Annotated in this window: 54 protein-coding genes, 4 tRNA genes and 1 riboswitch (1 of these 59 running past the window's edge); of the genes, 39 read left to right on the top strand and 19 right to left on the bottom strand. The window is 60.4% G+C overall.

Annotation, left to right across the window (positions count from 1 at the left end):
* Positions 1-110: the final stretch of a branched-chain amino acid transport system II carrier protein gene (gene brnQ / locus J5M66_RS06900; RefSeq protein ID WP_207807443.1), read on the top strand. The gene continues 1,204 nt to the left of window position 1, outside the view; 110 of the gene's 1,314 nt are visible here — the last part of the coding sequence; the start codon falls outside the window, past its left edge; it ends in the stop codon at positions 108-110.
* 96 nt (positions 111-206) lie between these two features.
* On the opposite strand, the gene J5M66_RS06895 is transcribed toward brnQ, so the two are convergent.
* Positions 207-1,433, bottom strand: a complete 1,227-nt coding sequence (locus tag J5M66_RS06895) for a hypothetical protein (RefSeq protein WP_207807442.1) — start codon at positions 1,431-1,433, stop codon at positions 207-209.
* A 232-nt stretch (positions 1,434-1,665) separates the two neighbouring features.
* On the opposite strand from J5M66_RS06895, the gene J5M66_RS06890 reads away from it, so the two are divergent.
* Entirely contained in the window at positions 1,666-2,403 is a 738-nt protein-coding gene (locus J5M66_RS06890; RefSeq protein WP_016773682.1) for a DUF599 family protein, read from the top strand.
* Positions 2,403-2,804: an MAPEG family protein gene (locus J5M66_RS06885; protein ID WP_016773683.1), complete on the top strand. Its 402-nt coding sequence runs from the start codon at positions 2,403-2,405 to the stop codon at positions 2,802-2,804. The genes J5M66_RS06890 and J5M66_RS06885 overlap by 1 nt, the downstream gene beginning before the upstream one ends.
* Positions 2,805-2,865: 61 nt before the next feature.
* Here J5M66_RS06885 and J5M66_RS06880 read toward each other — a convergent pair whose 3' ends face one another.
* Positions 2,866-3,102: a hypothetical protein gene (locus J5M66_RS06880; protein ID WP_007959016.1), complete on the bottom strand. Its 237-nt coding sequence runs from the start codon at positions 3,100-3,102 to the stop codon at positions 2,866-2,868.
* A gap of 158 nt (positions 3,103-3,260) precedes the next feature.
* On the opposite strand from J5M66_RS06880, the gene J5M66_RS06875 reads away from it, so the two are divergent.
* From J5M66_RS06875 to J5M66_RS06860, 4 genes are all read left to right on the top strand, one after another.
* Complete coding sequence (locus J5M66_RS06875; protein WP_024012154.1) at positions 3,261-3,737, top strand: PaaI family thioesterase; 477 nt, start codon at positions 3,261-3,263, stop codon at positions 3,735-3,737.
* Positions 3,734-4,186, top strand: coding sequence for a PaaI family thioesterase (locus tag J5M66_RS06870; protein ID WP_071171477.1), 453 nt, complete (start codon positions 3,734-3,736; stop codon positions 4,184-4,186). The genes J5M66_RS06875 and J5M66_RS06870 overlap by 4 nt, the downstream gene beginning before the upstream one ends.
* An 82-nt stretch (positions 4,187-4,268) precedes the next feature.
* Positions 4,269-6,173 carry a molecular chaperone HtpG gene (htpG, locus tag J5M66_RS06865; protein ID WP_038861952.1) on the top strand — a complete coding sequence of 635 codons (1,905 nt, stop codon included), beginning with the start codon at positions 4,269-4,271 and terminating at the stop codon, positions 6,171-6,173.
* A 69-nt stretch (positions 6,174-6,242) separates the two neighbouring features.
* Positions 6,243-6,971 carry a dienelactone hydrolase family protein gene (locus J5M66_RS06860; protein ID WP_207807441.1) on the top strand — a complete coding sequence of 243 codons (729 nt, stop codon included), beginning with the start codon at positions 6,243-6,245 and terminating at the stop codon, positions 6,969-6,971.
* Positions 6,972-7,057: 86 nt separating this feature from the next.
* Here J5M66_RS06860 and J5M66_RS06855 read toward each other — a convergent pair whose 3' ends face one another.
* Positions 7,058-7,930 (bottom strand): pirin family protein, encoded by an 873-nt coding sequence (locus J5M66_RS06855; protein WP_207807440.1) that lies wholly within the window; start codon positions 7,928-7,930, stop codon positions 7,058-7,060.
* 61 nt (positions 7,931-7,991) lie between these two features.
* Complete coding sequence (locus J5M66_RS06850; protein ID WP_024012159.1) at positions 7,992-8,408, bottom strand: OsmC family protein; 417 nt, start codon at positions 8,406-8,408, stop codon at positions 7,992-7,994.
* A 129-nt stretch (positions 8,409-8,537) separates the two neighbouring features.
* On the opposite strand from J5M66_RS06850, the gene J5M66_RS06845 reads away from it, so the two are divergent.
* The gene (locus J5M66_RS06845) at positions 8,538-9,599 is read left to right on the top strand and encodes an amidohydrolase family protein (protein ID WP_207807439.1); all 1,062 of its coding nucleotides are present in this window, start codon (positions 8,538-8,540) and stop codon (positions 9,597-9,599) included.
* A gap of 122 nt (positions 9,600-9,721) precedes the next feature.
* Complete coding sequence (locus J5M66_RS06840) at positions 9,722-11,347, top strand: methyl-accepting chemotaxis protein (RefSeq protein ID WP_207807438.1); 1,626 nt, start codon at positions 9,722-9,724, stop codon at positions 11,345-11,347.
* A 191-nt stretch (positions 11,348-11,538) separates the two neighbouring features.
* Here J5M66_RS06840 and J5M66_RS06835 read toward each other — a convergent pair whose 3' ends face one another.
* The 3 genes from J5M66_RS06835 to purM are packed head-to-tail and all read right to left on the bottom strand — an operon-like array spanning position 11,539 to position 13,969.
* Positions 11,539-12,252, bottom strand: coding sequence for a DUF3108 domain-containing protein (locus J5M66_RS06835; RefSeq protein WP_056783915.1), 714 nt, complete (start codon positions 12,250-12,252; stop codon positions 11,539-11,541).
* Positions 12,253-12,260: 8 nt separating this feature from the next.
* Complete coding sequence (purN, locus tag J5M66_RS06830; RefSeq protein WP_024012162.1) at positions 12,261-12,911, bottom strand: phosphoribosylglycinamide formyltransferase; 651 nt, start codon at positions 12,909-12,911, stop codon at positions 12,261-12,263.
* Complete coding sequence (purM, locus tag J5M66_RS06825) at positions 12,911-13,969, bottom strand: phosphoribosylformylglycinamidine cyclo-ligase (protein WP_016773695.1); 1,059 nt, start codon at positions 13,967-13,969, stop codon at positions 12,911-12,913. The genes purN and purM overlap by 1 nt, the downstream gene beginning before the upstream one ends.
* A 373-nt stretch (positions 13,970-14,342) precedes the next feature.
* Here purM and J5M66_RS06820 point away from each other — a divergent pair, with 373 nt between their 5' ends.
* From J5M66_RS06820 to J5M66_RS06800, 5 genes are all read left to right on the top strand, one after another.
* Entirely contained in the window at positions 14,343-15,401 is a 1,059-nt protein-coding gene (locus J5M66_RS06820) for a DUF2066 domain-containing protein (RefSeq protein WP_207807437.1), read from the top strand.
* A gap of 34 nt (positions 15,402-15,435) precedes the next feature.
* Positions 15,436-16,509, top strand: coding sequence for an AI-2E family transporter (locus J5M66_RS06815; RefSeq protein WP_016773697.1), 1,074 nt, complete (start codon positions 15,436-15,438; stop codon positions 16,507-16,509).
* Positions 16,510-16,715: 206 nt separating this feature from the next.
* On the top strand, positions 16,716-17,420 hold the full coding sequence (hda, locus tag J5M66_RS06810) for a DnaA regulatory inactivator Hda (protein ID WP_207807436.1): 705 nt from the start codon (positions 16,716-16,718) through the stop codon (positions 17,418-17,420).
* Positions 17,421-17,611: 191 nt separating this feature from the next.
* Positions 17,612-18,229 (top strand): NlpC/P60 family protein, encoded by a 618-nt coding sequence (locus J5M66_RS06805; protein ID WP_016773699.1) that lies wholly within the window; start codon positions 17,612-17,614, stop codon positions 18,227-18,229.
* Between the two features lie 215 nt (positions 18,230-18,444).
* Positions 18,445-18,981: a C40 family peptidase gene (locus J5M66_RS06800; RefSeq protein ID WP_016773700.1), complete on the top strand. Its 537-nt coding sequence runs from the start codon at positions 18,445-18,447 to the stop codon at positions 18,979-18,981.
* 133 nt (positions 18,982-19,114) lie between these two features.
* Here the strand turns inward: J5M66_RS06800 and J5M66_RS06795 are convergent, their stop codons facing one another.
* Together J5M66_RS06795 and J5M66_RS06790 are read right to left on the bottom strand one after the other, a co-directional pair.
* Positions 19,115-20,428, bottom strand: a complete 1,314-nt coding sequence (locus J5M66_RS06795) for a sorbosone dehydrogenase family protein (protein ID WP_123442813.1) — start codon at positions 20,426-20,428, stop codon at positions 19,115-19,117.
* 66 nt (positions 20,429-20,494) lie between these two features.
* Entirely contained in the window at positions 20,495-21,079 is a 585-nt protein-coding gene (locus J5M66_RS06790) for a hypothetical protein (protein ID WP_123442812.1), read from the bottom strand.
* 162 nt (positions 21,080-21,241) lie between these two features.
* Positions 21,242-21,472: riboswitch (cobalamin riboswitch) on the top strand.
* 81 nt (positions 21,473-21,553) lie between these two features.
* On the opposite strand from J5M66_RS06790, the gene cobO reads away from it, so the two are divergent.
* The 14 genes from cobO to J5M66_RS06725 all read left to right on the top strand — a co-directional run bounded on the left by cobO (position 21,554) and on the right by J5M66_RS06725 (position 33,112).
* Positions 21,554-22,165 (top strand): cob(I)yrinic acid a,c-diamide adenosyltransferase, encoded by a 612-nt coding sequence (gene cobO, locus J5M66_RS06785; RefSeq protein WP_016773703.1) that lies wholly within the window; start codon positions 21,554-21,556, stop codon positions 22,163-22,165.
* Positions 22,162-23,562 carry a cobyrinate a,c-diamide synthase gene (locus J5M66_RS06780; RefSeq protein ID WP_123442811.1) on the top strand — a complete coding sequence of 467 codons (1,401 nt, stop codon included), beginning with the start codon at positions 22,162-22,164 and terminating at the stop codon, positions 23,560-23,562. Before cobO ends, J5M66_RS06780 begins: the two co-directional genes overlap by 4 nt.
* Positions 23,559-24,209 carry a 5,6-dimethylbenzimidazole synthase gene (gene bluB / locus J5M66_RS06775; protein WP_207807435.1) on the top strand — a complete coding sequence of 217 codons (651 nt, stop codon included), beginning with the start codon at positions 23,559-23,561 and terminating at the stop codon, positions 24,207-24,209. The genes J5M66_RS06780 and bluB overlap by 4 nt, the downstream gene beginning before the upstream one ends.
* Positions 24,206-25,114 (top strand): adenosylcobinamide-phosphate synthase CbiB, encoded by a 909-nt coding sequence (gene cbiB, locus J5M66_RS06770; RefSeq protein WP_016773707.1) that lies wholly within the window; start codon positions 24,206-24,208, stop codon positions 25,112-25,114. Before bluB ends, cbiB begins: the two co-directional genes overlap by 4 nt.
* A complete protein-coding gene (cobD, locus tag J5M66_RS06765) occupies positions 25,107-26,099 on the top strand; it encodes a threonine-phosphate decarboxylase CobD (protein ID WP_207807434.1) in 993 nt (330 codons plus the stop codon). The genes cbiB and cobD overlap by 8 nt, the downstream gene beginning before the upstream one ends.
* Entirely contained in the window at positions 26,096-27,547 is a 1,452-nt protein-coding gene (locus J5M66_RS06760) for a cobyric acid synthase (RefSeq protein WP_207807433.1), read from the top strand. The genes cobD and J5M66_RS06760 overlap by 4 nt, the downstream gene beginning before the upstream one ends.
* 120 nt (positions 27,548-27,667) lie before the next feature.
* On the top strand, positions 27,668-28,189 hold the full coding sequence (gene cobU, locus J5M66_RS06755) for a bifunctional adenosylcobinamide kinase/adenosylcobinamide-phosphate guanylyltransferase (protein WP_130902176.1): 522 nt from the start codon (positions 27,668-27,670) through the stop codon (positions 28,187-28,189).
* Positions 28,186-29,241, top strand: a complete 1,056-nt coding sequence (cobT, locus tag J5M66_RS06750) for a nicotinate-nucleotide--dimethylbenzimidazole phosphoribosyltransferase (RefSeq protein WP_207807432.1) — start codon at positions 28,186-28,188, stop codon at positions 29,239-29,241. The genes cobU and cobT overlap by 4 nt, the downstream gene beginning before the upstream one ends.
* Entirely contained in the window at positions 29,238-29,813 is a 576-nt protein-coding gene (gene cobC, locus J5M66_RS06745) for an alpha-ribazole phosphatase family protein (protein WP_073472668.1), read from the top strand. Before cobT ends, cobC begins: the two co-directional genes overlap by 4 nt.
* 1 nt (position 29,814) lies before the next feature.
* Positions 29,815-30,537, top strand: a complete 723-nt coding sequence (locus tag J5M66_RS06740) for an adenosylcobinamide-GDP ribazoletransferase (RefSeq protein ID WP_207807431.1) — start codon at positions 29,815-29,817, stop codon at positions 30,535-30,537.
* A gap of 175 nt (positions 30,538-30,712) precedes the next feature.
* The gene (locus J5M66_RS06735) at positions 30,713-31,117 is read left to right on the top strand and encodes a MarR family transcriptional regulator (RefSeq protein ID WP_064365418.1); all 405 of its coding nucleotides are present in this window, start codon (positions 30,713-30,715) and stop codon (positions 31,115-31,117) included.
* Positions 31,118-31,169: 52 nt separating this feature from the next.
* Entirely contained in the window at positions 31,170-32,378 is a 1,209-nt protein-coding gene (locus tag J5M66_RS06730; protein ID WP_110601190.1) for an MFS transporter, read from the top strand.
* A complete protein-coding gene (locus tag J5M66_RS27150) occupies positions 32,375-32,497 on the top strand; it encodes a hypothetical protein (protein WP_016773715.1) in 123 nt (40 codons plus the stop codon). Before J5M66_RS06730 ends, J5M66_RS27150 begins: the two co-directional genes overlap by 4 nt.
* 54 nt (positions 32,498-32,551) lie before the next feature.
* The gene (locus J5M66_RS06725) at positions 32,552-33,112 is read left to right on the top strand and encodes a hypothetical protein (protein WP_071171497.1); all 561 of its coding nucleotides are present in this window, start codon (positions 32,552-32,554) and stop codon (positions 33,110-33,112) included.
* A 210-nt stretch (positions 33,113-33,322) separates the two neighbouring features.
* On the opposite strand, the gene J5M66_RS06720 is transcribed toward J5M66_RS06725, so the two are convergent.
* The 3 genes from J5M66_RS06720 to J5M66_RS06710 form a co-directional block, all read right to left on the bottom strand.
* Complete coding sequence (locus tag J5M66_RS06720) at positions 33,323-34,594, bottom strand: outer membrane protein transport protein (RefSeq protein ID WP_016773717.1); 1,272 nt, start codon at positions 34,592-34,594, stop codon at positions 33,323-33,325.
* Between the two features lie 146 nt (positions 34,595-34,740).
* Positions 34,741-35,223: a hypothetical protein gene (locus J5M66_RS06715; RefSeq protein WP_024012180.1), complete on the bottom strand. Its 483-nt coding sequence runs from the start codon at positions 35,221-35,223 to the stop codon at positions 34,741-34,743.
* A 271-nt stretch (positions 35,224-35,494) separates the two neighbouring features.
* On the bottom strand, positions 35,495-35,719 hold the full coding sequence (locus J5M66_RS06710) for a hypothetical protein (protein WP_016773719.1): 225 nt from the start codon (positions 35,717-35,719) through the stop codon (positions 35,495-35,497).
* Between the two features lie 911 nt (positions 35,720-36,630).
* Here J5M66_RS06710 and J5M66_RS06705 point away from each other — a divergent pair.
* Positions 36,631-36,954 carry a hypothetical protein gene (locus J5M66_RS06705; RefSeq protein ID WP_024012181.1) on the top strand — a complete coding sequence of 108 codons (324 nt, stop codon included), beginning with the start codon at positions 36,631-36,633 and terminating at the stop codon, positions 36,952-36,954.
* Positions 36,955-37,129: 175 nt separating this feature from the next.
* Positions 37,130-38,494: a DNA recombination protein RmuC gene (gene rmuC / locus J5M66_RS06700; protein ID WP_166554593.1), complete on the top strand. Its 1,365-nt coding sequence runs from the start codon at positions 37,130-37,132 to the stop codon at positions 38,492-38,494.
* Between the two features lie 433 nt (positions 38,495-38,927).
* On the opposite strand, the gene J5M66_RS06695 is transcribed toward rmuC, so the two are convergent.
* The gene (locus J5M66_RS06695) at positions 38,928-42,398 is read right to left on the bottom strand and encodes a PAS domain-containing hybrid sensor histidine kinase/response regulator (RefSeq protein ID WP_136492240.1); all 3,471 of its coding nucleotides are present in this window, start codon (positions 42,396-42,398) and stop codon (positions 38,928-38,930) included.
* 211 nt (positions 42,399-42,609) lie between these two features.
* Positions 42,610-43,152, bottom strand: a complete 543-nt coding sequence (locus J5M66_RS06690) for a TetR/AcrR family transcriptional regulator (protein WP_207807430.1) — start codon at positions 43,150-43,152, stop codon at positions 42,610-42,612.
* 103 nt (positions 43,153-43,255) lie between these two features.
* Here J5M66_RS06690 and J5M66_RS06685 point away from each other — a divergent pair, with 103 nt between their 5' ends.
* The 3 genes from J5M66_RS06685 to J5M66_RS06675 all read left to right on the top strand — a co-directional run bounded on the left by J5M66_RS06685 (position 43,256) and on the right by J5M66_RS06675 (position 47,678).
* Complete coding sequence (locus J5M66_RS06685; RefSeq protein WP_207807464.1) at positions 43,256-44,443, top strand: MFS transporter; 1,188 nt, start codon at positions 43,256-43,258, stop codon at positions 44,441-44,443.
* A 115-nt stretch (positions 44,444-44,558) separates the two neighbouring features.
* Positions 44,559-45,710, top strand: a complete 1,152-nt coding sequence (locus tag J5M66_RS06680; protein ID WP_207807429.1) for a TDT family transporter — start codon at positions 44,559-44,561, stop codon at positions 45,708-45,710.
* A 96-nt stretch (positions 45,711-45,806) separates the two neighbouring features.
* Entirely contained in the window at positions 45,807-47,678 is a 1,872-nt protein-coding gene (locus tag J5M66_RS06675) for an MFS transporter (RefSeq protein WP_207807428.1), read from the top strand.
* A 113-nt stretch (positions 47,679-47,791) separates the two neighbouring features.
* On the opposite strand, the gene sugE is transcribed toward J5M66_RS06675, so the two are convergent.
* The 3 genes from sugE to rdgC all read right to left on the bottom strand — a co-directional run bounded on the left by sugE (position 47,792) and on the right by rdgC (position 50,256).
* Positions 47,792-48,106: a quaternary ammonium compound efflux SMR transporter SugE gene (gene sugE, locus J5M66_RS06670; RefSeq protein WP_122612539.1), complete on the bottom strand. Its 315-nt coding sequence runs from the start codon at positions 48,104-48,106 to the stop codon at positions 47,792-47,794.
* Positions 48,107-48,226: 120 nt separating this feature from the next.
* Positions 48,227-49,192 (bottom strand): bile acid:sodium symporter family protein, encoded by a 966-nt coding sequence (locus tag J5M66_RS06665; protein WP_041479525.1) that lies wholly within the window; start codon positions 49,190-49,192, stop codon positions 48,227-48,229.
* 143 nt (positions 49,193-49,335) lie between these two features.
* Entirely contained in the window at positions 49,336-50,256 is a 921-nt protein-coding gene (gene rdgC / locus J5M66_RS06660) for a recombination-associated protein RdgC (RefSeq protein WP_024012190.1), read from the bottom strand.
* Between the two features lie 159 nt (positions 50,257-50,415).
* Here rdgC and J5M66_RS06655 point away from each other — a divergent pair.
* From J5M66_RS06655 to J5M66_RS06640, 4 genes are all read left to right on the top strand, one after another.
* A tRNA-Val gene (locus J5M66_RS06655) sits at positions 50,416-50,491 on the top strand.
* Between the two features lie 19 nt (positions 50,492-50,510).
* Positions 50,511-50,587: transfer RNA gene (locus J5M66_RS06650), tRNA-Asp, on the top strand.
* 190 nt (positions 50,588-50,777) lie between these two features.
* Positions 50,778-50,853, top strand: a tRNA-Val gene (locus J5M66_RS06645).
* A gap of 19 nt (positions 50,854-50,872) precedes the next feature.
* Positions 50,873-50,949, top strand: a tRNA-Asp gene (locus J5M66_RS06640).
* 89 nt (positions 50,950-51,038) lie between these two features.
* Here the strand turns inward: J5M66_RS06640 and J5M66_RS06635 are convergent.
* Positions 51,039-52,208, bottom strand: a complete 1,170-nt coding sequence (locus J5M66_RS06635; protein WP_207807427.1) for a catalase family protein — start codon at positions 52,206-52,208, stop codon at positions 51,039-51,041.
* The gene (locus tag J5M66_RS06630) at positions 52,205-54,016 is read right to left on the bottom strand and encodes a di-heme-cytochrome C peroxidase (RefSeq protein ID WP_207807426.1); all 1,812 of its coding nucleotides are present in this window, start codon (positions 54,014-54,016) and stop codon (positions 52,205-52,207) included. The genes J5M66_RS06635 and J5M66_RS06630 overlap by 4 nt, the downstream gene beginning before the upstream one ends.
* Positions 54,017-54,285: 269 nt before the next feature.
* Between J5M66_RS06630 and J5M66_RS06625 the strand changes: the two genes are divergently transcribed.
* Positions 54,286-55,002: an FKBP-type peptidyl-prolyl cis-trans isomerase gene (locus J5M66_RS06625; protein ID WP_016773732.1), complete on the top strand. Its 717-nt coding sequence runs from the start codon at positions 54,286-54,288 to the stop codon at positions 55,000-55,002.
* A 293-nt stretch (positions 55,003-55,295) separates the two neighbouring features.
* A complete protein-coding gene (locus J5M66_RS06620) occupies positions 55,296-55,751 on the top strand; it encodes a YkvA family protein (RefSeq protein WP_016773733.1) in 456 nt (151 codons plus the stop codon).
* Positions 55,752-55,833 lie beyond the last annotated feature (82 nt).

Here is a 55,833-nt window from a genome sequence, read left to right as displayed (position 1 = left end):
TGCCGCTGAGCGAGCAGGGTCTGGCGTGGCTGGTGCCGTGCGTGATGACCCTGGTGGTCGCAGTGGTCTGCGATCGTCTGCTGGGCAAGCGCAGCGAAGTCACTGCCTGACGTGGTTCGGACCCGCCACAAGTGGGTCAGCCCCGGTTAAACAGAAATGCCCCGTATCAATCGATACGGGGCATTTTTTATCAGAGCTGATAATCCTCAGCCCAGATAACGTACGACCAGAGCTCCCACATTGACGTTGTCGCTGTCACGGCTCAGGAGTATTCGCTTGTCGGGCTGCACTGCCACCGAGATCCATTGCATACCGGGCCCCATAGAGTGAGTTACGTATCCCTTGCCATCTCCAAAGGTTGTGTCCAGTTCCCCCGTTGCCAGATAGCGGCAGGCAAGCATTTGCTCCTTGGTTATTTGCCCTGTACTCCCCACCACAACCAAGCCATCCTCAGGCTCCCCACTTAGATCGAACAAAGTGCAACCGTCGGTTAATCCAAGATCAGTGACAACAGGCTTACCCTGATTGAATGCGAGATTTGGCCTACCGTTCGGGTTGTACGCGGCCATCATTGCTTTGCGTCCTTTACCCCAAACGTCGTCAGGAGATGTGTCGACCTGGCCAGCAACAAAGAAGCTGCCGTCAGCACGTAACATCAGGCTTCGTACGCTGGCCGGGTAATCCGATGGAATGTAGACGGTCCCGGTGCCATCATCGCCGAAGTCTTTAGGTGTTCCATCGACGTTCAGGCGCACAATCTTTCCTTCTCCAGCCCTCGAACCTGCGACTGTGATTACTCCATCCTCTGCCACTGAAATCGAAGCAATGCCCATTGCAAGATCCAGCCAGCCTTTGTTGTTGAAAGCGGTATCGAAATCTCCTTTCTGATCAAGTCTGAACAGTCGGTCGCTTTGACCGACGAGTATTTTTTCATCAGCAGTCAGTACTAACCTGGTTCTGGATTGCGACTTGATGGAAGCTTCCGGTTTTGGCAATTGCGATTCGGACTGTGGCAGGAAAGGGACGTAAACCGTCCCATCGGGACCGAAATCGCGATCTCTTTGACCATCAGCGAAGAATCTGGCAAGCGCGAATCGAGTTCCTTGGTCCTCATCATATTGATACCCAAAAAGCAGCGCCTTACCGTCTTTATAAAGACAGGCGCCAGTGCCGCTGGCTTGTCCCGAACCTGTAAACGTACCTACGATCAAACCGTTTTCGTTGAAGCCAGTATCGTTAGTACCGTCTGCCAGTAATTGCGCCAAATGATAACTGACCTTGCCCTCTACAAAAGTTTGTCCCACGAGAAGGATCTTTCCATCCGGGCGCAAGCCTGCGATGTTCAAAGCGTGGCTTCCCGCAGCAAATGACTCGGCGTACCCCCGGTTGCCAAACGTTGTGTCAATGGGCAGCGCAGCGTTCAAAGGTGTCATGCTCAAATCCTTGTCTGATAGGGGAGCGGTCAGTGTTCCCGTTTGAGAAAACGACCTTATGCCTCGCCATACCCTCGGCGCTACTGTCAGAGTTGACAGGTATAAGCCTTGAAAGCTGATAGCTGCGGTCTATTTTTGAATGTATTTGACTCTTCAATGAGCGTGTCTTTTTACGAGCCAACACGTCGAAACGAAGGGTTCCCTCCATCATTCCTCTTGCTCAGGACAACGAATGTCGTTCATCCAAGCCAATCTGATCCACTTGCTCGCCGCCGTCTGGTTTGTCGTCTGCTGGGGCGGTTACACCCGTTATGCCACCTGGAAGGCCCGTGATACGGCGTGTCTGGCCAGCGTGTTGCACCTTTACCGCGAAGACTGGATGCGCCGCATGCTGCTGCGTGACAACCGCATCGCCGATGCCAGCGTGATCGGCAATCTGGAGCGCAACGCCTCGTTCTTCGCATCCAGCACGCTGATCATCCTCGCCGGTATTCTCACCGTGCTCGGTGCGTCCGACCGAGCTGTGTCGTTGTTGGCGGATATTCCGATGGTGCAACAGGCCTCGCAAGGCATGTCGGAGATCAAGTTGCTGTGCCTGGCACTGGTGTTCGTCTATGCGTTCTTTACTTTCAGCTGGTGCATGCGCCAATACAACTTCGCGGCGATTCTGGTCGGTTCAGCGCCGATGATCGGCGAGCGCCAAGTGACCGAGCAGGAACGCAAGGCCTTCGCTTCACGGGCGGCGCGAGTGATTTCGATGGCGGCCAACCAGTTCAACTTCGGCCTGCGCTCTTATTACTTCGGCATGAGCATGCTGGCGTGGTTCGTCAGCCCGTGGCTGTTCATGATCATGAGCGCGGGCGTGGTGGTGGTGTTGTATCGCCGCGAGTTTCATTCCGACGTTCTCGATGTCATGGTCTATACCCCTACAGAGGCGCCCGTCCCTGAGGCGAACAAAGAGGCTGTTTGATGAGTATTCCGTTCTGGTGTGTGTTTATCAGTGCTTTATTGATCTACGTGGCGCGCATGCCGGTGGCCAAGGCCATGAAAGAGCAGGGCGGGTATGACAATCACTTGCCTCGGCAGCAGCAGGCGCAGTTGACCGGCTTCGGTGCGAGGGCGCTGGCGGCCCATCAGAACAGCATCGAAGCCTTCATTCTGTTCGCGGTCGGTGTGCTGATGGCGCACACCACGCAAACCGCGGGTTGGCTGATCGATGCGCTGGCGATCATCTTCGTGATCTCGCGAGTGTTCTATCTGTGGTTCTATCTGGCCGATCTGGCGAAGTTGCGCAGCCTGATGTGGCTAGTTGGCTTCATCTGTTCGCTGTTGCTGATGATTAGTCCGACTTTTAGAACCGTGTTGCTCTAATCGGTAAATCGCAGGCAAAAGAAAACCCGCACTTAGCGGGTTTTCTTTCACACCAGAAAGCTTATTGCTTTTTGGCGGCTTCTTCTTGAGCAGCGGCGTTCGATTCAGCCTGAGCTTTGGCAGCTTCGGCGTTTTCTTTTGCTGCGTCGTTCACTTTATCCTGAGCTTTGTTCATGTCTTGCTGAGCTTGCTCAGCATGTTGGTTGGCATCTTGAGCTTTGTCCTCGGATTTTTTATCGCAGGCAGCGAGACCGAGGGAAGCGGTCAACATCAAGGCAATAGCTAAAGTCTTACGCATGGGGTGTATCTCCTTATGGAAAATAACTACTGGCCTTAAGAACTCGGCGCTACGGGTTAAGTTCCTCAATTGTTTCAGATATATAAGTTTGTTTTATCACGGAACTTTTGCCGCTTTTCTCACTACTGGCACAAGGCCCAAACGCGAGTAATTATCACATGGCCGAAAACCCCGTTTTTGAGCGCGCGACGCGCTTTTTATCGGCATTGCGTCACTGTCAGGTCTTGGGTCTGCAAGTGCACAGTGCGTCCAGCGAAGGGCTGACGGTGATCCTGCCGTACAGCGAAAAAATCGTCGGCAATCCCGAAACCGGAGTCATCCACGGCGGTGCCATCACTTCATTGATGGACACTGCATGCGGCATGTCGACCCTGTGCGTGCTGCCAGAGTTCGAAGTCTGTCCGACCCTCGATCTGCGCATCGACTACATGCACGCCGCTGAACCGAACAAAGCCGTGTACGGTTTTGCCCAGTGCTATCGCGTCACCACCGACGTGATCTTTGCCCGTGGTTTTGCTTACCAGGACGATCCCGAGCAACCGATTGCCCACGTCGTCGGCACATTCATGCGCATGGGCATCGGTCTGAAGGGCAGCAAGGGTTTCGCGGGCGCGATCAAGGGAGCGAGCCAATGAGCAACGAACTCAGGGAGCAGCTGCAACAGGCCCATGCACAGGGCGATTACACGCCGCTGCTGGCGTTGATTCCTTATGCCGGGCTGATCGGTATCGAATGCTCGCGAGTCGGCGATGAGTTGCTGTTCAAGCTGCCGGCGAACAAGGACAACATTGGTAACCCTTTATTGCCGGCGATCCATGGTGGCGTGATTGCCGGGTTCATGGAGCTGGCCGCCGCCCTGCATTTGCTGATTTTCACCGGCACGCCGGGTGTGCCGAAGATCATCGATTTTTCCCTCGATTACCTGCGCGCCGGGCAGTTTCGCGACACCTGGGCCAGGTGTCAGGTCTGCCGCCAGGGCCGTCGCGTCGCTAACGTAGCGGTCACTGCCTGGCAGAGTACCGAGGCCGAACCGATCGCCACCGCCCGCGCGCACTTCAAAATTGATGAGCCCTTGAAATCCTGAACAGCGCCCCCAACTCAGATGACAACCCGCCGCAGACCATTTCGGGTCGCGGCCACTGCCATCTGATTGGAGTTTGATGACCATGAGTGTGGAAACTCAAAAGGAAACCCTGGGCTTCCAGACCGAGGTAAAGCAGCTGCTGCACCTCATGATCCATTCGCTGTATTCGAATAAGGAAATTTTCCTTCGCGAATTGATCTCGAACGCCTCTGACGCTGTCGACAAGCTGCGCTTCGAAGCCCTGGCCAAGCCTGAGTTGCTCGAAGGTGGCGCTGACCTGAAAATCCGTGTGAGCTTCGACAAGGACGCCAAGACCGTCACCCTCGAAGACAACGGTATCGGCATGAACCGTGACGATGTGATCACCCACCTGGGGACCATCGCCAAATCCGGCACCGCCGACTTCATGAAAAACCTGTCCGGCGATCAGAAGAAAGATTCGCACCTCATCGGCCAGTTCGGTGTCGGCTTCTACTCGGCCTTCATCGTTGCCGACAAGGTTGATGTTTACAGCCGTCGCGCCGGCACTGCCGCCAGCGAAGGCGTGCACTGGTCGTCGAAAGGCGAGGGCGAGTTCGAAGTCGCCACCATCGACAAGCCAGAGCGCGGCACCCGCATCGTCCTGCACCTGAAATCCGGCGAAGACGAATTCGCTGATGGCTGGCGTCTGCGCAACATCATCAAGAAGTACTCCGACCACATCGCTTTGCCGATCGAACTGCCGAAGGAAGTCACTGCGGCCGAAGGCGAAGAGGCTCCAGCCGTTGAATGGGAAACCGTCAACCGTGCCAGCGCCCTGTGGACCCGTCCGCGCACTGAAGTCAAAGACGAGGAATACCAGGAGTTCTACAAACACATCGCTCACGACTTCGAAAATCCGCTGTCGTGGAGCCACAACAAGGTTGAGGGCAAGCTCGAGTACAGCTCGCTGCTGTACGTGCCGGCCCGCGCACCGTTCGACCTGTACCAGCGTGAAGCGCCGAAAGGCCTGAAGCTGTACGTGCAGCGTGTGTTTGTGATGGATCAGGCCGAGTCGTTCCTGCCGCTGTACCTGCGCTTCATCAAAGGCGTGGTCGATTCCAACGACCTGTCGCTGAACGTGTCGCGTGAGATCCTGCAGAAAGACCCGATCATCGATTCGATGAAAACCGCGCTGACCAAGCGTGTGCTCGACATGCTGGAAAAACTGGCGAAGAACGAGCCTGAGCAATACAAAGGCTTCTGGAAAAACTTCGGTCAGGTCATGAAAGAAGGCCCGGCAGAAGACTTCGCCAACAAAGAGAAAATTGCCGGTCTGCTGCGTTTCGCATCGACCCAGGGCGACGACGGCGAGCAGGTTGTCGGTCTGGCTGACTACCTGGCCCGCGCCAAGGAAGGTCAGGACAAGATCTACTACCTCACAGGTGAAACCTACGCGCAGGTCAAGAACAGCCCGCACCTGGAAGTCTTCCGCAAGAAAGGCATCGAAGTGCTGCTGCTGACCGATCGCATCGACGAGTGGCTGATGAGCTACCTCAGCGAATTCGACGGCAAGACGTTTGTCGACGTGGCGCGCGGTGACCTCGATCTGGGCAATCTGGACTCGGAAGAGGACAAGAAAGCCGCAGAAGAAGTTGCCAAGTCCAAAGAAGGCCTGGTCGAGCGTCTGAAAACTGCGCTGGGTGATTCCGTGGCTGAAGTCCGCGTATCCCATCGTCTGACCGATTCGCCGGCCATTCTGGCCATCGGCGAACAGGACCTGGGCCTGCAAATGCGCCAGATCCTCGAAGCCAGCGGGCAGAAAGTCCCGGATTCGAAGCCGATCTTCGAATTCAACCCGAGCCACCCGCTGATCGAGAAACTCGATGGCGAGCAGAGCGAAGAGCGTTTTGGCGACCTGTCGCACATCCTCTTCGATCAGGCTGCCCTGGCGGCTGGCGACAGCTTGAAGGATCCGGCCGCTTACGTGCGCCGGCTGAACAAGCTGCTGGTTGAACTGTCGGTTTGATCACGTTGTAGGAAAAACCCGCTTCGGCGGGTTTTTTCGTTCTGGTGTTTACTCAATCAGGAGTCAGAAATGAGCCAAGTCACTGTACGTTCCGTGGTCTATCAGATTGACGGCCAGGCCTATGAAGGTCGCCTGGCGTTCGACGCCGAGCACAAGGCTGCGCGCCCGGGTTTGCTGATGGCGCCGAACTGGATGGGCGTCAGCGCCGGTGCCGAAGACATCGCCAAAGCGGTAGCGGCCAAGGGTTACGTGGTGCTGATCGCGGATGTCTACGGCCAGAGCGTACGTCCGCAGAACGCTGATGAGGCGCTGGCAGCAATGATGCCGCTCAAGGACGACCGCGCGCTGCTGCGCAAACGTCTGCAAGTGGCTTTCGAGCAATTGCAGAGCCAGGGCGAAGCCACGGTGGATACTTCGAAACTGGCGGTGTTCGGTTTCTGCTTCGGTGGTTGCTGTGCGCTGGACCTGGCCCGCACCGGCGCGCCGGTAAAAGCGGCGGTGTCGTTCCACGGCACGCTGGATTCGCCGAACCCGGCGGATGCGCAGAACATCAAGGGCTCGGTGCTGGTGCTGCATGGCGCGTCCGATCCATTGGTGCCGAAAGAGCAACTGCCGGCATTCGAAGATGAGATGAACGCGGCCAAGGTCGACTGGCAACTGCTCAGCTACGGCGGCGCGGTGCACTCGTTTACCGATCCGCACGCCAATGTGCCGGGCAAGATGATGTACGACGAAAAGACCGCCAAGCGCGCGTTCAAGTCGATGCATGATTTGCTGGATGAAGTGTTCAAGGGCTGATTGCCCTCAGATCAAAAGATCGCAGCCTTCGGCAGCTCCTACATGAATCCGGTATAGGAGCTGCCGAAGGCTGCGATCTTTTGCTTTTAACGGCTTGCCGGTAGTTCGATCCGCTCGACTTCCCCCGGCACCGTCGGCCAATCCCCGGCTGCCCACTTGCGCCGTGCCTCATCAATCGCCGCCGAATCGCTTGCAACAAAATTCCAGTTGATCCGCCTCGGACCGTCCAGCGCCGCGCCGCCGAACACCACCGCGTGCACATCGCTTTCGGCAAACAGGCTCATCTCTTCGCCGGCTGGCAACACCACCAGCGCATGCGGCTCGATCGCCTCGCCATTCAACTGCGCATCCCCGCTCAACACGTACACCGCGCGTTCTTCATGCTCGGTGGGAATCAGCAGGGTGGTCGCGGTCTGCATCTTCACTTCCGCATACAGCGTAGGAGAAAGCACTGGCACCGGCGATTCCAGGCAAAAGCCTGACCCGGCAATCATGCGAATCTGCACGCCAAGGTTATCGCTGACCGGCAGCATCGCTGCCGGGTGATGGCTGTAATGCCCCGGGCCCTGTTCGTGTGCCTTGGGCGAGGCCAGCCAGACTTGCAGGCCATGCAAGGTGAAGGTCTCGGCGAGCAGTGGCGCTGGCGTACGCTCGACGTGGGCGATGGCGCTGCCGGCGGTCATCCAGCTGACATCGCCGGCACCGACCACTTGATCGGAGCCCAGACTGTCCTTGTGCTGCAATTGCCCTTCGAACAGATAGGTAAGTGTCGACAGGCCAATGTGCGGATGCTGGCGGATATCCATGCCTTTACCCGTCGGATAAATCGTCTCGAGCATGTGGTCGAAAAACACGAAAGGCCCGACGTTGCGGCATTTGGCTGACGGCAGCGGGCGCAGAATCGGCTGGCCTTCGACGTCTTCGGCGCGCGGGCGGATGATCAGGAGTGGCGTGTCCATGGTGCATTCCAGGCTGAGCGGGTGATGCCAGAAGCATAACCCGCCGCTGGCATCAGGAGGATTATTGGCTGTCGAAGCCTTGCGGTGCGTGCGTTTCGATGCTGACTTCGCTGGTGGTCATCAATTTGTGAATCGGGCAGCGATCGGCCACACGCAGCAGTTCCTCGCGCTGGGCGTCGGTCAGTACGCCTTTAAGGGTGAGGGTGACATGCAGGGCGTATTTGCCTTTCTGTTCCTGGCTGTTGTCGCGCTTTACCTCGACTCCCACGCCGGTCAGCGGGATGTCTTTTTTCTTCGCATACATTTTCACGGTCAGCGCTTTGCAGGCGCCCAGCGCAGCGTCGAAGTAATCGTGTGGCTCTGGCGCGGTGCCTTCACCCCCGGAGGTTTTCGGTACATCGGCAAACAATTCATGGTCGTCGATCTGGACGGTGTGACGAAAACCTTCAGCGGAGACGGTATTGACGGTAACAGTCATGGAAACCTCACAGGCGGCAGGAAAAATCGTTCGATCAAAGCAGACCTTGCAGTTATAGAGCATTCCCGGCAGTGGGCGTTCCGCTTTTCGGCAGGGATGAACCCTTGTCGTTCGGGCGCGGTCTAGGCTATGCCCATCTGCCGGAGATTACTTGTGTCCTTGTCTCGTCTGAGTCTTGCCTGTCTGCTGCTGTTCGCTGGCAGCGCCAGTGCCCGCGAATACACTTACAGCGATGCGCACCTGCATTACGTGGATTTTTTCCAGGAAAGCGCCGGCATGCAGAAATTGCTCACGGCCATGAAAGAAAATTCCATCGAGCACGTGATGATTTCCGGCATTCCCGTGGCGAAGAAATGGCATGAAGACGAACCCAAGCGCCCGCGTTATTACGCCGGTGATGACGCCGATGCCTATTGGTACAGCGCCACCGATGTGATCATTGCCGACGCGGTGCAAAAACTGGCGCCGGAGCAGCGCCAGTACTTTCATCCGTTCCTGTCCGGTTTCAATCCCAATGACAAGAATTCCGCCGCGCACATCCAGCGCATGCTCGACCTGTATCCGGGTTTGTGGCAGGGCATCGGCGAGGTGTTTACCCGGCACGATGACCTGACCGCGCTGACCTCCGGCGACACACCCCGGGCCAACAACGAGGCGATGACCAGGATCTATCACCTCGCTGCGGAAAACGATCTGCCGGTGATGCTGCATTCCAACATCACTTCCAAGCGTGAGAAAAATCCGCTGTATCTGAAGGAAGTTGAAGAGCCGCTGCGTAATCATCCGCACACGCGGTTCATCTGGGCGCACGCCGGCACCAGCGCCGAGATTCATCGGCATCAAACGCAATTACCGTTTCTCCTGCCAACCCTGACGCGCATGCTTGAGGCTCATCCGAATCTATTCATCGACCTGTCGTGGAGCATGCTCACGCCGTACTTGCTCGACGAGCAGGGCAAGCCGCGCGCCGAATGGCTGGCGCTGGTGGAAAAGTATCCCGAGCGCTTCATGCTCGGCTCAGACGTAGTAGGACGGTTCAACAAGCTCGGTCAGGAAATGCACAGCTACAAGCCGTTTCTCGATGCGCTGCCGGAGGCGGTGGCGCGCAAAGTCGCGCGGGATAACTTCCTGGCGATATTGCCGCGCAACACTGTAAACCCGCCGGTCCGCGCTGAAACGTCAAAGCCATGAGTTCGGACTAGCCACTCGTCTGCCTATCGCTTTTTCGTCTTACGCAATTTCAGGGCAATGCCGATACCTTCTAAAGCAACCCGCTGCAGGCTGATGCAGCGCTTTTGGAAGGAGCCAGAGTGATGAATATCCGTAGTCTCAATATTGCCCCGCGTGCCGGTCTCGGTTTTGGCCTGCTGGCCCTGATGGTGTTTGCCCTTGGCGCGTTCGCCTTGCTGCAAATGTCGAACATGCGTGCGCAGTCCGATGAAGTCGACAACAACTGGCTGCCAAGCGTGATGGCGGTGGGTGAGATGAGTCAGGACATGCTGCGCCTGCGCGCACTGACCATGCGCCTGTTGCTCAACCGTGACCCCAAGGCACTGGAGCAGAATGTCGCCAAGCTCGACGAGCTGCGCAGTGGCTTGAGCGAAGCGCAGCAGCGTTATGACGCGTTGATCGTGCTGCCTGAAGAGCGCGTATTGTTCGAACGCTTCAAGGGCACCGAGCACAAATACCTTGAGCTTCAGGCACAAGTCCTACAGCTGTCGGCACAGAATCGGGTCGCTGAGGCTGCGACGATTCTCAATGATCAGATGAGCCCGCTGGCCGATGAAATCGCCGCCACTTTGCGTGAGCTGGTCGAGTTGAATAAACAGAATGCCGGTCTGGCCACTGAGGCCGCGCGGCTGGTGTTCAAGCAATCGCGGCTATGGGTCGCAGTAATGATCGCCATGGCCGCGCTGATTACCGTCGGCCTGGCATTGCTGCTGACGCGCAGCATCGTCGTGCCATTGTCGCAATCGCTCAGCGTGGCCGAGGTGGTGGCCGGTGGGGATTTGACCGGTGACATTCTCATCTCCGGCAAAGACGAGCCGGCGCGCCTGCTGCAAGCGCTGAAAAGCATGCAGCACAATCTGCGCGACACGATCCGGCGCATTTCCGAGTCGTCGACCCAGTTGGCCTCGGCCGCCGAAGAACTCAGCAGCGTCACCGAAGATGCCACTCGCGGCTTGCATCAGCAAAGTCAGGAAATCGAACAGGCCGCCACTGCGGTCAACCAGATGACGGCGGCGGTGGAAGAGGTGGCGAACAACGCCATGGCCACGTCTGAAGCTTCCCGCGAATCCGACCGCATCGCCCGCCAAGGGCGCGAGCAAGTGCAGCAGACGGTGACGTCGATCGAGTTTCTCGCTGGCGATGTCACCAATAATGCCGCGCAGGTCGAGGCGCTGGCGCAAAAGGTTCATGGCATCAGCAAAGTGCTGGACGTGATTCGCTCGATCGCCGAACAGACCAATCTGCTCGCCCTCAACGCCGCGATCGAAGCCGCGCGCGCCGGCGATGCCGGGCGTGGCTTTGCAGTGGTGGCGGATGAAGTGCGCGCGCTGGCGCATCGCACCCAGCAGTCGACCCAGGAAATCGAGCAGATGATCGGCGGGATCCAGCAGGGCACCGATTCGGCGGTCAGTTCGATGCAGCAAAGCAATTCTCGGGCGCGCTCGACTCTGGAATTGGCCAAGAGCGCAGGCTCGGCTCTGGAGGAAATTGCCTCGGCGTTTACCTTGATCAACGAGCGCAATCTGGTCATCGCCAGCGCCTCGGAAGAGCAGGCAGCGGTGGCGCGCGAGGTGGATCGCAATCTGATGAATATTCGTGATCTGGCAATGCAGACATCGGCGGGGGCCAATCAGACCAGTGCGGCGAGTCAGGAGTTGTCGAAGTTGGCGGTGGATCTGAACGGGATGGTGGCGCGGTTTTCGGTGTGACCGCGCAATCCATTGCAATTGAAACCTGTGGGAGCGAGCCTGCTCGCGAAAGCGCAGTGTCAGCCACTGAAAAGGTTGGCTGAGCAGACGCCTTCGCGAGCAGGCTCGCTCCCACAGGGATTGTTATGTTTGCGTAAACTGCGGGCAATAAAAAGCCCCGCATTCGCGGGGCTCTTTGTTGTTGCGGTCGATCAGCTGCCTTTGACAGTCTTGCCGTTGACCGTACCGTCCTGGAGCATGATGTTGTACTCCTTGCCGTCAGTCTCGACCTGTTGCAGACGCACCAGCAGGTAATCCCAGTCCTTGGCGAACCACAGCACGGTGATGCGTTTGCTTTGTGTCGGATCGCGCACGCGTTCGACCTTGATGGCGTCGATCTGGCCGGCCTTGGTGTCGACCTTTTCCGAACCCAGCACGCGGAAGTCGTAGGTGTCGACTTCGCCATCATCAACCACCTGATAGCTCATGCTTTTCTTGCCGGCGGCAACGTCGTGCTGCAGCGCCAGTTGATAGGTCGACTTGTCGACCATGCCACGGTTCAGCGGGATCTTCACCGCGTCGCCACGGTCGGTGCCGGTCACCAGTTTGTTGGCCCAGTCGAAGTCCAGATCAGCTTTTTTCGCTTTGCCCAGACCGCCACGTTCAAAGTGGTAGGACTGCGGCAGTAGGGTGTCCTTGTCCAGCTTCAGGGTGCTCTCTTCAGTCAGGCTGGCGATCATCATCGATGCCTTGAAGCTGAGCTTCCAGACGCCGTCGGCTTCCTTGGTCAGGCTGCGTTCGGCGGTGCCGCTCATGGGCAGCTGCTTCCAGTCGGCGGTGTAGCTGGCGGAGAACGGTTGAAGGTCCGCTGCCTGCGCGAAGGGCAGGGCGAGCAGAGCGCAAGCGAAGAGCAGGGCGCGACGCATAATATCTCCTAGTGTCGAATCAAGTGGCCGCTGGCGGCGAGTAACTGGCCGTCGAGTAAAGCACCCTGGTCACCGAGTGTCAGCCTGCCTTCGGCAAACCAGCGTACTGCCATCGGGTAGATCAGGTGTTCCTGAGCGTGGACTCGTTGCGCCAGACTCTGCGGCGTGTCATGCAACTCTACCGGTAATACTGCTTGTACGACCAGTGGTCCGCCATCGAGTTCCTCGGTGACGAAGTGCACGGAGCAGCCATGTTCCGTGTCGCCGGCCTCCAGCGCACGCTGATGAGTGTGTAACCCTTTGTATTTGGGCAGCAGCGACGGGTGGATGTTGAGCAGGCGACCCTGGTAGTGGCGCACGAAATCAGCGCTGAGAATGCGCATGAAGCCGGCCAGTACCACGAGTTTGGGGTTGAATTGGTCGATCAGTTCGATCAACGCGGCATCGAAGGCCTCGCGGCCCTCGAATGCTTTGTGATCCAGCGAGCGGGTGGCGATACCCGCGTCGCGGGCGCGTTGCAGGCCGTAGGCGTCGGCGCGGTTGGAAATCACCGCAGCGATGCGGACCGGGCTGTCGCCGGTCCGCGTGCTGTCGATCAGAGCCTGCAAGTTACTGCCGGTGCCGGACAACAGCACCACGACATCACAGGACTTTGGCATCAGTGAGCCTTGAGGTTCTTCAGCTCGACCTGCGCAGCGCCCTCGGCGGCCACGGCGATCTGACCGATGACCCAAGGCTGCTCGCCGGCGTCACGCAGGGTGTTCAGCGCAACTTCAACGTGCTCCTGAGCTACACAAATGACCATGCCGACGCCGCAGTTGAGCACGCGGTGCATTTCGGTTTCATCAACGTTGCCTTTCTCTTGCAGCCAGTCGAACACGGCCGGGCGAGTCCAGCTGGCCACGTCAACCACTGCTTGCGCGCCTTTTGGCAACACGCGTGGGATGTTGTCGAGCAGGCCGCCACCGGTGATGTGGGCCATGGCCTTCACAGCGCCGGTGTCTTTGATCAGCTTGAGCAGTGGCTTGACGTAGATGCGGGTCGGGGCCATCAGCAGGTCGGTCAGCGGTTTGCCGTCGAGCTGGGTGTTCTCGATGTCGGCACCGGAGACTTCGATGATTTTGCGGATCAGCGAGTAGCCGTTGGAGTGCGGGCCGGACGATGGCAGGGCGATCAGGGCGTCACCGGTGGCGACTTTCGAGCCGTCGATGATTTCCGCCTTTTCCACGACGCCGACGCAGAAGCCGGCCAGGTCGTAGTCTTCGCCTTCATACATGCCTGGCATTTCAGCGGTTTCGCCGCCAACCAGCGAGCAACCCGACAGTTCGCAGCCAGCGCCGATGCCGGTAACCACTTGGGCAGCGGTGTCGACATTCAGTTTGCCGGTGGCGTAGTAGTCGAGGAAGAACAGCGGCTCGGCGCCGCACACCACCAGATCGTTGACGCACATTGCGACCAGGTCGATGCCGATGCTGTCGTGCTTGTTCAGGTTCAGCGCCAGACGCAGCTTGGTGCCGACGCCGTCGGTGCCGGAGACCAGCACTGGCTGCTTGTAGCCGGCCGGGATTTCGCAGAGGGCGCCGAAACCGCCCAGGCCGCCCATGACTTCCGGGCGCGCAGTGCGCTTGGCGACGCTCTTGATGCGTTCGACCAATGCTTCACCGGCGTCGATGTCTACACCGGCGTCCTTGTAGCTCAGGGAGGGTTGCTTGCTCATGATCCAGGCCTTTAGGGGAGGGGATTCAGGGGGTAACGACCGAGTTCAGCGGGAACATCGAACTCGATGGGCGATCGCCTCACGCGAGTTTCGAGGGGCCCGGCTGTTGCCGGTCTGCGAAGGCGCGCGATTTTATCAGGCTTGAGGGGCAGCGGCCATCCTCGCACCGACGGGCAGGGCCATATCGGCGGAAATTTTTTGCAATCGCAGGGTATGACTGCCTGTATAAGGTGTGGCGATTAACCGTCTATCGTTAGGACTGTGCAAAAACTTACCGCCACCGTGTGAATGTTTTGCCAGGGGAGGGGGTCACAGCCTTGCTCAAACGGTTCACGCGGCGTGTTCCAGCCGCTCCTGTCGACGGGAATTTTCCATGCGTTTTTGTAAATTGTTATTTGTAGGCTGCCTGACGCTGGTCAGCCTGGCGAGCCATGCCGAAAACCTCAAAGGCCTGTATCAGGTGCGTCAGCCGGTCAACGGCCAGGCGCCGGAAGAGCGCGATCGCGCCACGCAGGCAGCGCTCGATACCCTGGTGCTGCGCCTGACCGGCGACCCGAAAGCCGCGCAGAACCCGGGGCTGGCGCCGATTCGCAAGGATCCGCAGCAGATCATCAGCCAGTTCGGTTTCGACGCCGGGCCACCGGAAGTGCTGAAAGTCGACTTCGATCCGGCAACCACCGAGCAGGCCTTGCGCCGGGCCGGGTTACCGGTGTGGGGCGCCAGTCGACCGTCGATCCTCGGCTGGTGGCTGAACGATTCGACTGAAGGTGGGAGCCTGGTCGGTGATGGTCAGGCCGCAGCCGCGATGTTGCGCACGGCCGCGCAACATCGCGGTTTGCCACTGCGCTTGCCGCTGGCTGATCTCAGCGAGCAATTGGTTGCCACCGCACCGGCGCTGGAAAGCGCTGATCCGGCGCCCCTGCGCAGTGCTTCGGAACGCTACAACGCTGACGCCTTGCTGGCGGTGCACGCGCGCGAAGAGGGCGGGCAGTGGCAGGCGAAATGGCGCTTGTGGCTCGGTGATCAGAAAGAGGCCGGCAGCGTGCAGGGCGCCGATCAGGCTGCGGTTGCCGATGCGGTGATGCTGGCGGTAGCCGAGCGTCTGGCGCCGCGATTTGTCGCCAAGCCCGGCGCGTCGGGTCAGCAGACCCTGGAAGTGCAGGGCATGAATCTGGAGCATTATGCGGCGCTGCTGCGGTTACTCGAACCGTTCGGCGTGCGTCTGCAAAGCGTGCAGGGTGATCGGATCGTCTACCGGGTCAATGGCAGCGTCGATCAATTGCGCGCGCAATTGTCGCTGGCGAAGTTGCAGGAACTGCCGGCCGAAGCGCCGGCCCCGGTGGCGCCTGCCCAGCCAGCGGCGGATGGTGCGCCTGCGGTGGCAGCGCCACCCCCGGCAGCGGCGGCACCGTCGTTGCGGTTTCGCTGGTAAGTCTTTCCTTATATAGAAGCATCAGGAGTGGTAAATGGCCGATACGCGGCGTTGGTTCTGGCTCGGTGGGGTAGTCCTGCTTTGCGCGTTTGTATGGTTGCTGCACCCGATCCTCACGCCGTTTCTGGTCGCGTTGTTGCTGGCTTATCTGTTCGACCCGTTGGTGGATCGTCTGGAGCGGCTCGGGCTGTCGCGAACCTGGGGTGTGATCGCCGTGTTTGCCTTGTTCACCTTGATCGTCACCGCGTTGCTGCTGGTGCTGGTACCAATGCTCGCCAAGCAGTTGCTGCGTCTGTACGAGCTGGCGCCGCAGATGCTCGACTGGTTGCAGCACACCGCTGTGCCGTGGGCGCAAGCGAAACTGGGGCTGTCGGACGGCTTCTGGAAATTCGATAAGGTCAAAGCCGCGATCAGCGAGCACATGGGCCAGACCACCGACATCGTCGGCGTGGTGCTGAGTCAGGCGACGGCCTCGAGCCTGGCGCTGATCGGCTGGCTGGCAAACCTGGTGCTGATTCCGGTGGTGAGCTTCTACCTGCTGCGCGACTGGGACGTGATGATGGGCAAGATCCGCAGCCTGCTCCCACGTGATCGCGAAGAGCGCGTGGTTGCGCTGGCGGGCGAGTGCCACGAAGTGCTCGGCGCGTTTGTGCGCGGGCAGTTGCTGGTGATGGTTGCGTTGGGGGTGATCTACGCGGCAGGCCTGATGATCGTCGGTCTGGAGCTGGGGCTGTTGATCGGCCTGATTGCCGGTCTCGCGGCGATCGTGCCGTACATGGGTTTTGTCATCGGCATCGGCGCGGCATTGATCGCCGGGTTGTTCCAGTTCGGTGGCGATCTGTACCCGATGGTCGGGATCGTCGCAGTGTTCATGGTCGGTCAGGCACTGGAAGGCATGGTGCTGACGCCTCTACTGGTCGGGGACCGCATCGGCCTGCACCCGGTGGCGGTGATCTTCGCGATCCTTGCTGGCGGCGAGCTGTTCGGTTTCACCGGCGTTCTGCTGGCGTTGCCGGTGGCGGCGGTGATCATGGTGCTGGTGCGTCATGTCCACGACTTGTATAAGGATTCCGGGATCTACAGCGGCGTCGACGAACCCGAGCTGTGATGCGAGGGCCAGCCCGGCGCTTGGCCGGGCTGGCCCGTGTCGTGCAGGCGAGGGCGCCAGAGAATCCGTCACAAAACCGCTGCGTCAACGCAAACCTTTGATTTTGCTTGGGGTCTGTCGCATTGTGCGCTCAGCCTCACGGGTATAAACTTCGCCAACTTTACACAGAGGCCACTAACGGTTCCTTTGAGAACTGTTCAGTCAGCATGAAACCGATTCAGCTGCCCCTAGGTGTGCGTCTGCGTGACGACGCCACCTTCATCAACTACTACCCAGGCGCCAATGCCGCTGCACTCGGCTATGTCGAGCGTCTCTGCGAAGCCGACGCCGGGTGGACAGAGAGCCTGATCTACCTGTGGGGCAAGCACGGCGTCGGGCGCACGCATCTGTTGCAGGCCGCGTGCCTGCGCTTCGAGCAGATGGGCGAACCGGCGGTGTATCTGCCGCTGGCCGAGTTGATGGACCGCGGCGTGGAAATCCTCGACAACCTTGAACAGTACGAACTGGTCTGCCTGGATGATTTGCAGGTGATTGCCGGCAAGGCCGACTGGGAAGAGGCGATGTTTCATCTGTTCAACCGTCTGCGTGACAGCGGCCGGCGCCTGCTGATCGCCGCGTCCACTTCACCGCGCGAACTGCCTGTGAAGCTGGCTGACCTGAAATCCCGTCTGACCCTGGCGCTGATCTTCCAGATGCGCCCACTTTCTGATGAAGACAAATTGCGTGCGCTGCAATTGCGCGCATCCCGTCGCGGTCTGCACCTGACCGATGAAGTCGGGCACTTCATTCTCACTCGCGGCACGCGCAGCATGAGCGCGCTGTTCGATCTCCTCGAGCGGCTTGATCAGGCTTCATTGCAGGCGCAACGCAAGCTGACCATTCCCTTTCTCAAGGAAACACTCGGCTGGTAGTAGTGGGCTTTTGCCAGCTTTCAGGCGCCAGAAAACCCGCGTATCTGCGGCGATCCACCGGCTAGGCGAGTTACGCGCTTAGATGTAAACGCGAAACCGGGAAGTCACATAAAGTTCGATTGAATTTGCAAATGAGGACGATAGCGGGCATAGTCTCGGCTTCTTTACAACTATCAGCCACGGTCGTGCCCATGCTAAAGCGCTTCGCACCCCTCGTGCCTCTCGCACTCGTTACCCTGTTATTCGGTTGTGCTGCTCATTCTCCGGTTCAAGAGCCGCCGCAACAGGTCAAGAATTCTGCTACTGCCCAGTCTTCCGTTATTTACCAGGAAGAGCTGGACACCGAAAAAGAACTCAACCAGTTCAACGGCAGCAAGCCTTATCAGCTTCCTGTTCTGGCTGACAGCATCCTCGAACGCGGCATGTCCCTGATCGGTACCCGTTACCGTTTCGGCGGTACCTCTGAAGCCGGCTTCGATTGCAGCGGTTTCATCGGTTACCTGTTCCGTGAAGAGGCGGGCATGAACCTGCCGCGTTCTACTCGCGAAATGATCAACGTTGATGCGCCGCTGGTTTCGCGCAGCAACCTTGAGCCGGGTGATCTGCTGTTCTTCGCCACCAATGGTCGTCGCGGTCGTGTCAGTCACGCCGGGATCTACCTGGGTGACAATCAGTTCATCCACTCCAGCAGTCGTCGCAGCGGCGGTGTTCGCATCGACAGCCTGGGTGACAGCTACTGGAGCAAGACCTTCATCGAAGCCAAGCGTGCACTCGCCATGGCGCCGACCGTGGTCACCGCTCGCAAGTAAGCCCGAGGTCGCTGCGTTCGCGGCGACAAAACGGCACGGCAACGGAGTAGACCTAAACTTTACAAGGTGAAGTTAAAGTCTTACTTGAAGTTTGCCGCGTAGCCGCTAGAATCCTGAATCTATATTGATGGCAAACCGCCTGCGTGATGACGCAGGCGGTTTTGTTTCTGTCCATTCTGCAGAGAAAGCCGCAGCCAGATCAGGATGTTCTGCTTATGACGATGTCGGCCCGCCTCACCTTGATCCTTTGCGCCGCGCTGCTCAGCGCCTGCGCCAGCCGTACACCGCCGCCAGCCCCCGTGGTTCGCGCGCCGATCGTGTTCGGTCCTTCCCAGGCTTTTTCTCCCGTTGCTGAAGACGTGCTGTTCCGCGCCCTCGGCCTGGTCGGCACGCCGTATCGCTGGGGCGGCAACACGCCAGATTCCGGTTTCGATTGCAGTGGTCTGATCGGTTTCGTCTACCGCGACGCGGCGGGAATTTCGCTGCCACGCTCGACCCGCGAAATGATCGTCATGCAGGCGCCGAATGTCGGCAAGGAAGGCTTGCAGACCGGCGACCTGATTTTCTTCGCCACCAATGGCGGCTCGCAGGTCAGTCATGCGGGGATTTACGTCGGTGAGGGGCGCTTCGTGCATGCACCGGCCACGGGTGGCACGGTCAAGCTTGATAGCCTGTCGAAGGCCTATTGGCAGAAGGCGTATCTGAGCGCCAAGCGAGTGTTGCAGCCGGGGCAGCTGGCGCATAACCCGTAGTAAAAATCGCATACATTCTAATGTGGGAGCGAGCCTGCTCGCGAAAGCGGTGTATCAGCCAATTCAATGGAGGTTGACACTACGCATTCGCGAGCAGGCTCGCTCCCACAGTTGTTTCAAGTCACATTCAACATCACTTCGTGGCCGACACACGCCACACTTTGTTCCCGACATCATCCGCCACCAGCAAGCCACCTTGCTGATCGATCACCACGCCCACTGGGCGGCCCAGCGCGTTCTCATCCTTGTCGAGGAAACCGGTCAGCACATCCACCGGTTGCCCGGTCGGTTTGCCGCCAGTGAACGGCACGAAAATCACCTTGTAGCCGCTGTGCGGTTTGCGGTTCCACGAGCCGTGCTGGCCAATGAATGCGCCTTCCTTGAATTGCGCCGGCAAGCGGTTGCCCTCGGCGAAGGTCAGGCCCAGCGAAGCGGTGTGCGGACCGACGGCGTAATCCGGAGCGATGGCCTTGGCCACCAGATCAGGATTCTGCGGTTTGACTCGCACATCGACGTGTTGCCCGTAGTAGCTGAACGGCCAGCCATAGAAGCCGCCGTCCTTGACCGAGGTGATGTAGTCCGGCACCAGATCGCTGCCGATTTCGTCACGCTCGTTGACCGCTGTCCACAAGGCGCCGCTGGTGGGTTCCCAGGCAAGGCCGTTGGGGTTGCGGATGCCCGAGGCGAAGATCCGGTGATTGCCGGTCGCCCGATCCACTTCCCAGATCGCCGCGCGGCCTTCTTCCTGATCCAGACCGTTTTCGCCGACGTTACTGTTCGAGCCGACGGTGACGTAGAGCTTGTTGCCGTCCTTGCTGGCGATGACGTTCTTGGTCCAGTGGTGATTCAGCGTGCCGCCGGGCAAGTCGACGACTTTGATCGGTTGGGTTTTGATCTCGGTGGCGCCCGGCTCGTAGTTGAAGCGCAGCAGGCGGTCGGTGTCGGCAACGTACAAATCATTGCCAACCAGCGTCATGCCAAACGGCGAATTGAGGTTCTGCAGGAACACCGTGCGGGTTTCCGCGACGCCATCGTGGTCGGCATCACGCAGCAGGGTGATGCGGTTCGGGCTGGGTACGCCGGCACCGGCCTTGCCCATGACTTTCTTCATCACCCAGCCACGAATGCCTTTGCTGTCATCGGGCTTGGGCGGCGCATTGGTTTCCGCCACCAGCACATCGCCGTTGGGCAGCACGTAGAGCCAGCGCGGGTGATCGAGTCCTTCGGCAAACGCCGCGACCTGGGTGCCGGCCGCTGCGGTCGGTTTCGCGCCGTCCGGCCAGCCCACCGCCGGGGCGATGTTGACTGTCGGGATCAGTGTCTTGTTCGGTTCGGGCAGTTTCGGTGACGGACCGGTGCCGTCGGAAACTTGCAGGCTGGAGGTTTCACCGCAGGCAGCGAGCCCGCCAGCGACGGCGATGATGAGAGCGAGTGGGGCCTTGCGCATTGCTGATCTTCCCTATGAATGCATTCCTAAACATAGAGGAGGGCGCAGGCCCGATGGTTCAACTGCTCAACCGCGGGCTTCCTTGAACAGCACGGCGATGCCCGGATGATAGTTGCCCGCGTCGCTGTGCAATTTGCGATAGGCGTAGGGGAAATACCAGGCCACGGCGCAGGTGTGTTCCTTTTGCAGGTCGTCGACCATGTCCTGCAGTTCTTCAGGGCTGGCGCTGTGCTGGGCTTTTTGCGGAGCGATGAAGAGGCAGCCGAGCTTGAGATCGCTTGCGTAGCTGATGCGCTTGGCATCAACGGTGATGTCGAGCAGGGCCTGGGTCAGGTTGAGGTTGTTGACCCGTGGCCAGCGTTGCGTGGCCTGAATGAATGCACGGTCTTCGCTGCCGGCAATTAACAGATCGGCGCGGGCATTGCGTTCGCCTTCTTCGTTCTGTTTGCGCGTGGCGGTGTCGTTCAGCGTGACCATTTCAGCCATCCACGCCGCTGCCGCGAGCAGGCCCAGATTGGCTTTCTCGTCGTGCCAGTACGGCGTGTCGTTGTCGCCGCGAACGGTGTTGTAGCGATCGATACAGTCAAACCAGCGTTCCAGCACCGGGCGCAGGAATTCCAAGCGCGGGTTGCTGATGATCATGCCTTGCATCGTCGTCATCCTTATTGTTGTAGTGGGCTTTTCGGAAAAAGCATGGCTCTTTGATATCACTTGTCACAGTCTGGCACAAGATTGCCGCTGCACATTTGATCAGCGGCAGTTATTCGCGCGCAAAGCGCCTCTTCAATTGACGCTCCACCCCCAACCCTCTAACCTTCGCCGCTTGTTTCAGGTGCTCTGTGGCCCCGCGTCGACAGAGTGAAACAGGGAAGCCGGTGAGTGTGGTCTTCAAGCGAAGCCACGACGATCCCGGCGCTGCCCCCGCAACGGTAAATGAGTGAAAACTGCGCCTTGAGCCACTGCCTCGAAAGAAGCGGGAAGGCGCGCAGTCAGGCGAAACGCCGCTCATGAGCCCGGAGACCGGCCTGATCCATCTCAACGGCATCACGGTGGGCGATGCCAGGCTTTTTGCCGTCTATTCTTGTGCCTGCCCGCCGTTATCCAGCCTCAACGGAGAGCTCCCCCATGACTGATTCCCCCGAGCGTGACGAACGCCATCTGGCGCGCATGCAGCGCAAGAAAGCCGTGATCGACGAACGCATCGCCAACTCGCCCGACGAATGTGGCCTGGTGCTGGTGCTGACCGGCAACGGCAAAGGCAAGAGCAGCTCGGCATTCGGCATGCTCGCCCGCGCCATGGGCCACGGCATGCAATGCGGCGTGGTGCAGTTCATCAAGGGCCGCAACAGCACTGGCGAAGAATTGTTTTTCCGCCGCTTCCCCGAGCAGGTGCGTTTCCACGTCATGGGCGAAGGTTTCACCTGGGAAACCCAGGATCGCCAACGTGACATCGCCGCGGCGACCGCCGCTTGGGAAGTCTCCCGCGAATTGTTGCGCGACCCTTCGATCGGTCTGGTGGTGCTCGACGAATTGAACATCGCCCTCAAGCACGGCTACCTCGATCTCGATCAGGTGCTCAGCGATTTGCAGGCGCGTCCGCCGATGCAGCACGTGGTGGTCACCGGTCGCGGCGCCAAGCCGGAAATGATCGAGATGGGCGACACGGTCACCGAGATGGGCATGCTCAAGCACGCCTTCCAGGCCGGGATCAAAGCGCAGAAAGGCGTCGAACTTTGAAGCAACCACGTCACTGCCCGGCGGTATTGATTGCCGCGCCGGCCTCCGGTCAGGGCAAGACCACCGTCACCGCTGCACTCGCCCGTTTGCATCGCAATCAGGGGCGTAAGGTGCGCGTATTCAAATGCGGTCCGGATTTTCTCGACCCGATGATCCTCGAGCGCGCCAGCGGTGCGCCGGTGTATCAACTGGACATGTGGATGGTCGGCGAGCAGGAAAGTCGCCGCCTGTTGTGGGAAGCCGCCGCCGAAGCCGACCTGATTCTGATTGAAGGGGTGATGGGCCTGTTCGACGGCACGCCATCCAGCGCTGATCTGGCGCGCCACTTCGGTGTGCCGGTGCTCGGCGTGATCGACGGCACCGCCATGGCGCAGACCTTTGGCGCCTTGGCGCTGGGCCTGGCGAAGTATCAGCCGGACTTGCCATTCGCTGGCGTGCTGGCCAACCGCGTCGGCACCTTGCGCCATGCGCAATTGCTCGAAGGCAGCCTCACCGAAGGTCTGCGCTGGTACGGTGCGCTGTCCCGCGAAACCGGTATCGAATTGCCGAGCCGCCACCTCGGCCTGGTTCAGGCCAGCGAATTGAATGATCTGGATCTGCGCCTCGACGCGGCCGCCGATGCGCTGGCCAGCAGTTGCGAGGTCGCGCTGCCACCCGCCGTTGAATTCGCCGCGCCTGACCTCATCGCCGCAGAGCCTCTATTAAAAGGTGTGCGCATCGCCGTTGCCCGCGATGAAGCCTTTGCCTTCACCTATGGCGCCAGTCTCGATCTGCTGCGGGCGATGGGCGCCGAACTGCAGTTTTTCTCGCCGATTCGCGACACCCGATTGCCCGAGGCGGACAGCCTGTATCTGCCGGGCGGTTATCCGGAACTGCATCACGTCGCGCTGGCGCAAAACGCCTCAATGCTGGCGGCGATCCGCGCGCACCATGCGGCGGGCAAGCCGTTGCTCGCCGAGTGTGGCGGCATGCTTTATCTGCTTGATTCGCTGACCGACGTGGAAGGCACCCGTGCTGAGCTGGTCGGTTTGCTCAAGGGCGAGGCGGTGATGCAGAAGCGTCTCGCGGCGTTGGCGTTGCAGGCGGTTGAGTTGCCGGAAGGTTCCTTGCGGGGGCATACGTATCACCATTCGCTGACTACAACCGAGCTGACGCCGATTGCCCGTGGGCTGAGTCCCAATGGCGGGCGCGGTGCTGAGGCGGTTTATCGCGAGGGGCGGATGACGGCTTCCTATGTGCACTTTTATTTCCCGTCGAATCCTGTGGCTGTCGCTGCGCTGTTTGCGCCCGGCCTTGAGACCGCCATCGCTGGCAAGCCAGCTCCCACAGGGGATTGCGTTTCGTCAGGTATTGCACCGCCCACTGTGGGAGCTGGCTTGCCAGCGATGGGGCCATGACCGACAACGCATTCTCCGAAGCCGAACGCGCAGCGGTCTACAAGGCCATCGCCGAACGCCGCGACATGCGCCACTTCACCGGCGGCAGCGTCGAACCGCAGCTGCTGCGCCGTCTGCTCGAGGCCGCTCATCAAGCGCCGAGCGTCGGCCTGATGCAGCCGTGGCGCTTCATCCGCATCAGCGATCGTGCTCTGCGCGGGCAGATCCGCGATCTGGTGGAAGAAGAGCGCATCCGCACCGCCGAAGCCCTTGGCGAGCGCAGCGATGAGTTCATGCAACTCAAGGTCGAAGGCATCAACGACTGCGCTGAGGTGCTGGTCGCGGCGCTGATGGACGATCGCGAAAAGCACATCTTCGGTCGGCGCACGTTGCCGGAAATGGACATGGCCTCGTTGTCCTGCGCGATCCAGAATCTGTGGCTGGCCTCCCGTGCCGAGGGCCTGGGCATGGGCTGGGTCTCGCTGTTTGAACCGCAGGCATTGGCGGATTTGCTCAAGTTGCCGGTCGGTGCCAAGCCGCTGGCGGTGTTGTGTCTCGGCCCGGTCAGGGAATTCTATCCGGCGCCGATGCTGGTACTTGAAGGCTGGGCGCAGGCGCGGCCGCTCAACGAGTTGCTGTACGAAAATTATTGGGGAGTGAGTCAATGAGTGTGGCGTTGCTGAGTGTCGCCGCGGTAGCGCTGGATGCGCTGCTCGGTGAACCGAAACGCTGGCATCCGCTGGTGGCGTTCGGCAATTTTGCCGGGCGCATCGAGCAACGCTTCAACGCCGGCGGTCGTGGCTGGCGCAGCCATGGCGTGACCGCGTGGGTTATCGCGGTACTGCCGCTGACCTTGCTCGCCACAGCATTTTCCTGGGCGCCTTATGTCGGCTGGATTGTCGAGATTCTCGCGTTGTATTGCGCCCTCGGCATGCGCAGCCTCGGCGAACATGTTGCGCCGGTTGCGGCGGCGTTGCGCGCCGATGATCTGGACGAGGCGCGCAAGCGTGTCGGTTATCTGGTCAGCCGCCAGACCGATGAACTCGACGGCACTGCGGTTGCCCGCGCCGCGACTGAGTCGGTGCTGGAGAACGGCAGCGATGCGGTGTTCGCTGCGCTGTTCTGGTTTGTCGTCGCCGGCGCGCCGGGCGTGGTCCTGTATCGCTTGAGCAATACCCTCGATGCGATGTGGGGTTATCGCAACGAACGCTTCGAGCGTTTCGGTTGGGCGGCGGCGAAAATCGACGACGTGTTGAACTACATTCCTGCGCGTCTGGTGGCATTGACCTACGCGCTACTGGGCAAAACCCGCCTCGCGCTCAAATGCTGGCGCACCCAGGCGCCGCAGTGGGACAGCCCCAACGCCGGCCCGGTGATGGCGGCCGGTGCCGGTGCGCTGGGCGTCGAGTTGGGTGGCCCGGCGATCTATCACGGCGAACTGCATGAGCGCCCGCAACTGGGCGAAGGTGCGCCGGCCGATGCCGATTCCATCGACCGTGGCTGGCAATTGGTCCAGCGCGGCGTATGGTTGTGGCTGCTGATGCTTTGCCTGGGGGCGGAATTTTATGCTTGAGCACGGTGGCCGGTTGCGCAAGGCTGCACTCGATTACGGGATTGCCGAAGCCGACTGGCTCGACCTGTCCAGCGGCCTCGCGCCATGGCCGTTCCCGATCCCGGAAATCCCGCTACGCGCCTGGGCGCGCTTGCCGGAAACCGATGACGGTCTGGAACAGGCCGCCTGCGATTATTACGGCGCCGCGCAGGTGCTACCGGTGGCCGGCTCGCAAATGGCTATCCAGTTGCTGCCGCGTCTGCGCCGGGCCGGCAAGGTCGGCGTGTTGTCGCCGTGCTATGCCGAGCATGCCGAAGCGTGGCGGCGCAGCGGTTACATTGTCCGTGAAGTGCTCGAGCAGGAAGTCGAATTCTTTCTCGACAGTCTTGATGTGCTGGTGGTGGTCAATCCGAACAACCCGACCGGCCTCAGCCTGACCCCGGCGCGCCTGCTCGACTGGCATGCGCGGCTGGCGCAACGCGGCGGCTGGCTGGTGGTCGATGAAGCGTTCATGGACAACACGCCGCAACTGAGCCTGGCGCCCTATGCGCATCAGGTCGGGCTGGTGGTGTTGCGTTCGTTCGGCAAGTTTTTCGGTCTGGCCGGGGTGCGCCTCGGTTTCGTTCTGGGCGAGCGCAAGTTGCTCAAACTGCTCGCCGAACAGGTCGGGCCGTGGGCGGTGAGCGGGCCGACGCGGGTGCTCGGTACGGCGTGCCTGCAAGACACCGAGGGCCATACCCGTCAGCGGATTCGCAGCGATGAAGCGAGCGAACGGCTGGCGGCGTTGCTGACACGTTGCGGTTTTGCACCGCAGGGCGGCTGCGCGCTGTTTCAGTGGCTGATCACCGAGCACGCCGAAGCGCTGCACGAATTCCTCGCCCGGCGCGGCATCCTCCTGCGCCTGTTCAGCCACAACAGCAGTGTGCGTTTCGGCCTGCCGGCCGATGCCGCGAAAGAGTTGCGCCTCGAACAGGCTTTGCAAGCTTTCACCAAGGACAATCCATGACCACTCTGATGGTGCAAGGCACCACGTCCGATGCTGGCAAAAGCACTCTGGTGACGGCGTTGTGCCGCTGGGCCACCCGCCAGGGCGTGGCGGTGGTGCCGTTCAAACCGCAGAACATGGCGCTCAACAGCGCAGTCACCGCTGACGGCGGCGAGATCGGCCGCGCGCAGGCAGTGCAGGCGCAAGCGGCCTTTCTCGAACCCCACACCGACATGAACCCGGTATTGCTCAAGCCCAACAGCGACACCGGCGCGCAAGTGATCATTCATGGCCGCGCGGTGACGACGATGAACGCCGTCGCCTATCACGATTACAAGGCCATCGCGATGCGAGCGGTGCTCGCCTCGCACGAGCGACTCAGCGCTGCCTATCCGCTGGTAATGGTCGAGGGCGCCGGTTCGCCGGCGGAGATCAATCTGCGCGCCGGCGACATTGCCAACATGGGCTTTGCCGAAGCGGTGGACTGCCCGGTTTTGCTGATCGCCGACATCAATCGCGGCGGCGTGTTTGCGCATTTGGTCGGCACCCTGGAATTGCTTTCGCCGAGTGAACAGGCGCGGGTCAAAGGCTTCATCATCAACCGCTTTCGCGGCGATATCGCCTTGCTGCAACCGGGCCTCGACTGGCTGGAACAACGCACCGGCAAACCGGTGGTCGGCGTGTTGCCGTACGTGATGGACCTGCACCTTGAAGCCGAGGACGGCATCGACCAACGCCAGACCGACAAGGCCGAGCAGGTGTTGAAAGTGGTGGTGCCGGTGCTGCCGCGTATCAGCAATCACACCGACTTCGACCCGCTGCGTCTGCATCCGCAGGTGGATCTGCAATTTGTCGGCCCGGGGCAGGCGATTCCCGCCGCCGACCTGATCATCCTGCCGGGCTCGAAAAGCGTGCGCAGTGATCTGACTTATCTGCGCGCCAACGGCTGGGACGCGGCGATCAATCGGCATCTGCGCTACGGCGGCAAGGTGCTGGGGATTTGCGGCGGTCTGCAGATGCTCGGTGAACAGGTGCACGATCCGCTTGGGCTGGAAGGCGCTGCCGGCTCCAGCGCGGGGCTGGGTCTGCTGGCGTTCGAAACGCAGCTCGAAGCCGAGAAGCAACTGCGCAACGTGCGCGGGCGGCTGGCGCTGGAAAACGCCGCAGTCAGCGGTTACGAAATTCATGCTGGCGTAACCAGCGGGCCGGGGCTGGAAACGCCGGCGGTGCATCTGGACGACGGTCGTTGCGATGGTGCGCAAAGTGCCGATGGCCAGGTGTTCGGCACCTATCTGCATGGCTTGTTCGAATCCCCCGAGGCGAGCGCGGCGTTGTTGCGCTGGGCCGGGTTGAGTGATGTGCAGGAAGTCGATTACCACAGCTTGCGCGAGCGTGATATCGAGCGGTTGGCGGATCTGGTGGAGAAGCATCTGGATACCGGGCTGTTGCGTCAGCTCTGCGGGATTTGAGTTGTCCTGGCTGGCCTCTTCGCGAGCAGGCTCGCTCCCACAGGGAACTGCGATCAACGGTGGGAGCGAGCCTGCTCGCGAAGGGGCCGGTTGCCTTACCACACATTTTTGGATGAACCCATGCTCCAACTGATCCTCGGCGGCGCCCGCTCCGGCAAAAGTCGTCTGGCGGAAAAACTCGCCAGCGACAGCCATCTGGCGGTCACCTACATCGCCACCAGCCAACCGCTCGACGGCGAAATGAATCAACGCGTCGCCCATCATCGCGCACGTCGCCCGGTCGAATGGGCGTTGATCGAAGAGCCGCTGGAACTGGCCCGCGTGCTGCGCGAATCCGCCGGCGCCGAGCGCTGCCTGCTGGTCGATTGCCTGACCCTGTGGCTGACCAATCTGCTGATGCTCGACGACACCGAACGTCTCGCCGCCGAGCGTGAAGCCTTGCTCGATTGCCTGGCGTCGTTGCCGGGTGAAATCATTTTTGTCAGCAACGAGACCGGAATGGGTGTCGTGCCGCTGGGCGAATTGACCCGCCGCTATGTCGATGAAGCCGGTTGGCTGCATCAAGCTCTGGCCGAGCGCTGTCAGCGAGTTGTCCTGACCGTCGCCGGCCTGCCCCTGACTTTGAAAGGACCTGCGTTATGAGCCCGACCTGGTGGCTGAACCCGTGCAAAACCGTGAACCCGGACATCATCGCGCAAGCGACCGAGCGCCAGCAGCAACTGACCAAACCGGCCGGTTCGCTGGGGCGCCTTGAATCGGTGGCCGTGCAACTGGCCGGTCTGCAAGGTCAGCTCAAGCCAACGCTGGATCAAGTCTGGATCGCGATTTTCGCTGGCGACCATGGCGTGGTAGCCGAAGGCGTATCGGCTTATCCGCAGGAAGTCACCGGGCAGATGCTGCTCAACTTTGTCAGCGGCGGCGCGGCGATCAGCGTGCTGGCGCGTCAGCTCGGTGCGCAACTGGAAGTGGTCGATCTGGGCACGGTGAATCCGGCGCTGAATCTGCCCGGCGTGCGCCATCTGAACATTGGCGCGGGAACGGAGAACTTCGCTCAGGGCGCAGCAATGACTCAGGCGCAGGGCGAATCGGCCTTGCAGGCCGGTCGCGACAGCGTCTTGCGCGCGAAAGCCGCCGGCACCCAGTTGTACATCGGCGGCGAGATGGGCATCGGCAACACCACGGCGGCCAGTGCGCTGGCCTGTGCCTTGCTCGATTGCCCGGTGGTGCACCTGACCGGTCCCGGCACTGGGCTGAATGCCGCTGGCGTCAGCCACAAGGCGCACGTCATCGAACGCGCTCTGGCGCTGCATGCCGCACAGCGTGGCGATGCCTTGCAGACGTTGTTCAATCTCGGCGGGTTCGAGATTGCCGCGTTGGTTGGTGCCTATCTGGCCTGCGCGCAGGAAGGCATCGCGGTGCTGGTCGACGGCTTCATCTGCACGGTCGCGGCACTGGTCGCGGTGCGCTTGAATCCCGCCTGTCGCCAGTGGCTGTTGTTCGGCCATCGCGGTGCCGAGCCGGGCCATCGCCATGTGCTGGAAACCTTGAGCGCCGAGCCGCTGCTCGAGCTCGGCCTCCGCCTGGGCGAGGGCAGTGGCGCGGCGTTGGCAGTGCCGTTGTTGCGTCTGGCCTGTGACCTGCACGGGCAAATGGCGACGTTCGCCGAAGCAGCCGTGGCGGATCGCCCGGCATGAGCCTGCGCCTGGATCTGCTGCGCCATGGCGAAACGGAACTCGGCGGCGGCTTGCGCGGCAGCCTCGACGATGCGCTGACCGCAAACGGCTGGACGCAGATGCGTGCAGCGGTGGTCGACGGCGGGCCGTGGGATCGTATCGTCAGTTCGCCATTGCAGCGCTGCGCGCGCTTCGCAGCTGAACTCGGCGAGCAACTGAATCTGTCCGTGCATCTGGACAAGGATCTGCAGGAACTGCATTTCGGCGCTTGGGAAGGGCAGAGCGCGGCGGCATTGATGGAGACGGATGCCGAAGCGCTGGGGCTGTTCTGGGCTGATCCCTATGGCTTCACGCCACCGCAGGGGGAGCCGGTCAGCGCGTTTTCCGCACGGGTGTTGGCGGCGGTCGGACGGTTACATGCGGCTTACGCCGGTGAACGGATTCTGCTGGTCAGCCACGGCGGCGTGATGCGGTTGTTGCTGGCGCAGGCACGAGAGCTGCCACGTGAACAGTTGCTCAATGTCGAGGTCGGCCACGGCGCGCTGTTTGCGCTAACGGTCGCTGCGGACGGCGCGCTCAAGGAAGGTCACTGAGATGTTGCCGCTGTGGATCGCCTTGCAGTTTCTCAGCAGCCTGCCGATTCGCCTGCCGGGCATGCCCGAGCCGCACCAGCTCGGCCGTTCGCTGCTGTTTTATCCGCTGGTGGGATTGCTGTTCGGGCTGATCCTCTTCGCGTTGAATCTGTTGTTGGCCGGCGCGCCGTTGTTGCTGCATGCGGCGCTGTTGCTGACCGTGTGGGTATTGCTCAGCGGCGCGCTGCATCTCGATGGCCTGGCCGACAGCGCCGATGCCTGGCTCGGCGGTTTTGGTGATCGCGAGCGCACGCTGACGATCATGAAAGATCCGCGCAGCGGGCCGATTGCGGTCGTCACGCTGGTGCTGGTCCTGTTGCTCAAATTTGCCGCGCTGCTGGCGCTGATCGAGCAAGGGCATACCCTGGCGCTGATCATCGTTCCGGTACTCGGGCGAGCGGCGCTGTTGGGGTTGTTTCTGACTACGCCGTATGTGCGTGCGGGCGGCTTGGGTCAGGCACTGGCCGATCATCTGCCGCGTAGAGCGGGGTGGTGGGTGCTGGGGTTGAGTGCGCTGGGCTGCGTGTTCATCGCGGGTATTGGCGCGGTGCTGATTTCGCTGGTCGGGTTTGTCTGGCTGCGGCGTTTGATGATGCGGCGGTTGGGCGGGACTACCGGGGACACGGCGGGGGCGTTGCTGGAATTGCTGGAGATGGGGGTGTTGGTGGGGCTCGCTTTGGTCTGAAGGATTTGCGGAGATGATGCCGGCCCCTTCGCGGGCAGGCTCGCTCCCACCTTCGAAATGCAATCCCCTGTGGGAGCGAGCCTGCTCGCGAAGGCGGCCTCACCGGCAACGATGATGTGCAGAGTAAACTCATCTGTAACTTGATTTAACACACTCGCGGGTATATACACGCATCATGCTTCCTTCTCAGTGTTTGTGCACCAACCTGCGTCGCGCCGCGCGTGGCGTCAGCAGGCATTACGACGGCGCTCTCGACGGCTTCGGGATCAACGTTGCCCAGTATTCTCTGCTGTGCAATCTGCAGCGGCTGGAGCAACCGAGCATTTCCGAACTGGCAGAGGCCATGGGCCTGGATCGCAGCACCTTGGGGCGCAACTTGCGCGTGCTCGAGGGCGAAGGTCTGGTGACGCTGGCCGAAGGCGAGGACATGCGCAACCGTATCGTGCGCCTCACCGAAACCGGCGTGCAGCGCCTGGCAGCAGCATTGCCGGCGTGGGAAGCGGCGCAACAGCGGCTGATCGACCGTCTCGGTGCCGAGAAGCGCGAAACTTTGCTCAAACTGCTCGACGAACTGGCCTGACGCCGGTTTTTTCGCGCTCAAGCGGGTATATACCCGCGACTGGAGAATAACAATGACATCAATGTGGCGTACGTGCGGTTGGGTGTTGCTGGGGAGTGCGCTGATCCTGGCGTTGTCATTGGGCGTGCGCCACGGGTTCGGTCTGTTCCTGTCGCCGATGAGCGCGCAGTTCGGCTGGGGTCGCGAAGTGTTTGCCTTCGCCATCGCCCTGCAAAACCTGATCTGGGGCCTGGCGCAGCCATTCACCGGCGCCCTGGCCGACCGCTTCGGCGCGGCGAAAGTGGTGCTGGTCGGTGGGATCCTCTACGCAGCGGGCCTGGTGTGCATGGGCCTGTCTGATTCGGCAGTGACTCTGTCACTGAGTGCCGGCCTGCTGATCGGTATCGGTCTTTCGGGCACTTCGTTTTCGGTCATTCTTGGTGTTGTGGGTCGCGCTGTGCCGCCAGAGAAACGCAGCATGGGCATGGGTATCGCTAGCGCCGCCGGTTCGTTCGGCCAGTTTGCGATGTTGCCGGGCACGCTGGGCCTGATCGGCTGGCTCGGCTGGTCGGCCGCGCTGTTGGTGCTGGGCCTGTTGGTGGCGATGATTGTGCCGCTGGTGAGCATGCTCAAGGACAAGCCGCTGCCGGTGCTTGGCCATGAACAGACTCTTTCCGAAGCGCTGCGTGAGGCCTGCTCGCACTCCGGTTTCTGGCTGCTGGCGTTCGGCTTTTTTGTCTGCGGTTTTCAGGTGGTGTTCATCGGTGTGCACTTGCCAGCGTATCTGGTCGATCAGCATCTGCCCGCCAGTGTTGGCACTACGGTGCTGGCGTTGATCGGACTGTTCAATATCTTCGGCACTTACACCGCCGGTTGGCTCGGTGGCCGCATGTCCAAACCGCGCCTGCTGACAGCGTTGTATCTGCTGCGCGCGGTGGTGATCGTGCTGTTCCTGTGGTTGCCGGTGACGACCATGTCGGCGTACCTGTTCGGTATGGCCATGGGTTTCCTGTGGCTGTCGACGGTGCCGTTGACCAACGGTACGGTGGCGACATTGTTCGGCGTGCGCAATTTGTCCATGCTCGGTGGCATTGTCTTTCTGTTCCATCAGCTCGGCTCGTTCCTTGGTGGCTGGCTGGGCGGGGTGGTGTACGACCGTACCGGGAGTTATGACTTGATCTGGCAAGTGGCGGTTCTCTTGAGCCTGCTGGCAGCGGCCCTGAACTGGCCGGTGCGCGAGCGTCCGGTGGCGCGCCTGCAAGCTGCGGCGAGTGCAGCATGAGCCGGATCTGCGCGCGGGTCGTTGTTGCCGCACTGGCTGCGGCGCTGTTGGCGCTGGTGTGGTGGGGCTGGCAGCGCGGTGGTCTGGCGCTGATGCAGTTGGGCATGAGTATTTGCTAGATGGCAGCGTGGCGAGTAACGTCGAAGCCTGATGACTGCCCAAGGAAATTCGACATGTTGATGCGCTGGTGTGCTGTTCCCGCGTTGCTGATGGCGTTGACTGGCCTGGCCCAGGCCGCCGATTGTCCTGAGCTGCTGCAAGGCTCGCTGCCCAAGCTGCGCGCCAAGGAATCCATCGATCTGTGCAAGCAGTACGCCGACAAGCCGCTGGTGGTAGTCAATACCGCCAGCTTCTGCGGTTTCGCCCCGCAGTTCGAAGGCCTCGAGGCGCTGAACAAGCGCTACAAGGCGCAAGGGCTGGAGATGCTCGGCGTGCCGTCCAATGACTTCAAGCAGGAGTCCAAGGACAGCGCCGAAACCGCCAAGGTCTGCTACGCCAACTATGGCGTGACCTTCAACATGACCGAGCCGCAGAAGGTTCGCGGCGACGACGCCACGCATCTGTTCCAGGTGCTGGCCGCGCAGAGCAATGCGCCGAAGTGGAATTTCTACAAGTATGTGGTCGACCGGCAGGGCAAGGTGGTGGCGAGTTTTTCCAGTTTGACCAAACCGGATGATCCGGAATTTATTGCGGCGATCGAAAAGGCCATTGCCTCCAAACCGCTGAAGCCCTGATTAATGCTGTTCTCTGTGGGAGCGGGCCTGCTCGCGAAGCGATGTGTCAGTTAGCACATCAACATCTAACATACCGCCTTCGCGAGCAGGCTCGCTCCCACAGGGGTGATTTAGTCGTTCCAGTGAAAAGTTGCAGACATGAAAAAGCCCCGCTTCTGTAAAGAGTGCGGGGCTTTTTCGTGGGCGAGGGGTTAGCCTCGCCACGGTGCATCAGAAGCGGTAAGTCGCGCCGACACCGAAGCCGTTTGCCGAGTTTTCATACTTGGCATCGTAAGTCTGGCCACGCGCGTTTTCGTTGCGGATGTTGACCGACTCTTCTTTCAGGTACGAGTACGCGACGTCGATGGTCAGGTCGTCCGTCGGGCTCCAGCCGGCACCGATACTGAAGATGGTGCGGTCGCCAGTCGGGATACGCGGCGAGCGGTCTTCGTTATTGGTTGGCGACTGGTCGAAGGTCAGACCGGTACGCAGGACCCATTCCTTGTTCAACTGGTACGAGGTACCCACGGCGTACGCCCAGGAGTCATGCCAGTTCTGGTCTTCGTTGATCGAACCGAACTGACCGGCCAGCAGAGGCTGCACGCCGGAGTTCTTTACGGTGATCTTGTCCAGTTGGCTCCAGCGGGTCCAAGTGGTACCGGCGTAGACGTTCCAGCGATCGTTGATTGCCTGGGTGACCGACAGGTCCACGGATTCCGGCGTGGTGATCTTCAACGAAGCGTCGTACTTCTGGTTGGCGCCAACGCCCACCAGCGCCAGAGCGTTGTAGTTGACCTTGGTGTCGCCTTCGAGCTTGTAGTCGACCTTGGAGTGGTAGGTCAGGCCGACACGGGTGGTGTCGGTGGCCTGGACCAGCAAGCCGACGTTGTAACCCAGCGCGGTATCGTCACCCTTGATCTTGACCTTGCCGTCCGGCAGTGCCTGGGTGATCGACAGGTTGGATTCCAGCGAGCCGTCGATGCGGTTGATGGTCGGGCCGAAACCGATCGACACCTTGTCGTTGAAGGCGTAGCTGACGGTTGGCTGGAAAGTGATGACTTGTACTTCGGACTTGCTGCCGAAGTAACGACCGGCGAAGCCGTTTTCGTAATCCGTGATCAGACCGAACGGTACGTACACACCGAGACCGAATGCCCAGTGGTCATCGATCGGTTTTACATAGAAGCCCATAGGTACAGCGGTGAAGGGCACCATGTCGCCTTTGTTGCTACCGCCGTTAGGGCTGGAGCTGGCGTTGCTGATATCGGTGTGTGCATCGACAACGGCGACACCGCCGGTGACTTGTTCGCGCTTGATGCGCGCCATGCCGGCCGGGTTGCCATAAACAGTGCTTGCGTCGTCGGCAGAAGAAGATCGCCCGGCAAAACCAGTCCCCATCCCACTGATGCTTTGTTCGTTGAGGGCAAAACCTGCCGCGAAGATTTGTGTGGAGGCAAGGGTAACGGCGAGGCTAAGGGTGGTTTTGAGCATGACTTTTTTCATTATTAGAACTCCTGGTGATCACCGGGGCGAAAATTACCAACATTTTCGTCCCAGCGCTATAGCCTGTATGCCTTGAGTTAGAGCGGTTTTGTAGGACAATCCGACCAAAATGGAGACCTGATGCGAGAACTTGTGAAACCGCCCGGTCAGCAAGCGACCTGATTCAGCGGTGAAACACAGGTTTGCCAGGCATAGGTGAAGTCGCGCAGACGACCTTGCGGTTGAAAGGTCTGGCGCCAGATACGCGCCATGCCGAGCAGGTCGGTCGGAGCGGGGAGGGTGGGGTTTTGTTCTTCTACCAGCAGCCAGGCGATGGCCGTGGCGTAACGCAGGTTGACGGTCAGTTCCAGATGCGGGCCGCTGAGGAACGCATGCTGACTGGCGAGGCCGCGCACCAGGCTGGCGCGCTCCGGATCGAGCGCCAGATAATCGTCCCAGAGGGCCTGATGGCGATGCTCGGCAATCCGGTAGAGGCCGTGGCCACGGCGGTCATGCAGGGCAGACCCGAGGGCGGACTGGCTGGCGGCGATACCCAGCAGCAGGGATTCGGCAGTTGCGCAGTGGCGTCCCAGATAAATCAGTGTGGGACGGATCACATAGCGGCACAGTTCGCTGGCAGCGATACCCATAACACCCTCGGTTCTTGTTGTTGAGGGCGAGTCCTGAAGGGGCCTTGGCAGCAGTGGATCGACTCAGGCTCGCCGCAAGCGGGTCAAGCCGCTTGAGTTGAAGTGTAGTGTCATATTCAGCGTGTAAAGGCCTGTTTTTAAAATATTTCCGCCATCGCATCCCGGGCGTTAGATCGGAACATGCTTAGAAGCGCAGCGCTAAAAGTGAAATATCAGGCAATAAAAAGCCCCGCTTTTCAGCAGGGCTTTGCTTTTGCAGCCTGTCCGGCTTTCAGGCAACCAGTGCCTGGCGGGTACGCTCGATCACGGCCTGCAGCGGTTCGGCGCTGGAGTATTGATCGGGGTACAAACGCTCGCTGTGACGAGCGATGCCGTGTTCATTGACCACGGTGAAGCTGAAGCAGCCTTTGCGAGCGGCCATGATCAGGCAGTTCATTGGAGCAAAAGCGTTGGTTAGGGTGCGAATGGCATCCTGAGTCTGGATTTGAGTAGACATAGTTATTAGGTGTTCCTACAAATGACACGGATAAGAACCGTGCAACGTTAAAACGTTCCAGTAACGTTGATCACCATTGATCGAACGAAGAACCCGACTGGAACAAAGCAGCCAGTTTGAAGCGCTGATAAATGTGCGCGCTTGGGCTGGCAGGTAGGTACTTAGGAGGACAGGCATCACAGCGAGGGCAAAGGTTCTGGGCCCGGGGTGAAGATCCTGATCAATTTGCAGGTTGGTTCGGTCAGAGTAAGTGTTCTTCGCAACGCCCTTTGTTTTCGTTCAAAGGCAGCGTCGTCGCAAGATTTACCTGGAAACCATCGAGGGGTCGTTCCCGCTTTTTTCGGCAATGTCTTCCTGTTGGAAGTTGACCGTGGGGAGATGTTCGACCGGAATTGACTTTCAGCTTGGTACTAACGCCGCGGATAGTAACGGATCCGTTCGGGCGAAGCAAACCCCATGACCAAAAAAAGGATCACCGGGAAAGGTCGTGTCGCACCGTCCGTCGGCGTGCGTGCTTTTCGCAGAGCCTTTCGGTCGCTCGCAGCTGCGCAAAATGACCCGAAAAAGCGCACGCATATAACCGGCTCACAGGTACTTGTGCACATTAGTTGCGCAGAGCGTAACGCAACTGTCACATCGATCCTGACGCCAGTCGCTGCCTGTATCAAAAGTTTAAGTCAATGAAAAATATCGTCTTTTTTTGTTGGTGAAAAAATCGTCAGTTTGACTGCGAGCCCCATTCCATAAGGCTTTGCGGGGATCGTAGAGCGGTTGTCCACTGACTTATCCACAGCTTCTGTGGATTGTCCCTAGCGCTTGCTCTAGCACGGGCGTGCCGGGTTTTTTTCGACTTTACCTGTAAGAAAAAGAGAGTAAAGTGGCGCGCCTTCCGATCTGTCCCGCAGTGCTTTATGAAGTTTCGCTCAGTATCAGACTCTGTTACCTCCAATCCGACCTCTGTTACCGCTCCCAAGCGTTTTTCCGTGCGTGTTGCCGAATGGCTGCTCGATGCGCCGCGCCTGAGCGACAGTCCCAGCGCCAAGCACCTGGCCGGCCGTCTGCTCAAGCAACCGGCCCGAGAAGGCGTGGTCGCTGCACAGAGCCGTCTCGGCCAATTGATTTGCCGGGAGTGCGGCAATGCCCGTGACCGGCGTATCGGTCAGGAGTTGCTGCGTCAGGCCGCCCGTGCCGGTGACCGTCGCGCGCAGCAGGAACTCGGTCTGATCGAAGACTGAGCTGTCCAAGCCCAGACACCTTGGTTAACCTTCAGGCTTTATCCGATTGGCAGGAGTCGCTATGGCTATGGACTTGACCAGCATATTGCTTGGTCTTGCGGCAGCAGGGGTGCCGCTGCTGGCGCTGGCCTGGCAACTGCAACGCCGGGCCAGCAATGCCCAGGCCGATCTGGCCTTGCTCGAAGAGCGCCTGGCCATGGCGCAACTGGCCCAGGACGGCCTCACCGCGCAGCTTGAAGCGAGCCGCGATGAAATCGCCGATCTCGGCCAGGCCAACGCCGCCAAACAGGCAGACCTCGCCGCCCTGCGCCGCGAAGTCGAATTGCTGCAGATCGAGCGCGACGACGCCCGCGATGCCTCCCACGCCTGGAACCTCGAACGCGCCAACAAGGATGCTGAGTTACGCCGCCTGGACGCCCACGCTGCCTCGCTGAGCGCCGAACTGCGAGAGCAACAGGAAAGCCATCAACAACGTCTCAACGACCTGCAAGGCTCACGCGATGAACTGCGCGCGCAATTCGCCGAGCTGGCCGGCAAGATCTTCGATGAGCGTGAGCAGCGCTTTGCCGAAACCAGCCAGCAGCGGCTCGGGCAGTTGCTTGATCCGTTGAAAGAGCGCATCCAGTCCTTTGAAAAACGCGTTGAAGAAAGCTATCAGGCCGAAGCCCGCGAGCGCTTCTCGCTGGCCAAGGAGCTGGAGCGTTTGCAGGCGTTGAACCTGCGTCTGAGCGACGAAGCGACCAATCTGACTCGCGCGCTCAAGGGCCAGAAAACCCAGGGCAATTGGGGCGAACTGATCCTCGAGCGGGTTCTTGAGCACGCGGGTCTGGAGAAGGGCCGCGAGTATCAGACTCAGGTCAATCTCAAAGGCCCGGACGGTGAGCGCTTCCAGCCCGATGTGATCATTTATCTGCCCGGCGACAAGCAGGTGGTGGTCGACTCGAAAGTCAGCCTCACGGCCTATCAACAATATGTTGCGGCTGATGACGACACGTTGGGGCAGGTCGCGATCAAGCAGCACGTGTTGTCGCTGCGCAATCATGTGAAAGGTCTGGCCGGCAAGGATTACAAGCGTCTGGAAGGCTTGCACAGCCTCGATTTCGTTTTGCTGTTCGTACCGATTGAAGCGGCATTTTCTGCGGCATTGCAGGCTGAGCCGTCGCTGTTTCAGGACGCTTTCGACCGCAATATCGTGATCGTCAGCCCGACTACGCTGCTGGCCACGCTGCGGGTGATTGACAGTCTGTGGAAGCAGGAGCGGCAGAGCCAGAACGCCCGGGAAATCGCCGAGCGCGCGGGTTGGCTGTACGACAAGTTCGTGTTGTTTATTCAGGATCTGGACGAAGTGGGCAATCGTCTGCAGCAGCTGGACAAGGCTTACAGCTCGGCGCGCAACAAGCTGACAGAGGGGCGCGGTAATCTGGTCAGCCGCAGTGAGCAGTTGAAGTTGCTCGGTGCGCGGGCGAGCAAGAGCTTGCCGGCGGATTTGCTCGAGCGGGCGATGACGGATGTTGATGGGTTGGTTGAGTTGCCTGAGTAGGCGTCGTTTATTGGGCTGATTTTGGGGGCATATCCGTTGCTGCGGTCGTGGCGGCTGGCGGTTTCGCCCTTACGGCGAGTCACCTTTTTCAAACGCCGGAGTGCCGGCCCAGCAAAAAGGTAACCCAAAAGGCTTGCTCCTGCGTTCGGCCCTCGCAAGCTCGGGTCCCTTCGCTCCGGGATCGATCCGGGCGCAGCGGCTCCGGTTTGCTTCGCTGCACCTCCTTGCGCTGTGTCTGGCTGCGCCAGACGGTCGCTGCGCTCCCACGCCCGGATCAATCCCTCCGCTCAGCCTTCCGACGTCGCCGGTGGATCAAGATCAAAAGCACTCGAGCTAACGCTCATTGTGTAGGAGCTGACGAAGGCTGCGATCTTTTGCTTTTGCTTTTCTGTGGGAGCGAGCCTGCTCGCGAAGGCGTCTGCAAGATCACTCTCTACAACGGCAAAAACCGACTCAAAAGCGCCCGCAACGCCGCCGGCTTCACCGGTTTGGCCAGGTAATCCAGGCCCGCCGCATGCACTTGCGCCACGGTCTCCGGGCGTCCATCCGCGCTGATGACCACGCCGGGCACGGGCTCGCCCAGGCGCGTGCGCAACCACGCCATCAGCTCTGTGCCGGTATCGCCGTGGTCGAGGTGATAGTCGACCAGCGCCAGTTGTGGCCGCACACCTTCATTCAATATCGCTGCGCATTCTTCGCGATTGCGCGCCGTCCACACTTGGCAGCCCCAGCGGCTCAGCAGGCTGTTCATGCCGATCAGGATGCTGTCTTCGTTATCGATGCACAGTACCTGCGCGCCGCTGAGCAGTTTTCCGTTCAGTTCCACCGTCGCGCTAACTGGTGGCGTTTGCGTGCGGGCGATCGGCACTGTCACGCTGAACACACTGCCGCGCCCCGGCCAGGAGCGAACGCGCAGGGTATGCCCGAGCACGCGGCACAAGCCATCGGCGATCGCCAGACCCAGGCCCAGGCCTTTTTCGGCGCGGGTCTGGTGGCTGTCGAGGCGTTTGAATTCTTCAAAAATCACCTGCTGCTTGTCTTCCGGAATGCCCGGGCCGCGATCCCAGACTTCCAGGCACAGCTCGCCACCGCGCCGACGCACGCCCAGCAGCACCGGACCCTTGGCGTAGCGGAACGCGTTGGTGAGGAAATTCTGCAGAATCCGCCGCAGCAGTTTGATGTCGCTGTCGATGCGCAATTGACTGCCACGCACCCGGAACGTGAGTTTTTGCTCTTGGGCGAGCGCCTTGAATTCCGCGCCGAGGGTGTCGAACAGTTCATTGACGACGAACGCTTTGCGATCCGGGTTGATCTTGCCGTTTTCCAGGCGCGAGATGTCCAGCAGATCGCTGATCAGGTCTTCCGCCGAACGCAGCGAGCTGTCGAGGTGTTGCACCAGCTGCTGCGCCTCTGCGCTCAAGCCTTCGTTCTGGTGAGAGAGGGCGGCGGAGAACAGCCGTGCGGCGTTCAGCGGTTGCATCAAGTCATGGCTGACGGCGGCGAGGAAACGGGTTTTCGACTGGTTGGCCGCCTCAGCATTGCCCTTGGCTTCGGTGAGCGCGACATTGAGTTGCGACAGTTCCTGGGTGCGTTCGCTGACCCGTTGCTCGAGTCCTTCGTTCGCCTCGGTCAGCGCCTGTTCGGCTTCGCGGAACGCGGTAATGTCGGTGAAACTCATGACAAATCCGCCGCCGGGCATCGGGTTGCCGATCAGCTCGATCACCCGGCCATTGGGGAACAGTCGTTCGGAAGTGTGCGCGCGACCCTGACGCATCCAGTGCAAGCGTCGCGCGACGTGCACTTCCGCTTCGCCGGGGCCGCACAAGCCGCGTTCGGCGTTGTAGCGAATGATGTCGGCAATCGGCCGGCCGACGCTGATCAGGCCGTCGGGGTAGTTGAACAGCTCCAGATAACGCCGGTTCCACGCCACCAGTTTCAGCGACTGGTCGACCACGCTGATGCCCTGGGTGATGTTCTCGATCGCGCCTTGCAGCAGCGCGCGGTTGAATTGCAGCACTTCCGAGGCTTCGTCAGCGATTCGGACTACGTCCTCCAACTGCATTTCCCGACCTTCGATGGCGGCCTTTACTACGGCGCGCGTCGAAGAAGCGCCGAGGACACCAGCCAGCAAGCGTTCGGTGTGGGCAATCCATTCGCTGTCGGCGTTCTGGTTGGGGTTGAAGCCCTTGCCCTGGCGGTAGGCGAAGCGAATGAAGCTCTGCCGCGCGCGTTCTTCGCCGACAAAACGCGCCGCCAGTTGCAGCAGATCGTCGATCTGTACCGCCAGCATCGAACGAGCATTAGGTCGTGCGCTGATTTCCTGGCCGATGAAACGCCCAGCCTGCCAGTGCTCGGAAACCCGCGTGCGCGAGAGCACCGAGACCCAGGCGAACAGGGTGAAATTACCGGCCAGCGACAGCACTACGCCTTGAGTCAGCGGGGTGATCGGCAGGTTCAGTGGATTGCTGTGCAGCCACGCCAACCCGGGGAAACTCGCCAGCGACCAGCCGAGACTGTGCGCGGCAATCGGCAGTACTAGCGTGTAGAACCACAGAAAGGTGCCGGTGGCGAGGCCGGCGAACACGCCGCGACGGTTGGCCTGTTTCCAATACAGCGCGCCGAGCATCGCCGGCGCCAGTTGCGTCACCGCGGCGAAGGCGATCTGGCCGATGGTCGCCAGGCTCGCGGTCGAGCCAAGCAAGCGATAACTGACATAGGCCAGCAGCAGAATCACCACGATGCTCACTCGGCGCACCGAGAGCATCCACTGGCGGAACACTTCGAACGGGCGCTCGGCGTTGTTGCGGCGCAACAGCCACGGCAACAGCATGTCGTTGGAGACCATGGTCGACAGTGCGACGCTGGCGACAATCACCATGCCGGTCGCTGCCGATGCACCACCGATAAACGCCAGCATCGCCAGCGCCGGATGGGCCTGGGCCAGCGGCAGGCTGATCACAAACGAGTCGGGCAGCACGTGGCTGGGCAGCATCATCTGACCGGCAAGGGCGATCGGTACTACAAACAATGCGGCCAAAGCCAGATAGGCGGGGAAGACCCACTTCGCCAGACGCAGATCCTGCGGGTCGATGTTCTCCACCACGGTGACGTGAAATTGCCGGGGCAGGCAAATGATCGCCATCATCGCCACGCCGGTCTGCACCACCATCGATGGCCAGTTGATGGTTTCCTTCCAGTACGCCTCAAGGCGCGGGGCGAGCATTGCCTGATTGAACAGGTCGTCGAAACCGTCATACAGACCGTACGTGACGAAGGCGCCGACGGCGAGAAAGGCGAACAGCTTGACCAGCGACTCGAACGCGATCGCCAGCACCATGCCACGGTGGTGTTCGGTGGCGTCGAGGTTGCGCGTACCGAAAACGATGGTGAACAACGCCAGCACCAGCGACACGATCAGCGCCGTGTCTTGAGCGCGGGTGCCCATGGCATCGGCGCCGGCGCCGATCAACAGGTTCACGCCAAGGACGATGCCTTTGAGTTGCAGGGCAATATAGGGCAACACGCCGACCAGGCAGATCAGCGCCACCACCACCGCCAGCGATTGTGACTTGCCGTAGCGCGCGGCGATGAAGTCGGCGATGGAGGTGATGTTCTCCTGTTTGCTGATCATCACCATTTTCTGCAGGACCCACGGCGCGCCGACCAGCAGCAGGATCGGCCCGAGGTAGATCGGCAGGAATGACCACAGTTGTTCCGCCGCCTGACCGACCGCGCCAAAGAACGTCCAACTGGTGCAGTAAACCGCCAGTGACAGGCTGTACACCCAGGCGCGCACCCGTGGCGGCAACGGCGTGCTGCGACGGTCGCCGTAGAAGGCGATAGCGAACATGATGGCCATGTAGGCCAGGGCAACGACGGCGATCAGCCCGGTGGACAACGACATGCAGCACTCCCGACAAATGACTCCCCGGCACTCCTGCCCGGGCGGACAGTCTCGCACGGGCGCGGCGGTTAGTCAGTGTCGACCAAGGTCGTGGCGTGGCGGGGTGTCGCAGGCGGGGTACCGTGTGGTTTTTGTGGTGACCGGGCGGACCTCTTCGCGAGCAGGCTCGCTCCCACGTTCTGGAATGCATTCCCTTGTGGGAGCGAGCGCGTCAGTCCAGACGCAGCGCAATATCGATCAGGCGATGGAGCTCTTCAATCTCCAGCGCCGTGGCCGAAAACAGAATCCGGAACACCACCGGCGCCACCACCAGATTGATCAAGCGATCGACACTCGGCGCCTTCTCATCGGGATAGCGATCGACAATGGTCTGCAACTGCGCACCAATGATCGCCACGCAATAGCCCGGCGTAGCGCTGGCCTGCACGTCGCGCATCATGTTGCGCCCGACCTCTGAACTCATCTCGTCAAGATACTGCTCGGCCCACGCACGGATATCGCCGCGCAGGCTGCCAGTGTTCGCCGGCTCGCTGTCCGGGCGCATGCGGGCGAGGGCGACGTCCGCCAGCAACGCCGCCAGATCACCCCAGCGTCGATAAATCGTCGACGGCGTTACCCCCGCGCGGGCGGCGATTTGCGGGACGGTCACGGTGGAACGTTCCTGCTCTTGCAGCAGCGCATTGACCGCCGAATGAATCGACTCCTGCACCCGGGCGCTGCGGCCACCGGGGCGTAAACCTTCTTTAATAGCCATGCGGCAGACCTTAACACAAAGAATTTGCTTTAAGCGCTGGGCGGTAGCACGCTGCGCAAAAGCAAAAAATTAGCTTTTGCGGAGTATGCCCATGACCAGCCCCTTGAATAGTGTCGCTTCCCACCGGTCCAGCTTGTGGTTTCTGGCGATCACCTTACTCAGTTTTCTCGCCGCTTCCACCGCTCCGACGCCGTTGTATCACTTGTATCAGGATCAGCTGCATTTCTCGGCAGCGATGTTGACGCTGATCTTCGCCGTTTACGCTTTCAGTCTGTTGGCGGCGTTGCTGACGGTGGGTTCGCTTTCCGACCATCTCGGACGCAAACCGGTGATCTTCAGTGCCGTGCTGCTCAATGCGCTGGCGATGCTGCTGTTCATTTATGCCGACAGCGTGTCGTGGTTGATCAGCGCACGGGTGCTGCAAGGTTTCGCCACCGGCATGGCCACTGCCGTATTGAGCGCAACGCTGCTCGACACCGACCGGCAGCAGGGGCCGCTGATCAACAGTGTCGCGCCGTTACTCGGGATGGCTCTGGGCGGTTTGGGTTGTGGCTTGCTGGCGGAATTCGCGCCGGCGCCGTTACAGCTGACTTACTGGTTACTGTTGGCACTGTTTGTGTTGCAAGGCGTGTATGTCTGGCGCCTGCCGGAGAGTGTTTCGCGGCAAGGTGGGGCGCTGGCGTCGTTGCGACCGACCCTGCACGTGCCGATGCAAGCGCGTTCAACGTTGTGGCGCGTGCTGCCGCTGAACACCGCAACCTGGGCGCTCGGTGGTTTTTATGCCTCGCTGGCACCGTCATTGGTGCGCACGGCCACTGGTTCTACCTCCAATCTGATCGGCGGCGCTACGGTCGCGGCGCTCACCGTGACCGGTGCGTTGATGATTTTCATGATGCGCAATCGTCCGGCCGCTCAGGCGTTGCGGCTGGGTGCGAGCTTGCTGCCGGTTGGGCTAGTGCTGATTCTGCTCGGCGTGCATGGCGCCAGTCTGTCGTTGTTTTTCTTCAGCACACTGGTCGCCGGTTGCGGCTTTGGTTCGGGCTTTCTCGGAGCGGTGCGCAGCCTGGTGCCGCTGGCCTTGCCGCATGAACGAGCCGGGTTGATGTCGGCGTACTACGTGCTCAGTTATCTGGCGTTCTGTTTGCCGGCGTTGCTGGCCGGGTATCTGGCGCGCAACTTAGGACTGCTGACGACCACCGATGGCTACGGCGTTGTGTTGATCGTGCTGGCCGTTGCTGCGCTGCTGCTCAGTCTGCGTCCGCAGACCGGCAGAGTTTGCAGCGCTCATTAAGTGCGTGTAGATGCTTATCTGCAAAACAGATAACAGTTAGAGATATTACCCGTTATATCGATATTCGATTCGGATCTACCATGGATTCAACCTCACCAGAGGACAGGAGTTCATGATGATTTGCCCCAACAGTGTCACCCCCGGCTACAAACCTTTCAGTCAGCTTCAACATCCTCGTGAAGTGATCCGCCAGTTCACGCCGAACTGGTTCGCCGCAACCATGGGTACCGGTGTGCTGGCATTGGCGCTTGCCCAGTTGCCGCTGGCCATTCCCGGGTTGCGCGCCGTGGCCGAGGGGCTGTGGTTGTTCAACATTCTGTTATTCACGCTGTTTACCGTCGCTTACGCTGCGCGCTGGATTTTGTTCTTCGACGAGGCGCGGCGGATTTTCGGACATTCCACTGTGTCGATGTTCTTCGGCACCATTCCCATGGGCCTGGCGACGATCATTAACGGCTTTCTGTTGTTCGGCCTGCCGCGCTGGGGCGACGGGGTCATTCATATCGTTGAAGTGTTGTGGTGGACCGATGTGGCGATGTCGCTGGCCTGCGGTGTGCTGATTCCGTACATGATGTTTACCCGTCAGGAACACAGCATCGATCAGATGACCGCGGTCTGGTTGCTGCCGGTGGTGGCAGCGGAAGTGGCAGCGGCCAGCGGTGGCCTGCTCGCGCCGCATCTGCCCGACGCCCATGGACAACTCGTCGCACTGACCACCAGCTATGTGCTCTGGGCATTCTCGCTGCCAGTGGCGTTCAGCATTCTCACCATTCTGTTGCTGCGCATGGCCTTGCACAAACTGCCCCACGAAAACATGGCCGCGTCGAGCTGGCTGGCGCTGGGGCCGATCGGCACCGGTGCGCTGGGCATGTTGCTGTTGGGCGGTGAGGCGCCAGCGATTTTTGCCGCGAATGGTCTGCCCGGTGTCGGTGAGATCGCTTCGGGCCTGGGTCTGGTCGCTGGGATCACGCTGTGGGGTTTTGGTCTGTGGTGGATGTTGATGGCACTGTTGATCACCGTGCGTTATCTGCGTGACGGCATTCCGTTCAACCTCGGCTGGTGGGGCTTCACCTTCCCATTGGGCGTGTATTCGCTGGCGACGCTGAAACTGGCAAGTATCCTCAACCTGACATTTTTCAGTGTGTTCGGTACGGCGCTGGTGATTTTGTTGGCGGCAATGTGGCTGATCGTCGGCAAGCGCACCGTGCAGGGCGCGTGGCGTGGCGAGCTGTTTGTCTCGCCGTGTATTGCAGGTTTGAAGAAATAATCCGAAAAGTTTAGGTAAGGTGTGGCCTGGATCGTGGTGCGGGAATCCAATAACAAGCACCCAGGCCTCACTACCTAACATCAGGAAACACGGAAGATGAGTCACCCCTCACAGTTCAACCTGTTGCGCACCCGGCGCTTTTTGCCCTTCTTTATTACCCAGTCGCTCGGCGCGTTCAACGACAACGTGTTCAAGCAGTCGTTGATCCTCGCCATCCTCTATCGGTTGACCATCGAGGGCGATCGCTCGATCTGGGTCAACCTCTGCGCGCTGCTGTTTATCCTGCCGTTTTTCCTGTTCTCGGCGCTGGCCGGGCAGTTCGGGGAAAAATTCGCCAAGGACGCGCTGATCCGTCTGATCAAACTCGCGGAAATCGCCATCATGGCCGTAGGATCGATCGGCTTCCTCTTCGATCATCTGTCGCTGATGCTGGTGGCACTGTTCGCCATGGGCACGCACTCGGCGTTGTTCGGCCCGGTGAAGTATTCGATCCTGCCGCAGGCCTTGCGCGACGATGAACTGGTCGGCGGCAACGGTCTGGTGGAAATGGGCACGTTTCTGGCTATTCTCGCCGGCACCATCGGCGCCGGGATCATGATGTCGTCCGAGCACTACGCGCCGGTAGTCTCCGCAGCGATCGTCGGCATTGCCGTGCTGGGTTATCTGGCCAGCCGCAGCATTCCGCGCGCGGCGGCCTCGTCGCCGGAAATGCGCCTGAACTGGAATATCTTCAGCCAGTCCTGGGCGACGCTGAAACTCGGTCTGGGCCAGACGCCTGCGGTGTCGCGCTCGATTGTCGGTAACTCGTGGTTCTGGTTTGTCGGCGCGATTTACCTGACGCAGATCCCGGCCTACGCCAAGGAATGGATGCACGGTGACGAAACCGTGGTCACGCTGATCCTGACCGTGTTCTCGGTGGGCATCGCGCTGGGTTCGATGCTCTGCGAGAAGCTCTCCGGGCGCAAAGTCGAGATCGGACTGGTGCCTTTTGGCTCGTTTGGCCTGACCGTGTTCGGCCTGTTGCTGTGGTGGCATTCCGGTGGGATCCCGGACAGCGTCACCGGCCATAGCTGGATTGCCGTGCTGGGCTTCGTGCACACCTGGGCGGTGTTGATCGACATCCTTGGCCTGGGCATTTTCGGTGGCTTCTATATTGTGCCGCTGTACGCGCTGATCCAGTCGCGCACGGCTGAAAACGAGCGGGCGCGGGTGATTGCCGCCAACAACATTCTCAACGCGCTGTTTATGGTGGTGTCGGCGATTGTTTCGATCGTGTTGTTGAGCGTCGCCAAACTGTCGATCCCGCAACTGTTCCTGGTGGTGTCGCTGCTGAACATCGGCGTCAACGCCTACATCTTCAAGATCGTTCCGGAATTCAGCATGCGCTTCATGATCTGGCTGCTCAGCCATTCCATGTACCGCGTCGAGCACCGCAACCTTGAAGCGATCCCGGACGAGGGCGCGGCGCTGTTGGTGTGCAACCACGTGTCGTTCGTTGACGCCTTGCTCATCGGCGGGGCGGTGCGTAGGCCGATTCGCTTTGTCATGTACTACAAGATCTACAACCTGCCGGTGCTGAACTTCATCTTTCGCACGGCGGGAGCGATTCCGATTGCCGGACGCCAGGAAGATATCCAGATCTACGAAAAAGCCTTCACGCGCATTGCCCAATATCTGAAGGACGGTGAGCTGGTGTGTATTTTCCCGGAAGGCAAATTGACCGCCGATGGCGAGATCAACGAGTTTCGCGGCGGCGTGACGCGGATTCTGGAGGAGACGCCGGTACCGGTGATTCCGCTGGCGTTGCAAGGATTGTGGGGGAGTTTCTTCAGTCGCGATCCGAGCAAGGGCTTGTTCCATCGCTTGTGGTCGCGGGTGACGCTGGTGGCGGGGCCGGCGATTACCGAAAGGACGGAGCCGGCGAAGTTGCAGGTGTTGGTGGGGGAGTTGCGCGGATCCGTCAGATAGTCGGTGTATTAAAGGCCCCTTCGCAAGCAGGCTCGCTCCCACAGTTGGCCGTATTCCAATGACGGAACGCGGTTGAATGTGGGAGCGAGCCTGCTCGCGAAGGCGGTAGTGGCTTAAGCGCTGACTTTAAGGCCTATCAAACCCGTGACGATCAACGCCACACTGACCAGCCGAACCAACGCCATCGATTCACCAAACAGAATGATCCCGGCGATCACCGTGCCCACCGCACCTACGCCGGTCCAGATCGCATAGGCTGTACCCAGCGGCAATTCCTTCATCGCCAGACCGAGCAAACCAAGGCTGATGGCCATGGCGGCAACGGTGAGGGCGGTGGGGAGCGGGCGGGTGAAGCCGTCGGTGTATTTCAGGCCGACGGCCCAGCCGACTTCGAACAGGCCGGCGCAAAACAGAATGATCCAGGACATGCAGGACCTCCATCGATTGACGGGGTCGTCCCCAGATTAATGACTCGATCGAGCCGCAGGGTCGTCCCCGCGTTGCGCAATATACTGACGAGCATTAACCCGGGGATCAAGTTTTCAGCCTCAATCGGCAGCCCGTTGCGCGAGGTTGTCGCGGTCTTCCTTCTCGCTCATGCGCCGGAAGTACGTCGACAGCAGTGCTCCGGAAATATTGTGCCAAACGCTGAACAGCGCGCTCGGCACCGCCGCCAGTGGCGAGAAATGCGCACTGGCCAATGCCGCGCCCAGCCCCGAATTCTGCATGCCGACTTCCAGTGCCAGCGACTTGCGCTGCGCCAGCGGCAAGCCGAACAGGCGCCCGGTGAAGTAGCCGAGCAAGTAACCGAAGCTGTTGTGCAGCATGACCACGGCCATGATCAGCAGGCCGGACTCGGCGATTTTCGCCTGACTCGCCGCCACCACGGCGGTGACAATAATCACGATGCTGACCACCGACACCAGCGGCAACACATCCACCGCATGCCGCACCTTGTCGCCGAGCAGCCGCTGCGCGACCACGCCGAGAACGATCGGCAACAGCACCACTTGCAGGATCGACCAGAACAGCTCCATGAACGATACCGGCAGCCACGCCGAGGCCAGCAGCCAGATCAGCGCCGGGGTCAACAGTGGGGCGAGCAGGGTGGTGACCGCGGCAATCGCCACTGAAAGCGCCAGATCACCGCGTGCCAGCCAGGTCATCACGTTCGAAGAGGTGCCGCTCGGGCAGCAACCGACCAGAATCACCCCGACGGCGATTTCCGGCGGCAGGTGAAACACCTGGCAGAGCAACCACGCCACACCGGGCATGATCACGAAATGCGCAACCACGCCCAGCGCCACCCGCCACGGATGGCGAGCGACGGCAGCGAAGTCGTCGAGTTTGAGGGTCAGGCCCATGCCGAACATCACCAGACCCAGCAGCGGTACGATCGCGCTTTTCAGGCCGATGAACCACGCCGGTTGCAGAAAGGCCACGACGGCGAATATCAGAACCCAGTAAGCGAACGTATTGCCGACAAAGCGGCTGAGTGCAGCCAGTGCGCGCATGGCTTGATCCTTATTTTTGGTTACACCACAAAACATTGTGGGAGCGAGCCTGCTCGCGAATGCGGTGAGCCAGACACATTAATGTTGTTGGCACACCGCATTCGCGAGCAGGCTCGCTCCCACAGGTTAAATACTCGTCAGAGTCAGATCCCCTGCGGCATCTCTTCCCCACCCAACGCTTCAACCAGTGCCGGCAGGAAGTCGCCGAATGTCAGCATCATCAGGGTGAAGCTGGCATCCAGTTGGCCCAGGGCTTCGTCGCCACCGTCCTGTTCCGCCTGATCCTGCAACAGATCCTCGAATTTCAGGCGTTTGACGGTCATCTTGTCGTCGAGCATGAACGACAGTTTGTCCTGCCAGGCCAGCGACAGCTGAGTGACGACTTTGCCGGTGCTCAGGTGCAGCTGGATTTCTTCGCTGGTCAGGTCTTGGCGTTTGCAACGGACGATGCCGCCGTCTTCGTGGGTGTCGCGCAGTTCGCACTCGTCCAGCACATAGAAATCGTCGGCGGCTTTCTGCGTGGTGACCCACTCGGTCATCACCGCAGTCGGTGCCATTTTCACGGTGAGCGGACGCACGGGCAGGGTGCCGATCACTTCGCGCAGGGTCGAAAGCAGGTCTTCGGCGCGTTTCGGGCTGGCCGAGTTGACCAGGATCAGGCCCTGTTTCGGCGCGATCGCGGCAAAGGTCGAGGAACGACGAATGAACGCGCGCGGCAGGAACGCTTGGATGATTTCATCCTTGATCTGATCGCGTTCCTTCTTATAGACCTTGCGCATCTGCTCGGCCTCGATCTCTTCGACCTTTTCCTTGACCGCGTCACGCACGACGCTGCCCGGCAGAATGCGTTCTTCCTTGCGCGCAGAGATCAGCAGGAAATCGCCGCTGACATGCACCAGCGGCGCATCTTCGCCCTTGCCGAACGGCGCAACGAAACCGTAAGTGGTCAGCTCCTGGCTTGCACACGGCCGCGCCAGTTTGGTCGCCAGTGCAGTTTCCAGCGCCTCGGCGTCGACAGGCAGGTCTTGGGTCAGGCGATAGATCAGCAGGTTCTTGAACCACATGGGGCGAGTCACTCCTTTATACAAAGGGGGGCATTATTGTCTTCGCCGGGGCATAGGCCAACCCTTCTCTAAGCCTTTGGAAGGCCTCGGAAAATTATTTAAAAAAGTGCTTGCCAGAGGTGGGGGTGCTCCGTAGAATGCGCGCCACACCGAAGCGAAGGGTGATTAGCTCAGCTGGGAGAGCGTCTGCCTTACAAGCAGAATGTCGGCGGTTCGATCCCGTCATCACCCACCATTCGTTTCAAGTGTTTAGCGCAGCGGTAGTTCAGTCGGTTAGAATACCGGCCTGTCACGCCGGGGGTCGCGGGTTCGAGTCCCGTCCGCTGCGCCATATTCGGTAACCTGGACCACTGAACGCCAGGTCACCACGGAAAAACCCGCTGAGGCGGGTTTTTTTCTGTCTCAAGGTTGTACCCGCGGGATGTATCGTTTCACCGGTTTTCAGATTTTTTTGAAAAATATTCAATTAAATCAACACTTTACGAAAACTTGTGGCATAATGCGCCCCGTAACGAAGCGAAGGGTGATTAGCTCAGCTGGGAGAGCGTCTGCCTTACAAGCAGAATGTCGGCGGTTCGATCCCGTCATCACCCACCATTCGTTTCAAGCGTTTCGCGCAGCGGTAGTTCAGTCGGTTAGAATACCGGCCTGTCACGCCGGGGGTCGCGGGTTCGAGTCCCGTCCGCTGCGCCATATTCGGTATCTGGAACTGAACGCCAGACACCACAAAAAGCCCGCCTTGTGCGGGCTTTTTGCTGTCTTCGATTTATAAAATCGCCGCGCTACTGCGCCGCATTGCGGGCATGCCGATAATCGCTCACCGCCTCGTACACTGCCTTGCGCAAGCGATTGATCCCGCCAATCGGCCGATGCGCCTCGATGCCGAACCACGGGTTGAACGACAGGTTGTCGCATTGCAGATTCAGCGCCGGCGTGTCGAAGTCCTGCACGGGCAGGGTGATCCGCGCCACGGTTTCAAACGGTGCATCCTGCTCACGCCACTCAATGCTCGTGTCCTCGATCGGCATGTATTTGTTCGCGTCCTGGCGCTGGATCTGCAAGGCAAAACACGCCGGCACCCGATCCGTCGACAACTGCTGATTCAGTGCGCTGCGCAGGAAATTCGGCAAGTCGTGATTCTGTTTCGGCAGCGTATACGCCGGGCAACGCTCCGGATCCGGCACGACGCGGAATTTCGCATTGGCCTCACCGAACTTGTAGGGCGATACCGAGAAATATGTGGTCTCAGTCGGACTGTCCGGCGGCGCTGACAGAGTGGCCAAGGCGATAAACAGATGGCGGACCTGCCAAGTGCGCGGATCCCATGTCGGAAAAAACGCCATGACCTTCTTGCCGTCAGCCTGCGCCGCCACATTCTGACGGTACTCGGCGACATTGCTGACAAAGAAATTCGGATGGCTGAACATCACGAAATCCTGTTCATGCTGCTCCTGGCGATTGCCGAGCAGTTGCGTGCCAGGAACCTCGAACAGCTTGATTGCCATCCCGCGCGCGTCGCGAATGCTGTCGAATTGCGGATAGGCATTGCCGTTGGACAACCGGATCAGCGCCTGCCAGGTCTTGCCCGGCTCGCTGAACACACCCTGTCGCAGCGATTGCGCCAGTTCCGGTAACACCTGCACTTGCGCCTTCACGCAGCCATGCGCCTTGGCGTGGGCATCGCGCAGATAACGCGTGGGTTCGCGGTGCTGGTCGACGATGCGCACTGCGGTTTGAATGATGTCCTGGGTCATCGCCGCTTCGCCCGCTGGAATCTGTTCCTGCGCCGACACCGGCCCACGATGCTGCCAAGCGAACCACGCGGCGGCGATGGCCCAGCCGAGCAGGGCGATGACCAGCAGGATCAGCAGCGCCTTGCCAAGCAAACGCCCCAGCCACAGCCAGAAACGCGCGAGTGGCGGCAGTTCTTTTTTGAATGTCGGCATGATCATGGCAACTGCGCCTCCAGTGGTCCGCCCAGTACTTTCAGGTATTCGAGCAGCGCCCAGCGCTCCTCGGGTTGCAGGAGTCGGCCGATCACCCCGTTGCCGCGCGCGCCGGCGCGGAATTCGTGGCCGCTGTTGTGGTTGCCGCTGATGCGCGTGTCGAACAGAAAACCGTTGGTGAAAGGCTCGGTGCGATAGCCGAGGTGGCGCGGATCGTATTCGAGCGTGCCTTTGTAGAAGGTCGTCGCACGCTCGTCCTGCGGTGACAGCAACTGATAGATGCTCGGCACCGAACCGTTGTGCAGAAACGGCGCAGTCGCCCACACGCCAGCCAGCGGCCGGGCCTTGTAAGCGACTTTCTCGCGCACGCCGATCGGCAGGCCGAAACCATCCATGCGCGGTTTTTCTTCCGGCGTGATCTGCGCGTCGCGATAGGCACGGTTTTCCACGAACGCGGTGACGTAAGCCAGGCCCTTGGCCACCGACAATTGGCTCAGATCAAGCGGCTCCTTGGGTTCGGGGTGCAGTTTGACGTCCATCTTTTTCAGCTCATTGACATCCCATTGCAGTGCGCTCAGGTCGAAACGGTGACTGGCAATGTTGTTGGCCGCATTCGGATCGGTGCCGATCACCTCCACGGGAATCATATGCAAGTGCTGCACCCAGCGTTCGCCTTCCTGCGATTGGCGCGGGACATGGCAGCCGGCGCAGTTTTCCGCGAACAGCGCGCGGCCTCTGGCGGCCAGCGGCTTGTCGATCGCACCGAACAGATCTTCCGGCCAGGTTGGCGGCTTCAGCTGCTGCAAGGTTTCTTCGATGGCGTGCAGATCGCGCACGCGCACGCTGGAGGGATAGCGCTCAGCGCCTTGCAGCGGCTGACCGTTGGCGTCGAAGAAATTCAGCGTGGCACCGACGCCGAGCGCTTCGCCGATATTGCGCGCCATCGGCTGCTGGGCCGAGCCATTCCACTGCACCCAGTCAAACGTCCACATGTCCCACAGCTGCGGGTAATCCACCGGGGCATCGGCCACGCGGTAGTTGGCAGGGGAAATCGCATCGCCAAACGTCGCGTTGGCAATTCGTCCAAACGCGTCGGTACGCCCCGGGCCTTCCTCGGTCGGATAGAGGCCGCGATGGGTGTCGTTCCAGGCCACTTTGACGAAGGTGTTCAGTGAGGTCTTGAACTCGCTGCGCAATTGTTCGCGGCGCGCTTCGTAATCATCTCCGAGCACCTGGCGGGCGAAGCGCTCAAACTTCCATGGGTTGTAGTAAGTCGAGGCGAGACTGGCGACCAGGGCCTGTCCGAAACTGCCACCGCGCAAAGTAGGAACGCTGGAAGGCAGCACGTGTTGCGCGGTGCCGCCATCGATGCGCACGGCCTGGCCTTTGAAGCGCAACTCGCCGGTGTGGCAAGCGGCGCAGGTGATGTCCAGATAGTGCTCGGAGGCGTCGCCGGGATTCTGGTGCCGGGCAAAACCGACGGGGAGGTTGCCGGGGTTGTTCGGGCTAGATTTCTGCTGCGGGTCGACCAGGAAGCCGAAACGGGCGAGATATTCAGGGGAGGCGAAGCGCTGCTCGGAGAAGGGCAATTCCAATGCCTGGAACCACTCGTAACGCAGGCCTTTGACTTGCGTACCTTGTGGCGTGAAGTAGTAGGTCTGCCGTTGCTCTTCGCTCCATTGATCCAGGTAACGTACCTGTTGCGGCGGGGTGTAGAAGGGCAATTTCGGATTGGCGACGTAATAGGTAATCACCGCCACGGCGATTAACGCCAGCACGATCACCAGACTGATAACGCGGAATAAGAGGCGCAAGTTGAACATCCTTGTCGAATTGTTGCGCTGTTATGCCTGAGCGGCGCTGGCTGGGCAAGTGGCCATTACGCCAGATGTTGAGCCGTGAGCCGACGAGCCTTGTCGTTCACGGATGACAGAAGCTTCATCCAGCCATCGTCCAAATGCGTTTTAATCCCTGAACTTATCGGAAGATTCCTGCTCTCATGCCGGTAGCCATTGGTCGTGGCGGCCTGATAAGCTCGCGGCTTTACTCGATTGCCCATTCGGCGCATGAACAAGGAAATAGCATGAAACAGCATCGGTTGGCGGCGGCGGTAGCCCTGGTTAGCCTGGTACTCGCGGGTTGTGACTCGCAGACCAGCGTAGAGCTGAAAACCCCGGCGCAAAAAGCTTCCTACGGCATCGGCCTGAACATGGGCAAAAGCCTTGCCCAGGAAGGCATGGATGATCTGGACTCCAAAGCGGTAGCCCAGGGCATCGAAGATGCCGTTGGCAAGAAAGAACAGAAGCTGAAAGATGAAGAACTGGTCGAAGCCTTCGCCTCGCTGCAAAAGCGTGCTGAAGAGCGTATGGCCAAGATGAGCGAAGAGTCGGCAGCCGCCGGCAAGAAATTCCTCGAAGAAAACGGCAAGAAAGCCGGTGTGACCACCACCGCTTCGGGCCTGCAGTACGAAGTAGTCAAGAAAGCCGATGGCCCACAGCCTAAGCCGACCGACGTCGTCACTGTTCACTACACCGGCAAGCTGACCAACGGCACCGTGTTCGACAGCTCCGTAGAGCGCGGCAGCCCGATCGATCTGCCAGTCAGTGGCGTGATCCCGGGTTGGGTTGAAGGTCTGCAACTGATGCACGTTGGCGAGAAGTACAAACTGTACATCCCTAGCGATCTGGCTTACGGCGCTCAGTCGCCAAGCCCGGCAATCCCGGCCAACTCGGTTCTGGTTTTCGACCTGGAACTGCTGGCCATCAAGGATCCAGCCAAAGAAGACGCCGCTGCCAAGTAACACGCAACGGCATCGCCAACAACGCCTCGCTTATGCGGGGCGTTGTTGCATCTGCAGGTCAGGAAAGGTAAACAGAGCGAACTGACGCCGTTCAACACAGTCATAGCTTTGAGGCTGCCCGCGCTAGACGCCCTGAGCTGCCAAGTCAATGAAATATTGGGCTTTTTTATGTGAGTAAAAAACGCCCGATCTGAGCGCAGCCCTTATGAAACGGGGCTCTCAGCGCTGAAATGCAGCTCTGTTCACAAGGTTATCCACAATTTGTGTGGATAACATTTCAACGGGAAGAATAGATGAAAGCTCCGTGGAATTTCGCTCGATTCCTGCCGTTGGCCGGTCGCCTGCTGGCCCGTGGACGCCTGCCGACCCTATTGTTTGCGGTGGCCAGCAAAGGCGCCGCGCAAGGCAATCGCTTGGGCAAACTCAAGGATGATCTGCGCTTGCTGCAGTCGTTATGCCTGGCCTACTGGCGTGGCGAGTATCGCGCGATCAGTGCCAAGTCGCTGATTTCGGTGGTGGCGGGCCTGATGTATTTCCTCAGCCCGGTCGATGCCATTCCGGATTTCATTCCCATGTTCGGCATGCTCGATGACATCGCTGTCCTCGCCTGGCTGATGAAAACCCTCGATGACGAGCTCAACGCCTTTCGCCTGTGGCGCAAACGCCAGCAGCCCGAAAAGCTGGCGGTGGTTGAACGCCTCCCTGATACCCCTGAACAATTGCAGCTGCAAGGCCCGAAAAAGCCCTGACTGACCAAGACTGCCTACAGATAGATACCACTCGCGACCTTAGCCGCTGTTAGGATTACACTTCTAGGGAAAAGTGCCGACT

It is taken from the genome of Pseudomonas sp. 67(2021), from assembly GCF_017491835.1.
GTDB lineage: Bacteria > Pseudomonadota > Gammaproteobacteria > Pseudomonadales > Pseudomonadaceae > Aquipseudomonas > Aquipseudomonas atacamensis.
The sequence above is the reverse complement of the archived record's forward strand: the minus strand, read 5'-3'. Positions and strand labels throughout refer to the sequence as shown.

Coding starts and splice junctions, on each gene's coding strand:
- J5M66_RS06665 (WP_041479525.1), bottom strand. CDS start 49,192: ATGCGCGCACTGGCTGCACTCAGCCGCTTTGTCGGCAATACGTTCGCT.
- J5M66_RS06690 (WP_207807430.1), bottom strand. CDS start 43,152: ATGGCTATTAAAGAAGGTTTACGCCCCGGTGGCCGCAGCGCCCGGGTG.
- J5M66_RS27150 (WP_016773715.1), top strand. CDS start 32,375: ATGAGCCGGATCTGCGCGCGGGTCGTTGTTGCCGCACTGGCTGCGGCG.
- J5M66_RS06870 (WP_071171477.1), top strand. CDS start 3,734: ATGAGCAACGAACTCAGGGAGCAGCTGCAACAGGCCCATGCACAGGGC.
- J5M66_RS06880 (WP_007959016.1), bottom strand. CDS start 3,102: ATGCGTAAGACTTTAGCTATTGCCTTGATGTTGACCGCTTCCCTCGGT.
- J5M66_RS06625 (WP_016773732.1), top strand. CDS start 54,286: ATGAAACAGCATCGGTTGGCGGCGGCGGTAGCCCTGGTTAGCCTGGTA.
- htpG (WP_038861952.1), top strand. CDS start 4,269: ATGAGTGTGGAAACTCAAAAGGAAACCCTGGGCTTCCAGACCGAGGTA.
- J5M66_RS06890 (WP_016773682.1), top strand. CDS start 1,666: ATGTCGTTCATCCAAGCCAATCTGATCCACTTGCTCGCCGCCGTCTGG.
- J5M66_RS06760 (WP_207807433.1), top strand. CDS start 26,096: ATGACCACTCTGATGGTGCAAGGCACCACGTCCGATGCTGGCAAAAGC.
- purN (WP_024012162.1), bottom strand. CDS start 12,911: ATGCCAAAGTCCTGTGATGTCGTGGTGCTGTTGTCCGGCACCGGCAGT.
- cobD (WP_207807434.1), top strand. CDS start 25,107: ATGCTTGAGCACGGTGGCCGGTTGCGCAAGGCTGCACTCGATTACGGG.
- cobT (WP_207807432.1), top strand. CDS start 28,186: ATGAGCCCGACCTGGTGGCTGAACCCGTGCAAAACCGTGAACCCGGAC.
- J5M66_RS06730 (WP_110601190.1), top strand. CDS start 31,170: ATGACATCAATGTGGCGTACGTGCGGTTGGGTGTTGCTGGGGAGTGCG.
- bluB (WP_207807435.1), top strand. CDS start 23,559: ATGACCGACAACGCATTCTCCGAAGCCGAACGCGCAGCGGTCTACAAG.
- J5M66_RS06845 (WP_207807439.1), top strand. CDS start 8,538: ATGCCCATCTGCCGGAGATTACTTGTGTCCTTGTCTCGTCTGAGTCTT.
- J5M66_RS06805 (WP_016773699.1), top strand. CDS start 17,612: ATGCTAAAGCGCTTCGCACCCCTCGTGCCTCTCGCACTCGTTACCCTG.
- J5M66_RS06875 (WP_024012154.1), top strand. CDS start 3,261: ATGGCCGAAAACCCCGTTTTTGAGCGCGCGACGCGCTTTTTATCGGCA.
- J5M66_RS06815 (WP_016773697.1), top strand. CDS start 15,436: ATGGCCGATACGCGGCGTTGGTTCTGGCTCGGTGGGGTAGTCCTGCTT.
- J5M66_RS06735 (WP_064365418.1), top strand. CDS start 30,713: ATGCTTCCTTCTCAGTGTTTGTGCACCAACCTGCGTCGCGCCGCGCGT.
- rdgC (WP_024012190.1), bottom strand. CDS start 50,256: ATGTGGTTCAAGAACCTGCTGATCTATCGCCTGACCCAAGACCTGCCT.
- J5M66_RS06710 (WP_016773719.1), bottom strand. CDS start 35,719: ATGTCTACTCAAATCCAGACTCAGGATGCCATTCGCACCCTAACCAAC.
- J5M66_RS06715 (WP_024012180.1), bottom strand. CDS start 35,223: ATGGGTATCGCTGCCAGCGAACTGTGCCGCTATGTGATCCGTCCCACA.
- J5M66_RS06740 (WP_207807431.1), top strand. CDS start 29,815: ATGTTGCCGCTGTGGATCGCCTTGCAGTTTCTCAGCAGCCTGCCGATT.
- cobU (WP_130902176.1), top strand. CDS start 27,668: ATGCTCCAACTGATCCTCGGCGGCGCCCGCTCCGGCAAAAGTCGTCTG.
- cobO (WP_016773703.1), top strand. CDS start 21,554: ATGACTGATTCCCCCGAGCGTGACGAACGCCATCTGGCGCGCATGCAG.
- J5M66_RS06720 (WP_016773717.1), bottom strand. CDS start 34,594: ATGAAAAAAGTCATGCTCAAAACCACCCTTAGCCTCGCCGTTACCCTT.
- J5M66_RS06835 (WP_056783915.1), bottom strand. CDS start 12,252: ATGCGTCGCGCCCTGCTCTTCGCTTGCGCTCTGCTCGCCCTGCCCTTC.
- J5M66_RS06895 (WP_207807442.1), bottom strand. CDS start 1,433: ATGACACCTTTGAACGCTGCGCTGCCCATTGACACAACGTTTGGCAAC.
- J5M66_RS06800 (WP_016773700.1), top strand. CDS start 18,445: ATGACGATGTCGGCCCGCCTCACCTTGATCCTTTGCGCCGCGCTGCTC.
- J5M66_RS06855 (WP_207807440.1), bottom strand. CDS start 7,930: ATGGACACGCCACTCCTGATCATCCGCCCGCGCGCCGAAGACGTCGAA.
- J5M66_RS06725 (WP_071171497.1), top strand. CDS start 32,552: ATGTTGATGCGCTGGTGTGCTGTTCCCGCGTTGCTGATGGCGTTGACT.
- sugE (WP_122612539.1), bottom strand. CDS start 48,106: ATGTCCTGGATCATTCTGTTTTGCGCCGGCCTGTTCGAAGTCGGCTGG.
- J5M66_RS06705 (WP_024012181.1), top strand. CDS start 36,631: ATGAAGTTTCGCTCAGTATCAGACTCTGTTACCTCCAATCCGACCTCT.
- J5M66_RS06860 (WP_207807441.1), top strand. CDS start 6,243: ATGAGCCAAGTCACTGTACGTTCCGTGGTCTATCAGATTGACGGCCAG.
- J5M66_RS06675 (WP_207807428.1), top strand. CDS start 45,807: ATGAGTCACCCCTCACAGTTCAACCTGTTGCGCACCCGGCGCTTTTTG.
- J5M66_RS06840 (WP_207807438.1), top strand. CDS start 9,722: ATGAATATCCGTAGTCTCAATATTGCCCCGCGTGCCGGTCTCGGTTTT.
- cbiB (WP_016773707.1), top strand. CDS start 24,206: ATGAGTGTGGCGTTGCTGAGTGTCGCCGCGGTAGCGCTGGATGCGCTG.
- purM (WP_016773695.1), bottom strand. CDS start 13,969: ATGAGCAAGCAACCCTCCCTGAGCTACAAGGACGCCGGTGTAGACATC.
- J5M66_RS06635 (WP_207807427.1), bottom strand. CDS start 52,208: ATGATCATGCCGACATTCAAAAAAGAACTGCCGCCACTCGCGCGTTTC.
- J5M66_RS06790 (WP_123442812.1), bottom strand. CDS start 21,079: ATGCAAGGCATGATCATCAGCAACCCGCGCTTGGAATTCCTGCGCCCG.
- J5M66_RS06680 (WP_207807429.1), top strand. CDS start 44,559: ATGATTTGCCCCAACAGTGTCACCCCCGGCTACAAACCTTTCAGTCAG.
- J5M66_RS06795 (WP_123442813.1), bottom strand. CDS start 20,428: ATGCGCAAGGCCCCACTCGCTCTCATCATCGCCGTCGCTGGCGGGCTC.
- J5M66_RS06820 (WP_207807437.1), top strand. CDS start 14,343: ATGCGTTTTTGTAAATTGTTATTTGTAGGCTGCCTGACGCTGGTCAGC.
- cobC (WP_073472668.1), top strand. CDS start 29,238: ATGAGCCTGCGCCTGGATCTGCTGCGCCATGGCGAAACGGAACTCGGC.
- J5M66_RS06695 (WP_136492240.1), bottom strand. CDS start 42,398: ATGTCGTTGTCCACCGGGCTGATCGCCGTCGTTGCCCTGGCCTACATG.
- hda (WP_207807436.1), top strand. CDS start 16,716: ATGAAACCGATTCAGCTGCCCCTAGGTGTGCGTCTGCGTGACGACGCC.
- J5M66_RS06850 (WP_024012159.1), bottom strand. CDS start 8,408: ATGACTGTTACCGTCAATACCGTCTCCGCTGAAGGTTTTCGTCACACC.
- J5M66_RS06620 (WP_016773733.1), top strand. CDS start 55,296: ATGAAAGCTCCGTGGAATTTCGCTCGATTCCTGCCGTTGGCCGGTCGC.
- J5M66_RS06885 (WP_016773683.1), top strand. CDS start 2,403: ATGAGTATTCCGTTCTGGTGTGTGTTTATCAGTGCTTTATTGATCTAC.